At 57.9% G+C, this 56388-nt stretch carries 51 protein-coding genes, 7 tRNA genes and 2 pseudogenes (2 of these 60 running past the window's edge); 34 read left to right on the top strand and 26 right to left on the bottom strand.

What is annotated here, in order from left to right:
* From tolB to AC3EMD_RS18815, 10 genes are all read left to right on the top strand, one after another.
* Positions 1 to 833 carry the 3' portion of a Tol-Pal system beta propeller repeat protein TolB gene (tolB, locus tag AC3EMD_RS18860; RefSeq protein ID WP_008805693.1) on the top strand. Its footprint begins 460 nt before the window's first position, so the window shows 833 of its 1293 coding nt (coding positions 461–1293); the start codon falls outside the window, past its left edge; it ends in the stop codon at positions 831 to 833.
* Positions 834 to 867: 34 nt separating this feature from the next.
* On the top strand, positions 868 to 1392 hold the full coding sequence (pal, locus tag AC3EMD_RS18855; protein ID WP_002895068.1) for a peptidoglycan-associated lipoprotein Pal: 525 nt from the start codon (positions 868 to 870) through the stop codon (positions 1390 to 1392).
* A gap of 9 nt (positions 1393 to 1401) precedes the next feature.
* Positions 1402 to 2205 (top strand): cell division protein CpoB, encoded by an 804-nt coding sequence (gene cpoB / locus AC3EMD_RS18850; protein ID WP_023297237.1) that lies wholly within the window; start codon positions 1402 to 1404, stop codon positions 2203 to 2205.
* Positions 2206 to 2366: 161 nt separating this feature from the next.
* Positions 2367 to 2442, top strand: a tRNA-Lys gene (locus tag AC3EMD_RS18845).
* 126 nt (positions 2443 to 2568) lie between these two features.
* A tRNA-Val gene (locus tag AC3EMD_RS18840) sits at positions 2569 to 2644 on the top strand.
* 2 nt (positions 2645 to 2646) lie between these two features.
* Positions 2647 to 2722, top strand: a tRNA-Lys gene (locus AC3EMD_RS18835).
* A 52-nt stretch (positions 2723 to 2774) separates the two neighbouring features.
* Positions 2775 to 2850: transfer RNA gene (locus AC3EMD_RS18830), tRNA-Val, on the top strand.
* Between the two features lie 3 nt (positions 2851 to 2853).
* Positions 2854 to 2929: transfer RNA gene (locus AC3EMD_RS18825), tRNA-Lys, on the top strand.
* A 146-nt stretch (positions 2930 to 3075) separates the two neighbouring features.
* Positions 3076 to 3151 (top strand) — tRNA-Lys (locus AC3EMD_RS18820).
* A gap of 33 nt (positions 3152 to 3184) precedes the next feature.
* Positions 3185 to 3260, top strand: a tRNA-Lys gene (locus AC3EMD_RS18815).
* Positions 3261 to 3336: 76 nt separating this feature from the next.
* On the opposite strand, the pseudogene AC3EMD_RS18810 reads toward AC3EMD_RS18815, so the two are convergent.
* Positions 3337 to 3485, bottom strand: a pseudogene (locus tag AC3EMD_RS18810) (hypothetical protein).
* Between the two features lie 69 nt (positions 3486 to 3554).
* Here AC3EMD_RS18810 and nadA point away from each other — a divergent pair.
* Together nadA and pnuC are read left to right on the top strand one after the other, a co-directional pair.
* Positions 3555 to 4598, top strand: a complete 1044-nt coding sequence (gene nadA, locus AC3EMD_RS18805) for a quinolinate synthase NadA (RefSeq protein ID WP_012968682.1) — start codon at positions 3555 to 3557, stop codon at positions 4596 to 4598.
* A gap of 35 nt (positions 4599 to 4633) precedes the next feature.
* Positions 4634 to 5353 carry a nicotinamide riboside transporter PnuC gene (gene pnuC, locus AC3EMD_RS18800; protein WP_008805696.1) on the top strand — a complete coding sequence of 240 codons (720 nt, stop codon included), beginning with the start codon at positions 4634 to 4636 and terminating at the stop codon, positions 5351 to 5353.
* Here pnuC and zitB read toward each other — a convergent pair.
* Both zitB and AC3EMD_RS18790 read right to left on the bottom strand, forming a co-directional pair.
* Positions 5350 to 6294: a CDF family zinc transporter ZitB gene (gene zitB / locus AC3EMD_RS18795; protein WP_032729693.1), complete on the bottom strand. Its 945-nt coding sequence runs from the start codon at positions 6292 to 6294 to the stop codon at positions 5350 to 5352. The genes pnuC and zitB overlap by 4 nt on opposite strands.
* Positions 6295 to 6412: 118 nt before the next feature.
* On the bottom strand, positions 6413 to 6790 hold the full coding sequence (locus tag AC3EMD_RS18790; protein ID WP_302073640.1) for a YbgS-like family protein: 378 nt from the start codon (positions 6788 to 6790) through the stop codon (positions 6413 to 6415).
* Between the two features lie 314 nt (positions 6791 to 7104).
* Here AC3EMD_RS18790 and aroG point away from each other — a divergent pair, with 314 nt between their 5' ends.
* Complete coding sequence (aroG, locus tag AC3EMD_RS18785) at positions 7105 to 8157, top strand: 3-deoxy-7-phosphoheptulonate synthase AroG (RefSeq protein WP_012542422.1); 1053 nt, start codon at positions 7105 to 7107, stop codon at positions 8155 to 8157.
* Positions 8158 to 8230: 73 nt separating this feature from the next.
* Here the strand turns inward: aroG and gpmA are convergent, their stop codons facing one another.
* The 7 genes from gpmA to modE form a co-directional block, all read right to left on the bottom strand.
* The gene (gpmA, locus tag AC3EMD_RS18780; RefSeq protein WP_002895089.1) at positions 8231 to 8983 is read right to left on the bottom strand and encodes a 2,3-diphosphoglycerate-dependent phosphoglycerate mutase; all 753 of its coding nucleotides are present in this window, start codon (positions 8981 to 8983) and stop codon (positions 8231 to 8233) included.
* Between the two features lie 290 nt (positions 8984 to 9273).
* Positions 9274 to 10317 (bottom strand): galactose-1-epimerase, encoded by a 1044-nt coding sequence (gene galM / locus AC3EMD_RS18775; protein ID WP_008805700.1) that lies wholly within the window; start codon positions 10315 to 10317, stop codon positions 9274 to 9276.
* The gene (galK, locus tag AC3EMD_RS18770; protein ID WP_061155300.1) at positions 10311 to 11459 is read right to left on the bottom strand and encodes a galactokinase; all 1149 of its coding nucleotides are present in this window, start codon (positions 11457 to 11459) and stop codon (positions 10311 to 10313) included. The genes galM and galK overlap by 7 nt, the downstream gene beginning before the upstream one ends.
* A gap of 2 nt (positions 11460 to 11461) precedes the next feature.
* Positions 11462 to 12508 (bottom strand): galactose-1-phosphate uridylyltransferase, encoded by a 1047-nt coding sequence (gene galT, locus AC3EMD_RS18765; protein ID WP_038422275.1) that lies wholly within the window; start codon positions 12506 to 12508, stop codon positions 11462 to 11464.
* A 9-nt stretch (positions 12509 to 12517) separates the two neighbouring features.
* Positions 12518 to 13534, bottom strand: a complete 1017-nt coding sequence (gene galE / locus AC3EMD_RS18760; protein WP_012542419.1) for a UDP-glucose 4-epimerase GalE — start codon at positions 13532 to 13534, stop codon at positions 12518 to 12520.
* 209 nt (positions 13535 to 13743) lie between these two features.
* Positions 13744 to 15216 carry a molybdate ABC transporter ATP-binding protein ModF gene (gene modF / locus AC3EMD_RS18755; protein ID WP_012542418.1) on the bottom strand — a complete coding sequence of 491 codons (1473 nt, stop codon included), beginning with the start codon at positions 15214 to 15216 and terminating at the stop codon, positions 13744 to 13746.
* 67 nt (positions 15217 to 15283) lie between these two features.
* Positions 15284 to 16072 (bottom strand): molybdenum-dependent transcriptional regulator, encoded by a 789-nt coding sequence (gene modE, locus AC3EMD_RS18750; RefSeq protein ID WP_008805705.1) that lies wholly within the window; start codon positions 16070 to 16072, stop codon positions 15284 to 15286.
* Positions 16073 to 16225: 153 nt separating this feature from the next.
* Between modE and AC3EMD_RS18745 the strand changes: the two genes are divergently transcribed.
* The 4 genes from AC3EMD_RS18745 (at position 16226) to modC (ending at position 19041) form a co-directional block, all read left to right on the top strand.
* Positions 16226 to 16375, top strand: a complete 150-nt coding sequence (locus tag AC3EMD_RS18745) for an AcrZ family multidrug efflux pump-associated protein (RefSeq protein ID WP_002895156.1) — start codon at positions 16226 to 16228, stop codon at positions 16373 to 16375.
* 142 nt (positions 16376 to 16517) lie between these two features.
* On the top strand, positions 16518 to 17291 hold the full coding sequence (gene modA / locus AC3EMD_RS18740) for a molybdate ABC transporter substrate-binding protein (protein WP_302073639.1): 774 nt from the start codon (positions 16518 to 16520) through the stop codon (positions 17289 to 17291).
* The gene (gene modB / locus AC3EMD_RS18735) at positions 17291 to 17980 is read left to right on the top strand and encodes a molybdate ABC transporter permease subunit (RefSeq protein ID WP_008805707.1); all 690 of its coding nucleotides are present in this window, start codon (positions 17291 to 17293) and stop codon (positions 17978 to 17980) included. Before modA ends, modB begins: the two co-directional genes overlap by 1 nt.
* Positions 17981 to 17982: 2 nt before the next feature.
* Positions 17983 to 19041: a molybdenum ABC transporter ATP-binding protein ModC gene (modC, locus tag AC3EMD_RS18730; RefSeq protein WP_016160515.1), complete on the top strand. Its 1059-nt coding sequence runs from the start codon at positions 17983 to 17985 to the stop codon at positions 19039 to 19041.
* Here modC and AC3EMD_RS18725 read toward each other — a convergent pair whose 3' ends face one another.
* Entirely contained in the window at positions 19042 to 19860 is an 819-nt protein-coding gene (locus tag AC3EMD_RS18725) for a pyridoxal phosphatase (protein ID WP_032753892.1), read from the bottom strand. It abuts the gene before it with no gap.
* A 228-nt stretch (positions 19861 to 20088) separates the two neighbouring features.
* Here AC3EMD_RS18725 and pgl point away from each other — a divergent pair, with 228 nt between their 5' ends.
* Positions 20089 to 21084, top strand: a complete 996-nt coding sequence (gene pgl, locus AC3EMD_RS18720) for a 6-phosphogluconolactonase (protein WP_012968676.1) — start codon at positions 20089 to 20091, stop codon at positions 21082 to 21084.
* Positions 21085 to 21192: 108 nt separating this feature from the next.
* On the opposite strand, the gene AC3EMD_RS18715 is transcribed toward pgl, so the two are convergent.
* The 3 genes from AC3EMD_RS18715 to ycgZ form a co-directional block, all read right to left on the bottom strand.
* Positions 21193 to 21459 carry a biofilm development regulator YmgB/AriR family protein gene (locus AC3EMD_RS18715; protein ID WP_004886050.1) on the bottom strand — a complete coding sequence of 89 codons (267 nt, stop codon included), beginning with the start codon at positions 21457 to 21459 and terminating at the stop codon, positions 21193 to 21195.
* Between the two features lie 51 nt (positions 21460 to 21510).
* The gene (locus AC3EMD_RS18710) at positions 21511 to 21816 is read right to left on the bottom strand and encodes a hypothetical protein (RefSeq protein WP_008805712.1); all 306 of its coding nucleotides are present in this window, start codon (positions 21814 to 21816) and stop codon (positions 21511 to 21513) included.
* A 125-nt stretch (positions 21817 to 21941) separates the two neighbouring features.
* The gene (ycgZ, locus tag AC3EMD_RS18705) at positions 21942 to 22187 is read right to left on the bottom strand and encodes a regulatory protein YcgZ (protein ID WP_012542413.1); all 246 of its coding nucleotides are present in this window, start codon (positions 22185 to 22187) and stop codon (positions 21942 to 21944) included.
* A gap of 329 nt (positions 22188 to 22516) precedes the next feature.
* Here ycgZ and AC3EMD_RS18700 point away from each other — a divergent pair, with 329 nt between their 5' ends.
* The gene (locus AC3EMD_RS18700; RefSeq protein WP_012542412.1) at positions 22517 to 23728 is read left to right on the top strand and encodes a diguanylate phosphodiesterase; all 1212 of its coding nucleotides are present in this window, start codon (positions 22517 to 22519) and stop codon (positions 23726 to 23728) included.
* 154 nt (positions 23729 to 23882) lie between these two features.
* On the top strand, positions 23883 to 24617 hold the full coding sequence (locus AC3EMD_RS18695; RefSeq protein WP_008805715.1) for a MerR family transcriptional regulator: 735 nt from the start codon (positions 23883 to 23885) through the stop codon (positions 24615 to 24617).
* A 37-nt stretch (positions 24618 to 24654) separates the two neighbouring features.
* On the opposite strand, the gene AC3EMD_RS18690 is transcribed toward AC3EMD_RS18695, so the two are convergent.
* Together AC3EMD_RS18690 and AC3EMD_RS18685 are read right to left on the bottom strand one after the other, a co-directional pair.
* On the bottom strand, positions 24655 to 25209 hold the full coding sequence (locus tag AC3EMD_RS18690) for a helix-turn-helix transcriptional regulator (RefSeq protein ID WP_008805716.1): 555 nt from the start codon (positions 25207 to 25209) through the stop codon (positions 24655 to 24657).
* 82 nt (positions 25210 to 25291) lie between these two features.
* Positions 25292 to 25507, bottom strand: a complete 216-nt coding sequence (locus AC3EMD_RS18685) for a biofilm development regulator YmgB/AriR family protein (RefSeq protein WP_012968674.1) — start codon at positions 25505 to 25507, stop codon at positions 25292 to 25294.
* 734 nt (positions 25508 to 26241) lie between these two features.
* On the opposite strand from AC3EMD_RS18685, the gene AC3EMD_RS18680 reads away from it, so the two are divergent.
* The gene (locus AC3EMD_RS18680) at positions 26242 to 26748 is read left to right on the top strand and encodes a hypothetical protein (protein WP_302074196.1); all 507 of its coding nucleotides are present in this window, start codon (positions 26242 to 26244) and stop codon (positions 26746 to 26748) included.
* 16 nt (positions 26749 to 26764) lie between these two features.
* Here the strand turns inward: AC3EMD_RS18680 and AC3EMD_RS18675 are convergent, their stop codons facing one another.
* The 3 genes from AC3EMD_RS18675 to AC3EMD_RS18665 are packed head-to-tail and all read right to left on the bottom strand — an operon-like array spanning position 26765 to position 31878.
* A complete protein-coding gene (locus AC3EMD_RS18675) occupies positions 26765 to 27688 on the bottom strand; it encodes an acyltransferase (RefSeq protein WP_162493330.1) in 924 nt (307 codons plus the stop codon).
* A 38-nt stretch (positions 27689 to 27726) separates the two neighbouring features.
* Positions 27727 to 30792: an efflux RND transporter permease subunit gene (locus tag AC3EMD_RS18670; RefSeq protein WP_166716206.1), complete on the bottom strand. Its 3066-nt coding sequence runs from the start codon at positions 30790 to 30792 to the stop codon at positions 27727 to 27729.
* A complete protein-coding gene (locus AC3EMD_RS18665) occupies positions 30793 to 31878 on the bottom strand; it encodes an efflux RND transporter periplasmic adaptor subunit (protein WP_012542406.1) in 1086 nt (361 codons plus the stop codon). It abuts the gene before it with no gap.
* A gap of 533 nt (positions 31879 to 32411) precedes the next feature.
* Here AC3EMD_RS18665 and AC3EMD_RS18660 point away from each other — a divergent pair.
* Together AC3EMD_RS18660 and AC3EMD_RS18655 are read left to right on the top strand one after the other, a co-directional pair.
* Positions 32412 to 32843: a universal stress protein gene (locus tag AC3EMD_RS18660; RefSeq protein ID WP_302073638.1), complete on the top strand. Its 432-nt coding sequence runs from the start codon at positions 32412 to 32414 to the stop codon at positions 32841 to 32843.
* A 51-nt stretch (positions 32844 to 32894) separates the two neighbouring features.
* Positions 32895 to 35582 carry a cation-transporting P-type ATPase gene (locus tag AC3EMD_RS18655; protein ID WP_008805724.1) on the top strand — a complete coding sequence of 896 codons (2688 nt, stop codon included), beginning with the start codon at positions 32895 to 32897 and terminating at the stop codon, positions 35580 to 35582.
* 287 nt (positions 35583 to 35869) lie between these two features.
* On the opposite strand, the gene AC3EMD_RS18650 is transcribed toward AC3EMD_RS18655, so the two are convergent.
* Positions 35870 to 37153, bottom strand: a complete 1284-nt coding sequence (locus AC3EMD_RS18650) for a putative acyl-CoA thioester hydrolase (protein WP_302073637.1) — start codon at positions 37151 to 37153, stop codon at positions 35870 to 35872.
* Positions 37154 to 37307: 154 nt separating this feature from the next.
* Between AC3EMD_RS18650 and hutI the strand changes: the two genes are divergently transcribed.
* From hutI to AC3EMD_RS18620, 6 genes are all read left to right on the top strand, one after another.
* A complete protein-coding gene (hutI, locus tag AC3EMD_RS18645) occupies positions 37308 to 38627 on the top strand; it encodes an imidazolonepropionase (protein ID WP_164078887.1) in 1320 nt (439 codons plus the stop codon).
* On the top strand, positions 38624 to 39580 hold the full coding sequence (hutG, locus tag AC3EMD_RS18640; RefSeq protein WP_008805727.1) for a formimidoylglutamase: 957 nt from the start codon (positions 38624 to 38626) through the stop codon (positions 39578 to 39580). The genes hutI and hutG overlap by 4 nt, the downstream gene beginning before the upstream one ends.
* Positions 39581 to 39641: 61 nt before the next feature.
* Positions 39642 to 40367 (top strand): histidine utilization repressor, encoded by a 726-nt coding sequence (locus AC3EMD_RS18635; RefSeq protein ID WP_008805728.1) that lies wholly within the window; start codon positions 39642 to 39644, stop codon positions 40365 to 40367.
* A 142-nt stretch (positions 40368 to 40509) separates the two neighbouring features.
* Positions 40510 to 42198, top strand: a complete 1689-nt coding sequence (gene hutU, locus AC3EMD_RS18630; RefSeq protein ID WP_012542404.1) for a urocanate hydratase — start codon at positions 40510 to 40512, stop codon at positions 42196 to 42198.
* Entirely contained in the window at positions 42195 to 43721 is a 1527-nt protein-coding gene (gene hutH, locus AC3EMD_RS18625; RefSeq protein WP_008805730.1) for a histidine ammonia-lyase, read from the top strand. Before hutU ends, hutH begins: the two co-directional genes overlap by 4 nt.
* Before the next feature lie 98 nt (positions 43722 to 43819).
* Complete coding sequence (locus tag AC3EMD_RS18620) at positions 43820 to 45202, top strand: amino acid permease (RefSeq protein ID WP_012968669.1); 1383 nt, start codon at positions 43820 to 43822, stop codon at positions 45200 to 45202.
* A 512-nt stretch (positions 45203 to 45714) separates the two neighbouring features.
* Here AC3EMD_RS18620 and AC3EMD_RS18615 read toward each other — a convergent pair.
* Entirely contained in the window at positions 45715 to 46191 is a 477-nt protein-coding gene (locus AC3EMD_RS18615; protein WP_012542402.1) for a kinase inhibitor, read from the bottom strand.
* Positions 46192 to 46261: 70 nt separating this feature from the next.
* Positions 46262 to 47551 (bottom strand): adenosylmethionine--8-amino-7-oxononanoate transaminase, encoded by a 1290-nt coding sequence (gene bioA / locus AC3EMD_RS18610; RefSeq protein ID WP_040976043.1) that lies wholly within the window; start codon positions 47549 to 47551, stop codon positions 46262 to 46264.
* A gap of 85 nt (positions 47552 to 47636) precedes the next feature.
* Between bioA and bioB the strand changes: the two genes are divergently transcribed.
* Genes bioB through bioD form a run of 4 tightly spaced genes read left to right on the top strand, consistent with a single transcriptional unit; the run spans position 47637 to position 51285 of the window.
* Positions 47637 to 48677 carry a biotin synthase BioB gene (gene bioB / locus AC3EMD_RS18605; protein WP_023297246.1) on the top strand — a complete coding sequence of 347 codons (1041 nt, stop codon included), beginning with the start codon at positions 47637 to 47639 and terminating at the stop codon, positions 48675 to 48677.
* Complete coding sequence (gene bioF / locus AC3EMD_RS18600; protein WP_040973970.1) at positions 48674 to 49831, top strand: 8-amino-7-oxononanoate synthase; 1158 nt, start codon at positions 48674 to 48676, stop codon at positions 49829 to 49831. Before bioB ends, bioF begins: the two co-directional genes overlap by 4 nt.
* A complete protein-coding gene (bioC, locus tag AC3EMD_RS18595) occupies positions 49815 to 50570 on the top strand; it encodes a malonyl-ACP O-methyltransferase BioC (RefSeq protein WP_023322249.1) in 756 nt (251 codons plus the stop codon). The genes bioF and bioC overlap by 17 nt, the downstream gene beginning before the upstream one ends.
* Positions 50563 to 51285: a dethiobiotin synthase gene (bioD, locus tag AC3EMD_RS18590; RefSeq protein WP_023322250.1), complete on the top strand. Its 723-nt coding sequence runs from the start codon at positions 50563 to 50565 to the stop codon at positions 51283 to 51285. The genes bioC and bioD overlap by 8 nt, the downstream gene beginning before the upstream one ends.
* On the opposite strand, the gene AC3EMD_RS18585 is transcribed toward bioD, so the two are convergent.
* Together AC3EMD_RS18585 and AC3EMD_RS18580 are read right to left on the bottom strand one after the other, a co-directional pair.
* On the bottom strand, positions 51227 to 51949 hold the full coding sequence (locus AC3EMD_RS18585) for an ABC transporter ATP-binding protein (protein WP_008805739.1): 723 nt from the start codon (positions 51947 to 51949) through the stop codon (positions 51227 to 51229). The two genes, bioD and AC3EMD_RS18585, sit on opposite strands and share 59 nt — an antisense overlap.
* A gap of 89 nt (positions 51950 to 52038) precedes the next feature.
* Positions 52039 to 52248 (bottom strand): annotated as a pseudogene (locus tag AC3EMD_RS18580) (hypothetical protein); the annotation flags it as partial.
* A gap of 411 nt (positions 52249 to 52659) precedes the next feature.
* Between AC3EMD_RS18580 and uvrB the strand changes: the two are divergent.
* Positions 52660 to 54681: an excinuclease ABC subunit UvrB gene (uvrB, locus tag AC3EMD_RS18575; RefSeq protein ID WP_008805740.1), complete on the top strand. Its 2022-nt coding sequence runs from the start codon at positions 52660 to 52662 to the stop codon at positions 54679 to 54681.
* 250 nt (positions 54682 to 54931) lie between these two features.
* Here the strand turns inward: uvrB and pmrB are convergent, their stop codons facing one another.
* Complete coding sequence (gene pmrB / locus AC3EMD_RS18570) at positions 54932 to 56029, bottom strand: two-component system sensor histidine kinase PmrB (protein ID WP_012968668.1); 1098 nt, start codon at positions 56027 to 56029, stop codon at positions 54932 to 54934.
* A gap of 3 nt (positions 56030 to 56032) precedes the next feature.
* Positions 56033 to 56388: the 3' portion of a two-component system response regulator PmrA gene (gene pmrA / locus AC3EMD_RS18565; protein WP_023297250.1), read on the bottom strand. It continues 316 nt past the right edge of the window; only the last 356 of its 672 coding nucleotides appear in the window; its start codon lies beyond the right edge, outside the window; it ends in the stop codon at positions 56033 to 56035.

Genomic DNA, 56388 nt, shown 5'->3' with positions numbered 1-56388 from the left:
AGAAGCTGACCGGCATCAAGGGCGCCTTCCGTACCCGTATCGCCTACGTGGTGCAGAAAAACGGCGGCCAGTTCCCTTATGAACTGCGCGTGTCCGACTACGATGGTTACAACCAGTTCCTTGTTCACCGTTCCTCCCAGCCGCTGATGTCCCCGGCCTGGTCTCCGGACGGTTCTAAACTGGCTTACGTGACTTTTGAAAGTGGTCGTTCTGCGCTGGTGGTTCAGACCCTGGCGAACGGCGCTGTGCGTCAGATCGCCTCCTTCCCGCAGCACAACGGCGCGCCGGCGTTCTCTCCGGATGGCTCTAAGTTGGCCTTCGCGCTGTCGAAAACCGGTAGCCTGAACCTGTACGTGATGGATCTGGGCTCCGGTCAGATTCGTCAGGTGACTAACGGTCGCAGCAACAACACCGAACCAAGCTGGTTCCCGGACAGCCAGAACCTGGCCTTCACCTCTGACCAGGCCGGTCGTCCGCAGGTGTATAAAGTCAACATCAATGGCGGCACGCCGCAGCGTATCACCTGGGAAGGTTCACAGAACCAGGACGCCGACGTGAGCGCGGATGGTAAAACCATGGTAATGGTCAGCTCGGCCGGCGGTCAGCAGCACATTGCCAAACAAGATCTGGAAGCGGGTGGTGTACAGGTTCTGTCATCAACGTTTTTAGACGAAACGCCAAGTCTGGCACCTAACGGCACTATGGTAATCTACAGCTCTTCTCAGGGGATGGGATCCGTGCTGAATCTGGTTTCTACAGATGGGCGTTTCAAAGCGCGTCTTCCGGCAACTGATGGACAGGTAAAATCGCCTGCCTGGTCGCCGTATCTGTGATAATAAATAATTGATTATTAAAGGAATCAAAGAAATGCAACTGAACAAAGTGCTGAAAGGGCTGATGATCGCTCTGCCGGTTATGGCAATCGCGGCATGTTCTTCTAACAAGAACGCCAGCAACGACCAGAGCGGTGAAGGCATGCTGGGTGCCGGCACTGGTATGGACGCTAACGGTAACGGCGGCAACATGTCTTCTGAAGAGCAAGCTCGTCTGCAGATGCAGCAGCTGCAACAGAACAACATCGTTTACTTCGATCTGGACAAGTACGATATCCGTTCTGACTTCGCTGCCATGCTGGACGCGCATGCGAACTTCCTGCGCAGCAACCCGTCCTACAAAGTGACTGTAGAAGGTCACGCGGATGAGCGCGGTACGCCGGAATACAACATCGCTCTGGGTGAGCGTCGTGCTAACGCCGTTAAGATGTATCTGCAGGGCAAAGGTGTTTCTGCCGATCAGATCTCCATCGTTTCTTACGGTAAAGAAAAACCAGCAGTACTGGGTCATGACGAAGCGGCATATGCCAAAAACCGTCGCGCCGTACTGGTTTACTAAGAGAATTGCATGAGCAGTAACTTCAGACATCATTTATTGAGTCTGTCGTTACTGGTTGGCATAGCGGCCCCCTGGGCCGCTTTTGCTCAGGCGCCAATCAGTAGTGTCGGCTCAGGCTCGGTCGAAGACCGCGTCACTCAACTCGAGCGTATTTCCAATGCTCACAGCCAGCTTTTAACCCAACTCCAGCAACAACTCTCTGATAACCAGACTGACATTGATTCTCTCCGTGGCCAGATCCAGGAGAACCAATATCAGCTGAATCAGATCGTTGAGCGCCAGAAGCAGATTCTGCTGCAGATAGATAGTCTGAGCAGCGGTGGCGGCGGCGCAGCGGCAGCATCAGGTACGCAGGCTCCATCGTCTTCCGGCGATCAGAGCGCGGCTGCTACCAGCGCAGCGCCAGCGGCCTCGTCAGGCGCCCCGGCGATGACCGGCGATGCGAACACCGATTACAATGCGGCCATTGCCCTGGTGAAGGATGCTTCACGCCAGGATGACGCAATGGTGGCGTTTCAGAACTTCGTTAAAAAGTACCCGGATTCAACTTATCAGCCGAACGCCAACTATTGGCTCGGACAGTTGAATTACAATAAGGGGAAAAAAGACGATGCGGCGTTTTACTTCGCCTCGGTGGTGAAGAACTACCCGAAATCGCCAAAAGCGCCTGACGCCATGTTTAAGGTCGGCGTGATCATGCAGGACAAGGGTGATACCGCGAAAGCGAAAGCGGTTTACCAGCAGGTGATCAGTAAATTCCCCGGCACCGACGGTGCGAAACAAGCGCAAAAACGTCTTAATGCTCTTGGTTGATTACGGCATGACCAGAAATCGCGTTATTTCTGGTCTTGTCGCCTGAATCACCAGCAGTTAAGTGATCTTTATCGAAATTTTAGTTGCGCTGAATTCTGAAATCAGTAATATATGCCGCCGTTGCCAAGGGATATCAAACAAGCCCAAAGCGATGCCAGAGTGGGTCGTTAGCTCAGTTGGTAGAGCAGTTGACTTTTAATCAATTGGTCGCAGGTTCGAATCCTGCACGACCCACCAATCGTTCTGGTGGAACGCGATAGTAAAACGTGAAGGATAACGTTGCGACAGCAACGGCGCCATAGGGCGAGGCGAAGCCGAGTCATCCTGCACGACCCACCACTTAGCAGTATCCAGCGCAGTATCGGGTGATTAGCTCAGCTGGGAGAGCACCTCCCTTACAAGGAGGGGGTCGGCGGTTCGATCCCGTCATCACCCACCACCGGGTCGTTAGCTCAGTTGGTAGAGCAGTTGACTTTTAATCAATTGGTCGCAGGTTCGAATCCTGCACGACCCACCATTTTAATGATGGGACCGGTGGACGCAGTATCGGTAGTATCCAGCGCAGTTTCGGGTGATTAGCTCAGCTGGGAGAGCACCTCCCTTACAAGGAGGGGGTCGGCGGTTCGATCCCGTCATCACCCACCACTCGGGTCGTTAGCTCAGTTGGTAGAGCAGTTGACTTTTAATCAATTGGTCGCAGGTTCGAATCCTGCACGACCCACCAATTTCAGCATTTAACTCAAATGTTGAACGTGAAGGATAACGTTGCGTCAGCAATGGCCCGAAGGGCGAGGCGAAGCCGAGTCATCCTGCACGACCCACCAATTTCAATATTGGTGTCGAGTGAAATTATTCAGGTAGTACCAGAGCGGGTCGTTAGCTCAGTTGGTAGAGCAGTTGACTTTTAATCAATTGGTCGCAGGTTCGAATCCTGCACGACCCACCATCCTGAATGATTACAGTAGCAAAATCCCGCAAGGGGTCGTTAGCTCAGTTGGTAGAGCAGTTGACTTTTAATCAATTGGTCGCAGGTTCGAATCCTGCACGACCCACCAATGTAAAAAGGCGCCCTAAAGGCGCCTTTTTGCTATCCGCCATACTCCAAAATTCGACTTCAGCATGACTCCACGGTCACGCTGCGCTTACCGTGGCTACACAGGGTACGAACCGGTCGTTTGGGCAGATGTGTAGCATCGTCCGCGGCATACGGGCTGATGTACAAAATTCATCACGACTTTTTGCTCGTAATCCGCTATCTTGTTTAGCATATAAAACACCATGACCGTGTTAAGGCGCAGACAGGCCATAGTGACGGTCTTAGAGTTAAGCCAGTAAAACGAGATTGCATGATGAGCGTAATGTTTGATCCTGAAACGGCGATTTATCCTTTCCCAGCGAAACCACAACCGCTGACCGTCGACGAAAAGCAGTTTTATCGCGAAAAAATCAAGCGCCTGTTGCGCGAGCGCGACGCCGTGATGGTGGCGCATTACTACACCGATCCTGAAATTCAACAACTGGCGGAAGAAACCGGCGGCTGTATCGCCGACTCGCTGGAGATGGCGCGTTTTGGCGCCCGTCATTCGGCCTCCACGCTGCTGGTCGCCGGGGTGCGTTTTATGGGGGAAACCGCCAAAATCCTCAGCCCGGAAAAGACCATTCTGATGCCGACCCTGAACGCGGAGTGTTCGCTGGATCTGGGCTGTCCGATTGAGGAATTCAACGCCTTCTGCGATGCCCATCCCGATCGCACCGTGGTGGTTTATGCCAATACGTCCGCCGCGGTGAAGGCCCGCGCTGACTGGGTGGTTACCTCCAGTATCGCCGTGGAACTCATTGATCATCTGGACAGCCTGGGTCAAAAGATCCTCTGGGCGCCGGACCGCCACCTTGGCCGCTATGTCCAGCGTCAGACCGGCGCAGACGTGCTGTGCTGGCAGGGGGCGTGCATCGTGCACGATGAGTTTAAAACCCAGGCACTGACGCGTATGAAGGCCCTCTATCCTGAAGCTGCTGTACTGGTCCATCCTGAATCGCCGCAGGCGATCGTCGAGATGGCGGATGCCGTGGGATCCACCAGCCAGCTGATTGCGGCGGCGAAAAGCTTGCCCCAGCGCCAGCTGATCGTGGCCACCGATCGCGGTATCTTCTATAAAATGCAGCAGGCGGTACCGGAGAAAACGCTGCTGGAAGCGCCCACTGCCGGCGAAGGGGCGACCTGCCGCAGCTGCGCGCACTGCCCGTGGATGGCGATGAACGGCCTGAAAGCCATTGCCGAGGGACTCGAACAGGGCGGCGCTGAACACGAAATCCACGTCGACGAAGCGCTGCGCACCGGGGCATTGATTCCGCTTAACCGGATGCTGGATTTTGCGGCTACACTACGGGGATAACGTATTGTCGCGTCGCAAGACGCTGAGGGGATGAAATGGATTTTTTTAGCACGCAGAATATCTTAGTACATATACCCATCGGCGCCGGGGGGTACGATCTCTCCTGGATAGAGGCCGTGGGGACCATCGCCGGGCTGCTGTGCATCTGGCTGGCGAGCCTGGAGAAGATCAGTAACTATGCTTTCGGGCTGGTCAACGTCACGCTGTTCGCCATCATCTTCTTTCAGATCCAGCTGTATGCCAGCCTGCTGCTGCAGCTGTTCTTCTTTGCCGCTAACGTTTACGGCTGGTATGCCTGGTCGCGACAAAGCAGCAACCATGAGGCTGAGCTGCAGATCCGCTGGCTGCCGCGCAGCAAAGCGCTGGGCTGGCTGGCGGCCTGCGTGGTGGCGATCGGCTTGCTGACCCTGTTTATCAACCCGTTTTTTGCTTTCCTGACGCGGATCGCGGTCAGCCTGATGCAAGCGCTGGGTCTGCAGGTCTCCATGCCGGTGCTGCAGCCGGATGCCTTCCCGTTCTGGGACTCCTGCATGACGGTGCTGTCGGTGGTGGCGATGATCTTAATGACCCGCAAGTATGTCGAGAACTGGCTGCTGTGGGTGATTGTCAACGTGATAAGCGTGGTGATTTTTGCCCGCCAGGGCGTCTATGCCATGTCGCTGGAATACCTCTTGCTGACGTTCATTGCGCTGAACGGCAGCCGGATGTGGATAAACAGCGCGCGTGAGCGAGGTTCTCACGCGTTTTCTGGCTAATGGTGGTGGTGATGATCGTGCCCGGCGTGCATCGTGTTGAGATGGCACTCCGGGCCGCTGCAGGGCTGGTACTCCATCTGCACCGTGGCATGCTCAATTTCATATTTATGTTCCAGGAAATGCAGGATACGGTTGAGTAACGCATCATGATCGTACGGCGGGACCACCTGAACATGGAGCGTCATCACCGGTTTTTCCCCCACCAGCCAGACGTGGACGTGGTGAACATCGCGTACCTCCGGGATAGAGCGACGGATATCCCGCTGCAGGGCCGCCACATCCAGCGAACGCGGCGCGCCTTCCAGCAGTTCATTCAGACTCTCCTTCAGTAATCGCCAGGCGCTACGTAATACCAGGCAGGAAACCAGTACGGAAAGGATCGGATCGACAGGCGTCCAGCCGGTGGTGAGGATCACCACGGCCGCCACGATCGCGCCGACCGAGCCCAGCAGGTCGCCCAGCACGTGTAGCGCCGCAGCGCGCACGTTGAGATTCTGCTCTTCACTCCCCCGATGCAGGATCCAGAAGGCCAGCACGTTGGCCAGCAGGCCGGCGACCGCAATCACCATCATCGTCACGCCGGCCACCGGCTGCGGATGCTGGAAGCGCTGAATGGCCTCCCAGACAATCAAAATGGTAATCACCACCAGGGCAATGGCATTGAGAAACGCCGCGAGGGTGGTCAAACGCAACCAGCCAAAGGTATGGCGGGTATTCGGTGGGCGACTGGCGAAGCGAACCGCCAGCAGCGCAAACAGCAGGGCGGCAGAGTCGGTGAGCATATGGCCGGCATCTGCCAGCAGGGCCAGTGAGCCGGAGATTGCGCCGCCGACGGCTTCAATCAACATAAAACCGGCGGTGACGATAAACGCCCATCGCAGCCGGCGAGCGTTACTGCTGTCCGGAGCCTGGGCAGGGGAGTGCGAATGCGGGTGGGCCATCGTGTCGTCCCTTGATAGTTATCATTATTACGCTATGACATCATAAACAGAGAGCGATAACAAACGAAGAAAAGGCGAGCCTGGCTCGCCTTTTCTTCGTTTGTTCCCAGCGTATCACTTACTGGGTGGTACCGTCGGTTTTGCTGTTATCGTGGTTCATGCTGCCGCCATTGTCCAGTTTCTTACCGGTGTCCGGACAGCGGCCGTCTTTACACATCGAGTTTTTATGCACTTCATCGCTCGACATATTGTCCTGGCTCATCGTCGAGCCATCAGGATGGAGCATGGTGCCGCCAGAGCCAGAATTAATCTGGTTATTGTCCACATTGTTTGGCGCCATGTTCTCACGGGCATCCGGCGCCACCTGACCGGCATCCGCGGAAGAGTTGGCCTGGCCATTATTGGACTGGGCGCCGGTGTCTGCCGCCAGGGCCGCGCCGCTGGCAAGACCTAAGGTGGCGGTGAGCAAAAGGGTCGTCAGTTTTTTCATATTCATCGGATACTCCTGTTAAACCGGGAAGGGGAAATGCGCTTCCCGCGGTGAGTGTGCCAGGGATCTGACTCGCTATGGTTAAAGACTCCGCAGACGATCGCAGTGTCACTATATAATCCTGAAACGTAAGACTTAATTAGCTTTAACAGTTAATTATTGTAGTGCATGAGCTTGGTTTCGCTACTTTATGGCGTATTTTTGCCTATTTCCAGGATTATTCCATCACTACTGTAAAATCACGTTTACACTTTTTCGGCGAAGAGATAGATTGGAGGGATTGCATTTCATTGAATAAGTATGGCAACGCTGGAAAGAAGATGAATTATCAGAACGACGATTTACGCATTAAAGAGATCAACGAATTATTACCTCCCGTTGCGCTCCTGGAAAAATTCCCTGCTACCGAAAATGCTGCAAATACCGTTGCACATGCTCGCAAAGCGATCCATCAGATCCTCAAGGGCGACGATGACCGTCTGCTGGTAGTGATTGGGCCCTGTTCGATTCACGATCCGGCAGCGGCGAAAGAGTACGCTTCCCGTCTGCTGCCCCTGCGCGAGGCATTGAAGGGCGAGCTCGAGATCGTCATGCGGGTCTATTTTGAAAAACCGCGCACCACCGTCGGCTGGAAAGGGCTTATCAACGATCCCCATATGGATAACAGCTTCCGCATCAACGACGGGTTGCGCATCGCGCGCAAACTGCTGCTGGACATTAACGACAGCGGCCTGCCGGCGGCGGGGGAATTCCTCGATATGATCACCCCGCAGTATGTCGCCGATCTGATGAGCTGGGGCGCCATTGGGGCGCGTACCACCGAATCCCAGGTGCACCGTGAACTCGCCTCCGGACTCTCCTGCCCGGTGGGCTTTAAGAATGGTACCGATGGCACCATCAAGGTGGCTATCGACGCGATTAACGCCGCTGGCGCACCGCACTGTTTCCTGTCGGTCACTAAGTGGGGCCACTCCGCTATCGTGAATACCAGCGGTAACGGCGACTGCCATATTATTCTGCGCGGCGGCAAAGAGCCGAACTACAGCGCGAAGCACGTGGCGGATGTGAAGATCGGCCTGGCGAAAGCGGGCCTGCCGGCTCAGGTGATGATCGACTTCAGCCATGCCAACTCCAGCAAGCAGTTCAAGAAGCAGATGGAAGTGGGCGCGGACGTATGCCAGCAGATTGCCGGCGGTGAGCGGGCGATCATGGGCGTGATGATTGAAAGCCATCTGGTGGAAGGCAACCAGAGCCTCGAGAGCGGTGAACCGCTGACCTACGGCAAGAGCGTCACCGACGCCTGCATCGGCTGGGAGGATACCGAAACGATCCTGCGTCAGCTGGCGGAAGCGGTGAAAACCCGCCGCGGCTAAGCGAATCTGCGCTGGCGCAGGCAATAAAAAAAGCGTGGAGATTTCCACGCTTTTTTGTTTTTACCGGGAGGAATTACTTCGCTTTACCCTGGTTGGCGACGGCAGCCGCTTTCGCCGCGATCTCTTCCGCATTGCCCAGATAGTAATGTTTGATCGGCTTGAAGTTTTCATCGAACTCATACACCAGCGGTACGCCGGTCGGGATGTTCAGTTCGAGGATCTCGTCTTCGCCCATGTTGTCGAGGTATTTCACCAGCGCGCGCAGGGAGTTACCGTGAGCGGCGATGATCACGCGCTCACCGCTTTTCAGGCGCGGCAGAATGGTTTCGTTCCAGTAAGGCACGACGCGGTCGATGGTCAGCGCCAGGCTTTCAGTGGTCGGCAGTTCGGCGTCGGTCAGTTTTGCATAGCGCGGATCGTGGCCCGGGTAGCGCTCGTCGTCTTTGGTCAGCTCCGGCGGAGTGACAGCGAAGCCGCGACGCCACTGTTTAACCTGCTCGTCACCGTATTTCTCAGCGGTTTCCGCTTTGTTCAGGCCCTGCAGCGCGCCGTAATGACGCTCGTTCAGCTTCCAGGATTTCTCAACCGGCAGCCAGGCCTGATCCAGTTCGTCCAGCACGTTCCACAGGGTGTGGATGGCACGTTTCAGCACGGAGGTATAAGCAAAATCAAAGCTGAAGCCTTCAGCCTTCAGCAGTTTACCTGCCGCTTTCGCTTCGCTAACGCCTTTCTCGGACAGATCAACGTCGTACCAACCGGTGAAGCGGTTTTCGTTGTTCCACTGGCTTTCGCCATGACGAACCAGTACCAGCTTAGTTACAGCCATTCTCTTACTCCTCTCTACACGCCATCCCTCGCGCCGCGAACGGTGCGCTGAATATGTTGGTGTATGTGTTATTGATTGATAACTATTCTCATTATATTGCCGTGATTTGGCTCACGGCAATGCTTATCCCTAACCATAGCGAAAATAGTGGCTCAGTGTAAGGTGCTTGTAAAACACAGGTTATTTTTTTGTCCTTTGGTGACGGAAAATAGAGCAGGTTGCTGAAAAAAGAGGCGGCAGAGAGGAGGGCGGGGACGAAAAACAGCGCCCCCGGCGGAGGGCGCTGGCGATTAACAGGCGATAAACTGATATTCCGTCAGGCTGACGTACTCCTGGCCCGGACGTAACACACAGTCCGGCTGCGGCCATTCCGGATGATTCGGCGAATCCGGCAGGAATTCGCTCTCCAGCGCCAGCCCCTGCCAGTCGGCGTAGGGCTCCGTCGTCTGCGACGGGGTGCCGCCGAGATAGTTGCCGGAGTAAAACTGCAGCGCCGGAGCGGAGGTATAGACCGTCATCTGCAGCTTGCCGTCCTGCGACCAGACCTGCGCCGCAGGCTGGCTGGCGTCGCCTTTGGCATCCAGCAGGAAGGCATGATCGTATCCCTTCACCTTTTGCTGATCGGCGTCGGCGAGGAAGTCGGCGGCGATGGTTTTCGGCTGGCGGAAATCAAAGCTGGTGTTAGCAACATCTTTGAGTTCACCACCCGGGATACCGTCGCTTTCCACCGGCAGATACCTCTGGGCGAGGATCTGCAACTGGTGCTGGCGCACGTCGCGCTGGTCACCGTCGAGGTTGAAATAGACGTGATTGGTCATGTTCACCGGGCAGGGTTGGTCCACGGTGGCGCGATAGGTAATCGCGATGCGGTTATCGTCGGTCAGACGATAGTGCGCGGTGGCCTGCAGAGTGCCGGGGAAGCCTTGATCGCCATCGGGCGAGGTCAGAGCGAACAGCACTTCCTGCTCGTCGGCGCGGACAATGCGCCAGCGGCGCTTATCAAACCCTTCCGGGCCGCCGTGGAGCTGGTGGCCCGCGTCGTTTGACGGCGTGACGTTGACGAGCTGGCCGTCAAGCGGGAAGCGGCTATTGCCGATACGGTTGGCGTAGCGGCCTACCGAGGCGCCAAGAAACGCGGCCTGGCGGGCATAGTCCTCCAGCTTCGCACAGCCCAGCAGCGGATGACGCAGGCTGCCATCAGCCAGCGGCACCTCGGCGCTGAGCAGCGTCGCGCCCCAATCCGCCACGGTAACGGTCATCCCCGCCTTATTGCGCAGGGTCACCTGCTGCCAGGGCTGGCCGTCCGGCGCCAGCGCGGTGGTTTGCGTTACCATTGGCCTGCCCCCTGTGACGGTTTGCAGACATAGAATGTCTCTTTAATACCGGTTTTCGCTTCATACGTTTTAGCAACGGCCTGCTGAACGGTATCGACCAGATCTTCCGGGACCAGCGCTACCACGCAGCCGCCAAAGCCGCCGCCGGTCATGCGTACGCCGCCTTTATCACCGATCGCGGCCTTAACGATCTCCACCAGAGTGTCGATCTGCGGGACGGTGATCTCGAAATCATCGCGCATCGAGGCATGGGATTCGGCCATCAGCTCACCCATCCGCTTCAGGTCGCCTTTTTCGAGGGCGCTGGCGGCTTCCACGGTGCGGGCATTCTCCGTCAGCACATGGCGTACGCGCTTCGCGACGACCGGATCCAGCTCATGGGCGACGGCGTTAAATTGCTCGAGGGTAACATCGCGCAGGGCGGGCTGCTGGAAGAAGCGCGCGCCGGTTTCGCACTGTTCACGACGGGTGTTGTACTCGCTGCCGACGAGGGTGCGCTTAAAGTTGCTGTTGATGATCACCACCGCCACGCCTTTCGGCATCGAGACGGCTTTGGTGCCCAGCGAACGGCAGTCGATCAGCAGCGCGTGGTCTTTTTTACCCAGCGCCGAAATCAGCTGATCCATGATGCCGCAGTTGCAGCCGACGAACTGGTTTTCCGCCTCCTGGCCGTTCAGCGCAATTTGCGCGCCATCCAGCGGCAGATGATACAGCTGCTGGAAAACGGTCCCGACGGCGACTTCCAGCGAGGCTGAGGAACTTAATCCCGCGCCCTGCGGTACATTGCCGCTGATCACCAGATCCGCGCCGCCAAAGTGGCTGTTCCGCTGCTGCAGATGCTTTACCACGCCGCGGACATAGTTCGACCACTGCTGGGTGTCGTGGCTGATAATCGGCGCGTCGAGAGAGAACTCATCGGTCTGATTGTCGTAATCGGCGGCAATCACCCGCACCGTACGATCGTCGCGCGGCGCACAGCTGATCACCGTCTGGTAGTCGATGGCGCAGGGCAGCACAAAACCGTCGTTGTAATCGGTATGCTCGCCGATCAGGTTGACGCGGCCTGGCGCCTGAATGACATGGCTGGCCGGATAACCGAAGGCGTCAGCAAACAGGGTTTGGGTTTTCTCTTTCAGACTCATCATTACACTCCGGATTCACGAAAATGGACGTCGCTGACGGCACGCAGTCGTTCGGCAGCTTGCTCGGCGGTCAGATCGCGCTGGGTTTCGGCCAGCATTTCATAGCCAACCATAAACTTGCGGACCGTCGCGGAGCGCAGCAGCGGCGGATAAAAGTGGGCATGCAGCTGCCAGTGGTGATGGTCTTCGTCGTTAAACGGCGCGCCGTGCCAGCCCATAGAGTAGGGGAATGAGCACTGGAACAGGTTGTCGTAACGGCTGGTCAGCTTTTTCAACGCCAGCGCCAGATCGCTGCGCTGGGCGTCGGTGAGATCGGTAATACGCTGCACGTGCGCTTTCGGCAACAGCAGCGTTTCGAATGGCCAGGCGGCCCAGTAGGGCACGACCGCCAGCCAGTGCTCGGTGTCCACCACCGTGCGGCTGCCGTCGGCCAGTTCGCGCTGAACATAGTCCAGCAGCATCGGCTGACCCTGTTCGGCGTAATACTCTTTCTGCAGACGGTCTTCCCGTTCCGCTTCATTGGGCAGGAAGCTATTGGCCCACACCTGACCATGCGGGTGAGGGTTGGAGCAGCCCATCGCTGCCCCTTTGTTTTCAAAGACCTGGACCCACGGGTAGCGTTTCCCGAGGTCCGCGGTCTGTTCCTGCCACGCTTTAACCACGCCTTCCAGCGCTTCAAGGCTCAGTTCCGGCAGCGTTTTGCTGTGGTCTGGCGAGAAGCAGATCACCCGACTGGTGCCGCGCGCGCTCTGACAGCGCATCAGCGGATCGTCACTCTCCGGTGCGTCCGGAGTGTCGGTCATCAGGGCCGCAAAGTCGTTGGTAAACACGTAGGTACCGGTGTAATTCGGGTTGGTGTCGCCGGTGACCCGGGTATTACCTGGGCACAGGAAACAGTCCGGATCGTGGGCTGGCAAGGTCTGTTTTGCCGGCGTTTCCTGCGCCCCCTGCCAGGGGCGCTTGGCGCGATGCGGAGAAACCAGAATCCACTGCCCGGTTAACGGGTTATAACGACGATGTGGATGGTCAACGGGGTTAAATACGCTCATGAAGGTTCCTTAGTCTGGATAACCCTGCGGATGGCGGGACTGCCAGTGCCAGGTGTCCTGCGCCATTTCGTCCAGGTTGCGCGTCACGCGCCAGTTCAGCTCGCGGTCGGCCTTGGCGGCATCCGCCCAGTAGGCCGGGAGGTCGCCATCGCGGCGCGGCGCGAAATGGTAGTTAATGGGTTTGCCGCAGGCCTTGCTGAAAGCATTGACCACGTCGAGCACGCTGCTGCCGACGCCGGCGCCAAGGTTGTAGATATGGACCCCGGCTTTGTCAGCCAGTTTTTCCATGGCCGCGACGTGGCCATCGGCGAGATCCATCACGTGGATATAATCGCGCACACCGGTGCCATCCTCGGTCGGGTAGTCGTTACCAAACACGGCCAGCGAGTCGCGACGACCAACGGCGACCTGGGCGATGTACGGCATCAGGTTGTTTGGGATCCCCTGCGGGTCTTCCCCCATGTCGCCCGACGGGTGGGCGCCGACCGGGTTGAAGTAGCGCAGCAGGGCAATGCTCCACTCCGGCTGGGCTTTCTGCAGGTCGGTCAGGATCTGCTCCACCATCAGCTTGCTTTTGCCGTAAGGGCTTTGCGGGGTGCCGGTCGGGAAGCTTTCGACATATGGGATTTTCGGCTGGTCGCCGTAGACGGTAGCTGAGGAGCTAAAGATGAAGTTCTTCACGCCCGCGGCGCGCATGGCAGAAACTAATTTCAGTGTGCCGGTGACGTTATTATCGTAATATTCCAGCGGCTTGGCGACGGACTCCCCGACGGCTTTCAGCCCGGCGAAGTGGATCACCGCCTCAATGGCGTGATCGTGGAGGATCTCCGTCATCAGCGCTTCGTTACGAATATCGCCTTCAATAAAGGTGGCTTCTTTGCCGCCGAGACGCTCAATCACCGGCAGTACGCTGCGCTTGCTGTTGCAGAGATTGTCGAGGATCACCACCTCATGTCCCTGCTGCAGCAGTTGAACGCAGGTATGACTTCCAATGTAACCGCTACCACCTGTAACCAGAACTTTCATGATTCGCTCCATTCGGCTTATCGTGTATGAGGAAGATAGCATATCAAAGAAGTGAAAAGTGTGACACAGGGCAAGTTAGTGGAATCGTTTACACTTGATGGTGAAACGACATAAATTCAAATTTTTTATTTTTAATACAGATGGTTAGGTGATTTTTCCGCTATTTTTCTGAAAAATACCAGGGATCTTTCGACCCCCGGCAGGGGGCATCAGGCCACAGGACCGAGCTGATAAGTGTAACCGTCTCCACTGGGAACGAACGCCAGGCGATGGGTAATACAGTCCGGGGCATCTTCCGCATGGTGCGAGACAAACAGCAGCTGTGTGGCCCCTTCGCCAATCAACACGTCGACAAAGCGACGCACCAGCTGGCGATTGAGGGGATCCAGCCCCTGCAGCGGTTCATCGAGGATCAGCAGGGTCGGATGCTTCACCAGCGCGCGAACGATAAGCGCCAGCCGCTGCTGGCCCCACGACAGGCTATGAAACGGCGCGTCGGCAGTGCGTTTATCAATGCCGAGAATATCCAGCCACTGTTGCACCAGCTTGTGTTGCTTGTCCGAGACCGCCTGATAAATGCCGATAGAGTCAAAATAGCCCGACAGGATGACGTTGCGGACGTTGGTGCTGACCCGGTAGTCCAGATGCAGGCTGCTGCTGACGTAGCCGATATGCTTTTTAATATCCCAGATGGTCTCACCGCTGCCGCGACGGCGGCCAAAGAGCGTCAGATCGTTGCTGTAACCCTGCGGATGATCGCCGGTGATAAGGCTCAGCAGCGTGGATTTACCGGCGCCGTTGGGGCCGACGATCTGCCAGTGTTCGCCCGGGTTCACGGTCCATGAGAGGTGATTGATGACCGGGCGATCGTTGTAGGAGACCACGCCGTCATTGAGCACGATACGCGGCGCCGAGTCTGCCAGCGCATGACGGGCTGGTGGAACATCCGGCTCCGGCAGGGTGATGCCGTCCAGTTTTTCACTGTGCGCCAGCTGGGCGACCAGCGCCTGCTGCAGCAGGGAAGACTTCTCGCCGGTCTCGCTGAGGGTGCAGTCAGCCAGCACGCCGGCGAATTGTACAAACTCCGGGATCTCATCGAAGCGGTTGAGGACCAGCACCAGGGTGATGCCGGCGCGATGCAGGTCGGCCAGCAGGGCAGCCAGCTGCTGGCGGGAGTTGACGTCGAGGCCGTCGAAAGGTTCGTCGAGGATCAGCAGTTGCGGATCGGTCATCAGGGCCTGACACAGCAGGGTCTTACGCGTTTCCCCGGTCGACAGGTACTTAAACCGGCGGTCCAGCAGGGCGCTGATGCCAAACTGTTCGGCCAGGCGCGCGCAGCGGGCAGGATCTTTTACCTCATCCTGGATAATCTCTGCGGTGGTGCGGCCGGTGTCTTCTTCGCCGGGGCTGAGCAGGTCGGTGTTATTGCGCTGCCACTCGTCGCTGACCAGCTTCTGCAACTGCTCGAAGGAGAGGCGGGTTACGCGGGAGAAGTGGCTTTCGTGCTGGCCGCTGAGCAGGGTCAGGTCGCCAGCCAGAGCCCGCGCGAGGGCGGATTTGCCGCTGCCGTTGCTACCGACAAACGCCCAGCTTTGACCCGCTCTCAGGTTCAGCTGGTCTATTTTTAAGGTTTTTGTATCGCTCAGGCGAAACGTGCCTTGCGAAATTTGCAATGATGACATGATGTATCCCATTTTTTGCAGCGATGTGCATCAGGGATACGACTTCGGGCGCGTAATGTCAATGGGGTCAGCATAACGTCGCGAGAATGATGCGATCGGCATTGAAGTAAGCGATCGCCTCCGTCCCTTCCGCCAGGCCAGACGTCTGCGCCTGTGGCAGAGTGGCGCACAGGGTCTGACCGTCGGCCAGCGTCATCAGTACTTCGCACTGCCCGGACCCGCATTCGATATGGCTGATACGACCCGACAACTGGTTATCGGCCTGGCGGGCCACGGCGGGGTCGAGGGTGATGCCGACCCAGGGCGCCTTCAGCAGGACCAGCACCTCCTGGCCCTCATCGAGCCCCAGTTTCTCAGCGCTTTGTGCGGTGATGGCGACGGTCAGGCGCGTCTGCCCGTCGGCCAGCAGTACCTCGACGTGCTGCTGCACCTGCTGGCGATCGCGGCCGGTAATGGTGCCGAACCACTGGTTGCGGGCGCTGGTCTGCAGGGAAAAGCGTGAGATGGCCGCCAGCAGGCTATCCAGCGGCAGGGCATCGTCATCGCTGAGCACATCAAACGCTTTCTGCTGGATCTGCGCCAGCAGATCGTACAGCTGGATCAGCCGCTGCCCATAGCGGGTCAGCACTGCGCCGCCGCCGCCTTTACCGCCGGTGGCGCGATCCACCAGCGGTTGTTCGCTGAGCTGGTTCATCTCGTTGATGGCATCCCACGCGCTTTTGTAGCTGATACCCGCGTGCTTGGCCCCCTGGCTTATCGAACCGGTCTGGTCAATTTGTTTGAGCAGGGCGATCCGCCGGGGATCGGCAAACAGGCGCTGCTGTAGCTTAAGGGTAAGAAGAATTTCGGCCTGCATAATCGTTTCCTGACAAAAAAGGGTATTGTGACCGATAGTCACCCGCTTGCAAAACCTCTGTGCGCGGTTTTGTCATTACCCACCGCACAAATGGGGCGTGTTTTTTCGGCTGAAACCGTTACAATCAGCAAATCATACTATCTGGAGTGAACCATGTTAGAGCTTTTGAAAAGTCTGGTTTTTGCGGTCATCATGGTACCGGTGGTGATGGCGGTCATCCTGGGACTGATTTACGGTCTTGGCGAAGTGTTCAACCTCTTCTCCGGCGTAGGCCACAAAGATCGCAGCCAGCAAAATCATTGATTTCCCGGCGCCCGGTTTAACCGGGCGCTGTGCTATTTCCCTCCTGTATCATTTCCCTTCGTTTTATTGTCCTGTGTCACTATAAAAATGCTCTGCATATCGTTATATTGTCGAATACATAACGCATTGACAGGAGATTCAGATGGCAGGTTCTTGGTTACGCGGGGTTATCGGGGTATCACTCACGCTGTGCGTCGCGGGTCAGGCGCAGGCGGCAGAGGGGAAAGTGACCGTTTTCGCCGCCGCATCGTTAACCAACGCGATGCAGGATATTGCCCAGGCGTATAAGAAAGAGAAAAACGTCGATGTCGTGTCGTCGTTTGCCTCGTCGTCGACGCTGGCGCGGCAAATTGAAGCGGGCGCACCAGCCGATCTGTTTATCTCCGCCGATCAGAAATGGATGGATTACGCCGCAGACAAAAAGGCCATCGACCCGGCAACCCGTGCCACCCTGCTTGGCAACAGCCTGGTGGTGGTCGCGCCGAAAGCCAGCGCGCAGGGGGCGATTACCATTGATGAGAAAACCGACTGGACCAGCCTGCTGAAAGGAGGCCGTCTGGCGATGGGCGATCCGCAGCACGTTCCGGCAGGCATCTACGCTAAAGAGGCGCTGCAGAAACTCGGCGCCTGGGAGACCTTGTCGCCGAAACTTGCCCCGGCGGAAGACGTGCGCGGCGCGCTGGCCCTGGTGGAGCGCAACGAAGCGCCGCTGGGGATTGTCTATGGCTCCGATGCCGTGGCCAGCAAAGGGGTTAAAGTGGTCGGCACCTTCCCGGAGGCCTCGCATCAGAAAGTCGAGTACCCGCTGGCGATTGTCGATGGTCATCGCAATGCGGCCGTGAGCGCTTTCTATGACTACCTGAAAGGGCCGGAAGCGTCCGCGATTTTTAAACGTTACGGATTTACCACCCGCTGATGTTTCTGAGCGAACCCGAATGGCAGGCGGTGCTGCTGAGCCTGAAAGTCTCCTCCCTGGCGGTGGCCTTGAGCTTGCCTTTTGGCATCTTTTTTTCCTGGCTGCTGGTTCGGCGCACCTTTCCCGGCAAGGCGCTGCTCGACAGTATTCTCCATTTACCGCTGGTGTTGCCGCCGGTGGTGGTGGGGTATCTGCTGCTGGTGGCCATGGGGCGGCGCGGGTTTATTGGCAGTTGGCTGTATGACTGGTTCGGCATCAGCTTTGCCTTCAGTTGGCGCGGGGCGGTGCTGGCGGCGGCGGTGATGTCTTTCCCGCTGATGGTGCGCGCCATTCGCCTGGCGCTGGAAGGGGTGGATGTCAAACTGGAGCAAGCGGCGAGAACCCTCGGGGCCAGCCGCTGGCGAGTGTTTATGACTATTACGCTACCGCTGACTCTGCCGGGGATTATTGTCGGCACAGTGCTGGCCTTCGCACGCTCGTTAGGGGAGTTTGGCGCGACCATCACGTTCGTCTCCAATATTCCCGGCGAAACGCGCACCCTGCCTTCGGCGATGTACACCTTGATCCAGACCCCGGGCGGGGAGGGGGCGGCGGCTCGCCTCTGCCTCATCGCCATCGGACTGGCGCTGGTTTCGCTGCTGATTTCGGAATGGCTGGCCCGCGTGAGCCGCCAGCGCATGGGAGGATAATGATGCTGGAGCTGGACTTTACCCAGATCCTCGGCAGTCACTGCCTGCAGATCCGTGAAACCCTGCCCGCCAGCGGGATCACCGCCATCTTTGGCGTCTCCGGCGCTGGCAAAACCTCGTTGATTAACGCCATTAGCGGCCTGACCCGGCCGCAGACGGGGCGCATCGTGCTCAACGGCCGGGTGCTGAACGACACCGCCCAGCGTATCTGTCTGGCGCCGGAGCAGCGCCGTATCGGCTATGTGTTTCAGGACGCGCGCCTGTTTCCCCACTATAAAGTGCGCGGTAATCTGCGCTACGGGATGGCGAAATCCATGGTCAGCCAGTTCGATAAGCTGGTGGAATTGCTGGGGATCGCGCCCTTGCTGGATCGCCTGCCGGGCCGGTTATCCGGCGGCGAAAAGCAGCGAGTGGCCATCGGCCGCGCCCTGCTGACCGCACCGGAGCTACTGCTGCTGGATGAGCCGCTGGCCTCGCTGGATATTCCGCGCAAACGCGAACTGTTGCCCTACCTGCAGCGGCTGGCGCAGGAGATCCATATTCCGATGCTCTACGTCAGCCACTCGCTGGATGAGATCCAGCATCTGGCCGATCGCGTGCTGGTGCTGGAGGCCGGTAAGGTGAAGGCTTTTGGTCCGCTGGAGGAGGTCTGGAGCAGCAGCGTGATGCACCCCTGGCTGCCGGCGGAACAGCAGAGTACGATCCTCAGCGCCACCGTCGCCGCGCAGCATCCGCAGTACGCGATGACGGCTCTGACGCTGGGTGACCAGCTGCTGTGGGTCAACCGGCTCGAACGTCCCGCAGGCGACACCGCACGGATCCGCATTCAGGCGTCGGACGTTTCGCTGACACTGGCCCAGCCGTCCGGGACCAGCATCCGCAATATCTTGCGCGCTGAGGTGGCTCAGTGTCTGGAGGTCAACGGACAGATTGAAGTGCAGCTCAGAGTGAGTGGCCGTCTGCTATGGGCCAGGATTAGCCCATGGGCGCGGGACGACCTGGCGATAGCGCCAGGTCAGCAGGTGTTTGCTCAGATCAAAAGCGTGTCGATCGCCGCCTGATTACAGCAGCTGGCGGTAGATAAACTCGGCGATGCTGGTGGACTCATTGTCGCCGATGACCACCCTGGCGCGAGCTTTCACCTCGTCCACCGCATTGCCCATCGCCACCCCAGTGCCCGCCGCTTCCAGCATGCTAAGATCGTTGTAGTTATCGCCGAAGGCCACCACATCCTGCATCGACAGCCCCTGGCTGGCCACCCATTGCGCCAGGCGTTTGCCTTTGCTGTTGCCGGCGCGCGCGATATCCACCTGATCGTGCCACGACCATTCGCACTCCAGGCCCAGCGTCTCGCCGACCTCGCGGGCAAAGCGCTGCAGGCGGGGAATGTCTTCATCGGTGAGGGCAAATTTCCATACCGCGTTGACCTCGCGGACCGCCTGCGCCAGCGAATCGACCTGGCGGAAGACCGGGCGCTGATCCTCCGGCAGCGCCTGCGCCCAGTTGCGGGTGCGGATCACATGCCCGGTGGGCTGTTCATAAAGCATCGCATCATCCACATACGCCAGGCCATGGATCTGCTGTTCGGCGAGCATGGCCGTCAGGCTTACCGCTTGCGCTACCGGCATAGGATCGGCTGTCAAAACCTCTTTTGCGTGATAATCATACAAATAAGTGCCATTACAACAAATTGCAGGTGTATCGAGAGCCAGTGCCTGATAAAAAGGATGGATAGCGACGTGATGACGTCCGGTAACGACGATAACCTGGTAGCCCGCCTCTCTGGCGCGGGCCAGTGCCTCCAGCGAAGCAGGCAGGATGGTTTTTTTGCTGGTGAGCAGGGTGCCGTCTAAATCCAGGGCAATCACGCGTGTTGTCATGTGTTATTTCCGGTTGATGTTGAAAAGTGACCTGGCCATGATGGTACACCGCCGTGGCGTCAGGACCAATTTTTCCACATCTGCCGTGAATGCCTGTATGCCCTTTGTGCCGCCGTCCGTCGGAAATTCAGCGGACTTTGCGAGTATCATGGGCGGATGTCTTATAATTTTCAGGGTGCTGTTATCCTGAAAATGAAAATTCCACGTGCAGTGAGGGAAGGAGTAGTCATGAAACAAACCGTTTATACCGCCAGCCCGGAAAGCCAACAAATCCACGTCTGGAGTCTTGAAGCGGACGGCAAACTGACGCTGGTGCAGGTGGTTGATGCCCCGGGGCAGGTACAGCCGATGGTGGTCAGTCCCAATAAGGAGTATCTGTACGTTGGCGTTCGTCCGGAGTTTCGCGTGTTAGCGTATCGCATCACGCCGGATAACGGAGCGTTGACCTTTGCGGGAGAAGCGGCGCTGCCGGGCAGCCCGACCCACATTTCTACCGATCATCATGGCCGCTTTGTCTTCAGCGCCTCCTACAATCAGGGTTGCGTCAGCGTGACGCCGCTGCAGGACGGCCTGCCGGGCGAAACCGTCACCGTGGTGGAAGGCCTGGAAGGGTGTCACTCGGCCAATATCTCCCCGGACAACCGCACCCTGTGGGTGCCGGCGCTGAAGCAGGATCGCATCTGCCTGTTTACCCTCAGCGAGGATGGTTTCCTCTCCGCTCAGGAACCGGCGGAAGTGACCACCGTCGAGGGCGCCGGTCCGCGCCACATGGTGTTCCATCCGAACCAGCAGTATGGTTATTGCGTCAATGAACTGAACAGTTCCGTTGACGTCTGGGAGCTGAAAGACCCGAATGGCAATATCGAATGTGTACAAACCCTGGATATGATGCCGCCTGATTTCACCGGCGTGCGCTGGGCGGCGGATATTCACATCACCCCTGACGGTCGTCATCTGTACGCCTGCGATCGTACCGCCAGCATCATCACGGTGTTCAGCGTCTCGGAAGATGGCAGCGTGCTGGCAGTGGAAGGCTATCAGCCGACGGAAACTCAGCCACGCGGCTTTAACCTCGATCACAGCGGTAAGTATCTGATTGCCGCAGGGCAGAAATCGCACCATATCGCAGTGTATGAAATTGAGGGTGAGCAGGGGCTGCTGCATGAGAAAGGCCGCTATGCGGTTGGGCAGGGGCCGATGTGGGTGGTGGTCAACGCCCACTGAAGGGTCAGACGGTAAAAGAAAAACCTCGCGTCAGCGAGGTTTTTTTGATCAGAGCGGACAGGCTCTGTAGGGAAGCTGTTGCCCTGGCGGGCCTGAAGCGTGACGGCTTTAGATATCGTCCATGGTGTAGCCGACGACAATCTCCAGCGTTTTACGGATCACGTCGGCGGTCACCACGTCATCGGTGCTTTCCAGCGCCTGAATCAGCCATAAAATAATGGCCTTATTGTTCAGGTGACCCTCGGACTGGAGAATACTGTTGATGGCGAGCGACATCACGGCGGACTCATCAACCAGCTTATCACCGGCGTTACGGAAATAGTCGGAGAGCGCGGTGTCCTGCAGTCCTGCGTAAATATCGGGTTGCTGATGCATAGTCTGTCTCATCACATTCTCACTCTGTTTTATTCACCATGGTTGGGACAATCAGTGGATTTTTTTAGCTTCCGGCGCCATGCTGCTCTGCGCCAGCGTTCCTCTGCTTTCCCAACGGCCATTGATTTTCTTAACCTGCAAAGGCGCGTGCTTCCGCTGGAGGGCGAGCTTCGCGCAAATTTCTTCAATAACGGCAGCGATGATTTTCCTTCGCTGGCGATCTGACTCTGTGGCCTGCATCAACCGAAGCCGAACCAGCAGGGTCGGGGTGGTAATCGGGCGATTCGTTTTCAGAAGCGCGAGCACCGCCTCGCCGATGATCTCATCGGTTATTTCCTCAGTATCACTGCTATTCATAACCGTCTCTCTGCATGCCACACTCTTCCTGAATCTGGTAACGGGCATTCAGGTCAGCAGCAGGTTTATGGAAGCGATCGCCCCTCATCTGCTACTGCGGTTGCAACAGGCGACGATCGATGACGTTATTCCTGACCGGCAAACAACAAACCAATTAAGGTTTGATAGTGGCTCTCTTCCTCAGGCGCACGGGCGCTGTCAAGGCGGCTCAACAGTTTGGTGCACAGGGCCTTGCGGTTGAGATGGCGCCCTTCGTTGAGAATATCCATCACGATCTGACCCAGCGTTTCCTGCTGGGAAGGTAACGATGCTTTGTTGAAATACTGGGCAATTGCGTTCGCTGTATCTGGAATGTAACCATTCTGCTGCATATGTGCTCCTTTCATTTCATTCATCTGTTAACTGCAAATAAACTTATACAATAATTAATAAGTTGTACATAGAAAGTTGCGTAATATTGCAGCGATCGTTTATATCATGATGATTTTTAATGTAATATTTGTTTTTGTTTGCGGAGATCCTGGCTTGTAAAGGTAGGGGGTAGCGTTGCATGTTGTACAAGAAAAGAAAAAAAAGAAAAACCTTGCACAAAGAGTGGATTTTTAGTGTATCTTTTTTGTTAAGATAAAACGTAGTTTTGCAAGACGATTAGCCTGATAACTGCTACTGTGAATGCTTATCCCTCCCATCTGGAATCACTATGCTTACCACCATCATTTATCGCAGCCATATTTGCGACAATGTCTCATTCAAATCGATCGAGGCCATGGTTGCCAGGGCAAACGAGAGAAATGGGCAGGCGGATGTCACCGGTATATTACTGTTTAACGGGACGCATTTTTTTCAACTTATTGAAGGACCGGAAGAAAAGGTAAGGGATATTTATCAAACAATTGTCCTCGATCCTCGTCATTATAATCTGGTGGAGTTGTTTTGCGATTATGCACCGTCCCGTCGATTTGGTAAGGTCGGTATGGAACTGTTTGATTTACGGGAACATGATCGTGAGGAAGTACTACAGACAGTGATGGACCGGGGCACGACAAAATATCAGCTCACCTATGACGACCGGGCGCTGCAATTTTTCCGTACTTTTGTCGAATCCACGGAAAAAGCGAACTATTTTGAGATCCCTTCGGCGGACAGTTGGGTTTTTATTCCCGATAAGGACACTTTTTATCCGGACACCCCCATTATCGATAATACGGAAAGCTGGTCTTTTGCCTTTCAGCCGATCGTCGATCCTTTCGCCTGCGAAATTATCTCGTGGGAAGCGCTGCTGCGTACACCGGACGGCCAGTCTCCTGGCGCCTATTTTGCCGGGCTGGCAGGGGATGATATTTATCTCGCCGACCTGCACAGTAAGCGCGTCGCGCTGTCTCTGGCGGGTAAATTAGGTTTACGTAATAAGGCGTTAAGCATTAATTTGCTGCCGATGACGCTGGTCAAAGCGCCGAATGCGGTGGCTTTCCTGCTCGACGAAATTAGTCGCAATGACCTGATCCCGGAGCAGATTATTGTCGAGTTCACTGAGCGGGAAGTGATTTCGCGGATGGCCGATTTTACCGATGCGGTGCGCAAACTGAAGGGCGCGGGGATTAATCTTGCCATCGATCACTTCGGCGCCGGGTTTGCCGGGCTGTCGCTGCTGGCGCAATACCAACCCGACAGAATTAAAATCGACCATGAGCTGATCCGCAATATCCACCAGGACGGGCCGCGCCAGTCGATTGTACAGGCGATTATCAAATGCTGTACTTCTCTGGAGATTGCGGTCTCAGCCGTCGGCGTTGAGCGTGCTGAAGAGTGGATGTGGCTTGAATCAGCCGGGATTTCGCAGTTTCAGGGCAATTTATTCGCGGGTGCCCGCCTGGGGGGCCTGCCCGCCGTTGCCTGGCCGGAGAAGAAATGATCCACCGCGAAATCAGCTTACTATTTTTTCATCTTTTTCCCCGCGCGCTGTGAGCCACAACCTGATATCTTTATCTGTACAAGAAAATAGAGTTGTACAGGATGCCTGAATTCGTTAGTTTAGGTAAAAAGTATCAGGTTGATGTGAGGCTGCTATGGCGTTTTACAGTATCGGTGAAGTCGCCGAACGTTGCGGAATCAATCCGGTTACATTGCGCGCCTGGCAGCGGCGTTACGGTCTACTGAAACCGCAGCGCAGCGAAGGCGGGCATCGACAGTTTGATGAAGAAGATATCCTGCGCATAGAAGAGATCAAGCGCTGGATAGAGCGCGGTGTATCCGTAGGGAAAGTCAAAGCGCTGCTGGAGGATAATCTGCCGGCGGCGCGCGACGAATCCGCGCATCTTCAGGAAGAGATGATGTCCATTCTGCGTTATATGCAGCCCGCCAGAATCCGCGCCAAATTAATGGCGCTGAGCCATCAACACCCCGTTGATACCCTCATCGATAGCCTGTTAGTGCCGGTACGACAGCGTCTCAAGCTCGATCAGAATACCTCGTTGGTGATTAGCAGCCTGCTGGATGGCTTGCTCATTGACTGCGTGGCGCTGTTTCTCGCCGAAGCGCGTAAAAAAAATGGTAAAGAGACACTGCTGGTGGGCTGGAGCAATGAAGACCGGACGCGTCTGTGGCTGGAGGCATGGCGTCTTTCGCAGCGCGGTTGGCATGTCAACGTTCTCGCTGAACCGCTGGAGTCGCCGCGGCCCGAGCTCTTCCCCGGGCAGCATATCTTTGTCTGGACCGGACGCGCCGCCACGCCACTGCAGGAGGAACTGCTCAGCCACTGGCAGGAGCAGGGCTTCAGCATTCATTTTCACGGTACGCAATAGCCCCGTCTGGGGGACAGGCCGGGGCTATTGCACCTGACTACAGGTGAATCTGACTCCAGGATTTAAAGGTTTCACTACGACTGATATTAAAAAAATCGGTCCTACCGCTACAGCCGAGCTTTTTAATCAGATTCAGCCGGATCTGATAAATGGTTTTGATGTGCAGATTTAGCGAACGACCAATGCTGGCAACCGCTTCGCCATTGCTGATAAGCTGAATAACTTTCTTTTCCCGTTCGGTAAACTGCACCGAGGCGCCCGGCGCCGGGTGCGTTTTGTAATAGCGGGTGGGCTGATGCAGGAAGATTTTTAATTCTTCCGGCGTCGAATTTGCCGGTAAGCGCAACATAGGCAGTTCACTGAGAAAATTAAGATCGTTTCCCTCAGTTAACAGAATAAATAACGTATCCCGCCGATTATAGTTATGCTCAAGCACCGCGAAATAATTGTCGCTGGTAAAAAAAACATGTTTTTTACGAAAATAAGATGCCGGCAAGGTATTCAGGATCAGCGACATCCCGTAGAGAAGAAAACGATTATCAAACCACAGATCGTAATGCTCAGAACGATAGCAAGTATTATGGTGTGACATTTTTTGAGCCCCAGTTAGCAGATGAAAACCCAGGCGTGCCGGCACAGCAGGGCTGTCCCTGCTGTCGGCGCGGTGGGATCACTTAATGATGATGTTTTTTGCTGTACAGCATATCCAACGCCTGCAGATAGAGGTCGGAAAGTATTTCATTACTTTCCGTTTGCAGGCGGTGCTGGATTTCCGTAATCATCCGCTCATTATTGATCGTGCTGTGCTGCTTCATGAGCGTGTTTTCAATATTCTTCATCAGGGCTGAATTGAAGACAAATTCTGCTGGAATGGTATTTTTAATATGCATAGCTCGAACTCTCCCACGTATAAAGCAAACTGACCATAAAAGTCGCAGCGTACCGGTGGTACGCGAAAAGTCACTAACAGGAAATGCAAAACCAGGAACCACCGCCAGACTCGTCACGCAACCGTTTAGCGTTCCCGCTTTGTTGCGCAACAAGCAGTTAACACTCAAAAACTATAGTCGGTGATCTCAGGATGTACAACTTTTTTCATAACGATATGTACAGCGAGACGGTTTATTTTTTCGTTTTAATTTTATTTGTTGATTTTAAAGGTATTTTTAATTTTATTAACTTGTACAAAAAAGCGGTTCTGTGCAGGATGCGGATACAGGGCAATCAGACAGGGGATAATGACGCAGACCCGATCGGAATACGGGCTCTGTCGGTTTACGTCACTTGAGCAGAAAGAGCGCCGACGCAGGAAGGGGTACACAGCAACTCTGTCGTCGACAGGTGGCTAACTTCCGCGTCGGACCCTGAGCATAGCGGAAAACAGGTGAGGTTTTGTCTGTTTTTTGCACAATATAGTAAAGAGAGAAATATCAACCACTCCGCTATCGCCATGGTCGGTTTGTTGGCGGATTAGGCGTGTGCTACGCTTTTCTGGAACTCCATTTTCATTTCGGCACGGTTATCTTCCCCCATTTTCCTGTCGGGTGTCGCACCAGCATAACGACCGGTAAATACGGCAAAAGCATTCTGTTCATGGACAGGCATAGAGGACTGAGGAGGGATGATGCGTGGTAAAAGCGTGATGCTCCTGGCCGGGTTAGCCGCTTTCGCGCAGGCGGAAGAAATTAATCTCTATTCGGTAAATACTGGTTCCTATGTTTACCATCTGACCAATAACCACGGACAATATACTGAGAATTTTGAAAACCACTTTTTCTCGGTAGAGCGGAAATTCTCGGAAGATTCGAAATATAGTCTGCTGATTGGCACGATGAACAATAGTTTCGACGATCGTTGCCTGGCGCTGGGGGTGAGAAGAGACTGGTACCACAACGGCAGTGGATGGACCTTTAAAGGGGTCTACGGCTACACCGGCGAATTCTTCTTCGACGCCTTTGAGCATTGCGGCGATCATGGCTCCTACAAAGATTTTAAGGACGCCACCGGGATCGGCTTTTCCCCCTATATCTACCATGCCATTCAGTACAACTTTACCGACTATTTCGCCCTTGAGAGCGGCATCATTATTCCCAGCGTGTTTGTGATTAGCATCCAGTGGAGTTTCCGCTAAGTTGCCGCGTCGTTTGTCACAGGGTTATCACCTTCTTGAGCAGCGTGCTGGAGAGCACAGCGAGAGAAATGAGCACCGACAGGATAAACGTTAGCGCAATCACGCCCAGCTTGGTGGCTAACGAGTGAATAGGGATCAGCATCACCAGCAGGTGGAAAACGGAGTAGTGCAGAATATAGACCCCGGTCATCGCTTTGCTAACCGTCGCCAGCACCGCCTCCTTCAGTTCGCGGTTCTTTTTAAACTGCACGGCGTTAGCGGCGATCACCAGCAGGACGATCAGAATATAAATTTGCGATCCCGTCAGAATGAACGCATTGCGATCGGCTTTAAACAGCGCGAAGAAAAAATGGCGTTCATAAAACCAGGTAAATAAATAGACAAAGGGCAGGGCGATAATGGAGGCTTTAATCACCCGCGGGTCGCGTATCCACTCCGTGACTCGCGGATCGTTAAACAACTGCCCGGTTAAATAAAAAAGTAGCCATGTCCACAGACGATACTGCGGCGGCAGGCTGAAGAGATGTTTGTCCGGGTAGAGCACCGAGAGCAGGTCGTAACCATAAGCGCAGCACAGCAGCGTCAGAACCACGGTGAAAAACAGGCCCCGCCGCTGGCTGAGCCAGGCGATAAAGGGATGGAAGGTATAGATCACGATCAGGGCGAAAATAAACCAGGGCTGGATCAGGTAGCCGCGCTGATAAGGCTCCCAGACATAATAGACCGTTACCCAGAACAGAAAGACGATGACCACGCTTTTAATTTTGCCGATTTGCCAGTTGGCATCGTGACGCGTCTGTGCATCAAGATAACCAGCCACCACAAAAAACAACGGCGTCGCGATGGTCGAGATAAAGGTCAGCAGCCCGAGGATCCAGTGATAGTCATAATCATAGTGATCCCAGGTGTTATAGATAGTGAAAAAGGTCACCGCTGTCATACAGCCTAATGTCTTGATAATGCTGAGACCGGTACTGTTCATCGTTGAGGCGTCATATCCTTATGGTGGAAGCAAGCGTAAATTACCGGCAGAACCAGTAGCGTCAGTACGGTGGCAAAGGCGAGGCCGAACATGATCACCACCGCCATACTCTGGAAAAAGACATCGCGCAGCAGCGGGGCAAGGCCAAGCACAGTAGTAAAGGCGGTCAGCAGGATCGGCCGCAGACGAGAGGTTGCCGCATCAATGATTGCTTGTCTTTGATCTTTCTCCTGTTTTTGTTGCTCTATCTCTTCCACCAGCACAATGCCGTTGCGGATCAGCATACCGCTGAGGCTAAGCAGGCCGATTAAGGCCATAAAGCCGAAAGGGATGCCGGTCAGCAAAAAACCGGGCGTGACGCCGATCAGCGCCAGCGGGACGGTCAGCCAGATGGCAACAGCGTTTTTCAGCGAACTGAACATCAGCACCGTAATGATAAACATCACCAGATAGCCAAGCGGCAGGGTCGTGAACAGCCCTTGCTGCGCTTCACTGGAGTTCTCCGCATCGCCGCCCCATTCGATGCGGTAGCCATGCGGCAGCGTCAGCGCGTCAATGCGTGGTTTCACCCTGGCAAGGATATCGCCCGACGTTTGGCTGCTTTGCGGGCTGGGGTCGGTCTGAACGGTAAGCACGCGGGTGCGATCGCGACGGAGAATCAATGGATCTTCCCACTCCAGCGAGAAGCCATGGATGACGTTACTCAACGGAATATACTGCTGCCGGCTCTGGCTCCAGACCAGCACGTTATTCAGGTGATTGGCATCCTGTCGCTCCGCTTCCGGCGGACGGACGATAACCGGCAGCAGGTCGGCGCCCTCGCGATATAACCCGGCGCGACTGCCGGAGAAATTCATCTCCAGCGCGCTATCAATATCCTGTTTATCCACCCCCAGCTCACGTCCCAACGCCAGAGAGTATTGCGGGCGGATCACCTTGCTGCGGTTCTGCCAGTCGTTACGTACGCTGTCGGTCGCCGGATCCGCGGCGAGAATGTCGCCCACCTGACTGGCCAGCGCGCGCAGAGTATCCGGATCAGGGCCCTTAATGCGCACTTCAATCGCGCTATCGCCGGACGGGCCGAACATAATGCGTTTGGTGCTGGCGTTCACCTGCGGGTAGTTTCTGGCAATCCAGGCCTCGACGTGGCGGGTGACGGGGGCGATACTGCGCTGGTCGTCCATCCGCACCATAATCTGCGCGTAGTTGCTGTACTGGCGCTGCCCGCTGTAGGTGAGAATAAATCGCATACTGCCCTGGCCAATGGTGGAGACGGTGGTAGCCACCCCCGGCTGGCTGGCGATCGACCGCTCAATATCGCGGGTCATCTGCTCGGTGGCGTTAATATCGGTACCGTAGGGCAACCACAGGTCGACAAAGAAAATGGGCGTATTCGATGACGGAAAGAAATTCTGCCGGACGAAGGTGAAGCCCCAGATCGCCCCGGCTAACAGCGCGCCCATCAGCACCAGCGTCAGGGTCTTTTGCTGCAGCAGTATTCGCAGCGTCTGCTGATAGCCACGATAGAAGCGGCCGCGGTAGGGATCGGCTTTTTCCTTCGGCGCCTCGGCCGACGGGGCGTTTTTAAACAACCACCACTTGATGAGTACCGGCGTGATGGTCAGGGCGGAAAACCAGCTGAGCATCAGGGAGATCAGCAGCACCTGGAACAGGGATTTGCAATACTCCCCGGTGGAGTCCTGGGAAAGGCCAATTGGCGCGAAGGCGAGGATGGCAATAACGGTGGCGCCGAGCAGCGGCAGGGCGGAGCGGCGGATCACATAATTAATCGCGCCCAGCAGCGGAGATCCTTGCTGGCGGGCGATCAGCACCCCTTCGACAATGACAATGGCATTGTCCACCAACATACTCAGGGCGATGATCAGCGCCCCGAGGGAGATTCGCTGTAACTCGATCCCCCAGATATACATGATAAGCAGAGTGCCGAGGACGTTGAGCGCCAGCGACAAAGCAATAATGATCCCGCTGCGCACCCCCATGAACACCAGCAGCACGCCGACGACGATCGCCAGGGCCATCAGGAAGTTGGTAATAAAACCATTGACCGAGTGGGCGACCTCTGCCGCCTGATCGTAAAAAATGGCGATGTCGATACCCGCCGGTTTATCGGCGGCCATCTGCTGAAGTCGGGCTTCGAGGGCATGCCCCACGTCAATGACGTTAACGCCAGGGATAAAGGAGACCCCCATGGTCACCGCCTGGCGGCCGTTGGCATGATAGATACTGGAGGGAGAGTCGGTCAGCCCGCGCGACAACGTGGCAATATCCCGTAGTCGGGTGGTGGCGCTGGCGCCATGAGGGCTGACCAGAAGATCCCCCAGTTCATCGATATTCTGAAACTCCCCGGTGGGGTGAAGGCGGATCGATTCGCTGCCGGCGCGGATCTCCCCGGCGCTGGATACCACGTTGAGCCGGGTCAGGATAGCGGCAAGCTGGTTAAGCGTAATACCGCGCGCCGCCATTTTCGCCAGCGAGATATCAACATTGATCTGCTGTGGAATCGCGCCGCCAATGGCGACTTTGCCGACGCCCGGCACCAGCACCAGCTCACGGCGCAACTGCTCGGCATAGCGCACCAGCTCAGGATTGGTAAAACTGTCGCCCGAAATGGCGAAGAAAAAGCCAAACACATCGCCAAAGTCATCATTGACGAAGGAGGGGACTACCCCCGGGGGAAAAAGCCGGCTGGCGTCACCGACGCGGCGACGCAGCTCATCCCAGATTTGCGGCAGTTCGCTGGAATGGTACTGCGAAGCAATATTCACTGTAATTTGCGATAAGCCATTCGAGGAGATGGAGCTGACGTTATCCAGCGAGGGAAGCTGCTGAATCGCGTTTTCCAGCGGCAGGGTCACCTCCTCCTCCACCTGCTGAGCGGACGCGCCAGGGTAGTGGGTGACGATCACCGCCGTTTTGATGGTGAAGGCGGGATCTTCCAGGCGGCCAATATTGAGCAGGGCGAACAGGCCACCCACCCCCAACAGCAAAATGGCTAACCAGACGCGGGTCGGGTTGTTAATAAACTGACGGGAAATGTCCATTTATAATCCTCGTTCACGCGTCCAGATCCGCACCGGCTGCCGGTCGTGGAGTTCGCTTACCCCCGCTGCAACCACCTGTTCGCCCGCACGGAGCCCTTCGGTGATCATCACTCCCTGCGAGGTCACTTCCCCGACCGTGACTCTGCGCTCCTCAAGATACAGATGGGCGTTTTCGCCTTTTACCACCCAGACGACCGGTTCATTCTTCGGTCGGTTATCGGGGTTAAACACTGCTTCCACGGGCACTACGAGGGTTTCCCGTCCGGCGCTGGCCGGCAAATTGCCGAGATTGACCGTCACGGTGCCGCTAACCCCGCCGACGGTGGGAAAATCATCTGGTCGCGGCATGGTTAAAATGATCTGCCAGGTGAGGGTGCTGTTGTCGCTGCTGCCGGTATGCTCTTTGTATTCCGCGGTAAACTCGCGGCCCGGCAGAGTATTGATCCTGACGACGGGGCGGTAGGCGGTATTGCGGATATCGAGCGAGGTGAACAGATTTTCCGGAATGCTGAAGACCACATCGAGCAGGTCGGTACGCGTCAGGGTAATCACCGGCTGGCCAGCGGCGACCACCTGATGATTACGGATATGCACGCCGGCGGCAATCCCGCCGAAGGGGGCGGTGAGACTCATTTGCGCCAGCTCTTCACGGGCAATTTTCAAGGCCGCGTTGGCGGCATCGCGATTGGCGCGCTGCACGTCCATCTCCGCCTGGGAAATCGCCTGACGTCCTGCAAGGGTCTGGAAACGATCAAACTGACGCTGGGCGAGGGTCGCCGCCGTTTGTCGCTCATTGACCCGCTGCTGGGCTTCACGGGCATTCAGACGCGCCAACGTTTGTCCCTGAGTTAGGGTTGCACCCTGGCGAATATCCAGTGACTCCACCTGACCACCCCGTTTAAACGACAGCTCGGTGGAGTCGCCAGACTCGATGCGGGCTGGAAATGTCCGCTGCTGGGTATTACCCACGGCGGTGACTTGCGCCACCTTGACCATCCGGGGGGCTGCCTCGACGGACGGCGCTTTCTGATCGCAAGCGGTTGTTAATAAAATAACAACCGGGATGAGAGAAAAATAACGGTTCACAGTATTCCCCTCAGACTCATGATTTATTTTACGTTTTTATTAGGCGGCGCACGCTTATTCTGCGAGGGCGGCGACAACCAGATAGGTGAATAGTCCTACCAGTGTACAGGCGACAATGGCCAGCGCGACAAACAATCCCAGACGTAACAGGCTATAACCAAACATGATTTTCTCCCTTAACTCCCACCCGAACCGCGAATGTCATTTCGCCCGGCACAATGTGTGACCGTCGGACATTCGGTGCGGCACTCCTGCTTGTAATCAGCATAGTCGGAGAAAACATGAAGTGTTAAAAAAGAGAATACCGCGTCGCTGTTGGCGTCAAGGGGTTAAGGGCAGGAGATCTGCGGGCTTTCGCGGGCTTTTATAATATTTTTCAGTCTATTAATGGCTCATTTTCTAATGTTAATTTTCCTGTGCTACGTTTAATAACATTGATTCCGCTTGCCGCTTCTGTTGTTGAGATTTGCTTCCTCCCCAAGTATGGGGCTATTCATCACTACGCATTGTATTGGTAATAAAAGGATTATCTCATGTATAAAAATATCGTTGTTCCCGTTGACGTGTTTGATCCAGGCCTGGCCGACAAAGCCCTCTCTCATGCGAAATTCCTCGCCCAGCACTCTGCCGGGCAAATTCATCTTGTGCATGTTATTCCGGCATTTTCACCGGTATTAACACGTGGATTTATCTCTGATGCGCGAAAGATGGAAGAGCATTTGATTTCTACCGCTAAGGAAAAACTCAGCGATCTGGTAAAGAAAAATGCCCTGGCGGAAGAGACCAGCCATCTTTATGTGCGCAGTGGCAATATTCGCGATCAAGTGATTGACCTGGCCGATGAGCTGAAAGCGGACGTGGTGATTGTCGGTTCGCGCAATCCGGGGATCCAGACCCATCTTCTGGGCTCTGAAGCGGCAAACATCGTGCGCTACGCCCATGTACCGGTTTTCGTTGTGCGCTGATGACGGCGGGATGTCGTCCTGACTTCCGCTTCAGAAATCGAGGGAGAGAGTATGAATACAGATAAACCGGGGGCGCCCTTCTATCAGCGTTCCGTCGAGGAGACGCTCGCCAGCGTGCAAAGTACGCCGGAGGGCATTAGCGGGACAGAAGCGGCCACACGCCTGCAGCAGTATGGCGAAAACGCCCTGCCGCAGAAGCCGGGTAAGCCAGCCTGGCTGCGTTTTATCGTGCATTTTAACGATGTACTGATCTACGTGCTGCTGGCGGCGGCGCTGCTGAAGGCGGTGATGGGCCATTGGATCGACATGGCGGTGATCCTCGCGGTGGCGGTCGTCAATGCGCTGATTGGCTTCATCCAGGAAAGTAATGCGGAGAAATCGCTGCAGAGTATCCGCAATATGCTGTCCAGCGAAGCGGTAGTGATCCGCCAGGGTAACCATGAAACCATCCCCACCACCTCGCTGGTACCCGGCGATATCGTGGTGATCCGCGCCGGCGACCGTATCCCCGCTGATTTACGGGTGATTGAGGCGCACAACCTGCGGGTGGAAGAGGCCATCCTCACCGGGGAGTCAACGGTGGTGGAAAAAACCACCGAGCCGCTGAGCGGCGATTTACCGCTCGGCGATCGCAGCAACCTGTTGTTTTCCGGTACCACCGTCAGCTCAGGGGCGGGCAAAGGGATCGTGGTGGCAACCGGCGGCGATACCGAGCTGGGTCACATCAACCAGATGATGGCGGGCATTGAAAAACACCGTACGCCGCTGCTGGTGCAAATGGACAAGCTGGGCAAAGCCATCTTTATCCTCATTCTGGTGATGATGGCGGCGCTGTTCGTCTTTAGCCTGCTGTTCCGCGATATGCCGGTCTCCGAACTGATGCTGTCGCTGATTAGTCTCGCGGTGGCGTCAGTCCCGGAAGGCTTGCCGGCGATTATCTCGATTATTCTGTCGCTCGGTGTGCAGGCGATGGCGCGCCAGAAAGCGATTATCCGCAAGCTGCCGACGGTGGAAACCCTCGGCGCGATGACGGTTATCTGTTCGGATAAAACCGGGACCCTCACCATGAACGAAATGACGGTGAAGGCGGTGATCACCGCGGACAGCGTCTATCGGGTGGAAGGGGATAGCTATGAGCCGGTCGGTAAGATCCACGCCATTGATGACCCGACGCCGGTCGCGGTCGCGCCTGGCACGCTGTTCGAACGCTATCTGCGTACCATCGATCTGTGTAACGACAGTCAGCTTATTAAAGATGAGAGCGGGTTGTGGAAAATCACCGGTGGCCCGACCGAGGGGGCGCTGAAGGTACTGGCGGCGAAGGTTACTCTGCCGCCGCTGACCAGCGAGCTGCGCAGTAAAATTCCTTTTGATTCGCAATATAAATACATGTCGACCCTCTACCGGCTGGGTGAAGAGGAGGTGGTGCTGGTCACTGGCGCGCCGGATGTCCTGTTCCGCTTGTGTCAATATCAACAGAGCGACAGCGGATTGCAGCCGCTGGATCTACCGTACTGGGAAGGCAAAATTGAAGAGTACGCCCGGGAAGGGCTACGGATGGTGGCCGCGGCCTGGAAGCCGGCTTCCGCAGGCCAGACGGAACTAACCCATCAGGATCTGCAGCAGGGGGTGATTTTGTTAGGGGTTGCCGGGATGATGGATCCGCCGCGTCCGGAGGCCATCACGGCGATTGCCGACTGCCTGCAGGCCGGGATCCGCGTGAAGATGATCACCGGCGACCACCCGCAAACGGCGATGAGTATCGGCAAGATGCTGGGGATTGGCAATGCGGGGAATGCCATTACCGGGCGCGAACTGGAGGTGATGGACGACGCGCAGCTGAGCGTGGCCGCGCAGCAGTATGATATCTTTGCCCGAACCAGCCCGGAAGATAAGTTCCGCCTGGTGCAGGCCCTGCAGAGCAAGAAAGAGATTGTCGGGATGACCGGCGACGGGGTGAACGATGCTCCGGCGCTGAAGCAGGCTGACGTCGGCGTGGCGATGGGGATCAAGGGGACCGAGGTGACCAAGGAAGCCGCCGATATGGTGCTGACCGATGATAACTTCGCCACCATCGCCAGCGCGGTCCGCGAGGGGCGTCGGGTGTATGACAACCTGAAGAAAACCATTCTCTTCGTCATGCCGACCAACCTTGCGCAGGGGTTACTGATCGTGATCGCGCTGCTGGCGGGCAACGTACTGCCGCTGACGCCGGTGCTGATCCTGTGGATGAACATGGCCACTTCCGCCACGCTGTCGTTTGGTCTGGCGTTTGAAGCCGGTGAGAAAAATATTATGCGGCGGCCGCCGCGTGATCCGAAAATTCACGTCATGGACGGCTTTGCCATCTGGCGCGTGGCGTTTGTGGGGTCGATGATTGCGGTCAGCGCATTTATTCTCGAAGCCTGGCTGCAGCCGCGCGGCTATTCGCCGGAGTTTATCCGTACCGTGCTGTTGCAGACCCTGGTCACCGCCCAATGGTTCTATATGCTGAACTGCCGCGTGTCGGATGGTTTCTCGTTGACGAAAAGTCTGCTGGCTAACAAAGGGATCTGGATTGTCAGCGGCGTGCTGCTGGTGCTGCAGCTGCTGATTATCTATGCGCCGTTTATGCAGATGCTGTTCGGTACCACCGGGCTGCCGTTCCGCTACTGGGTGATCACCTTCATCATCGGCTTCGCGATGTTCCTGATCGTTGAACTGGAAAAACCGCTGACCCGCAAATGGCGAACCGCCTGACGGCGTGACGTGCAGTACGCAAAAGAGAACACGCAAAAGAGAAGAGGGGGCATCGCCCCCTCTCTGGCTGACGACAAACCTGTTTCGTCATTGTGCTCGCATTTCTGCCGGGTGGCGGCATTCGCCTTACCCGGCCTACGAAAGACTTCAATATCAAACTGTTATGCAGTTAGCAGTAGGCCCGCGCAAGCGCAGCGCCGCCGGGCAATCCCTGAAGATTGCACGTTGTCAGCAGTCTGAGAGAGGGCATCGCCCTCTCTTTTATTATGGTTCACGCTTGTTGCGCGTTACTGTTTCGGCTCGGCGACCACAGTGCTTCCCACGCCGCGGTTGTTATATTCCCACATGCGATTGACGCTATTGTCGTTGAGGTTGCGCTGCAGATTGCCTTTGGCATCTACTGCGCCAACGTTACCGCTAAAGGCACGGTTTGAACCGACCGCTGCCGCCCACGGCTGGGCGATGTTAAAGCCTTCATTGATGACGCTGTCGCGGATCACGACCTGGCCATTGCTGTTGCCGTTAACGTCCAGCGCGCGGCCCAGCTGCGCGACGTTATCGCCGGACGCGGTAAAGCGGCTGTTGGTCGCCAGGAAGCCGTAGGTCACGCTCTTCAGGGTAGCCGGCGCGAAAACATAGGCTTCTTTCTGGGTACGCGAGTTCACCACGCGGAAATCGGTGTTATCAAATACCACCGCGCCGCGACCGGACACGATATCCACATCGCCTTCAATGTAGCTGTTGGTCACCAGGGTGCGGGTCTGGCGGTTATCCTGCAGACGGTTCTGCACGCCGCTGTTGGTCACAAAGAAGGTGTTCTGACGGCCAAGAATATTGACCTTGTTGATCTGCACCTGATCGCCATCGGTGCGCAGGGCGACGGCCTGGTGAGTACCGGCGTCGACGCTGTCGCCAAGGTTGTTGGCGATGGTCAGGTTCTGCAGCTGCAGGCCGTTATTCTGCGACCAGAAGACCGCAGAGCACATCACGCCGACGGTGGCCGCGGATTTATTCTGGCAGCTATCGAACATATACCATGCCGGTTTGCCCGGCATATATTTACCGCCCGGATTGACCAGACGGCGCCAGGTGTTGCGATCCATTTCAGAATCAATGGCTTCGCTGATTTTCACGTCAATCGGTTTATCGCCGGTACCATACAGGGTCAGGGCGCCAGGCGCCGCCGGTACGTAAACCGTTCCCGGGTACTCGCCAGGCATGATGGCAATAAACAGACGGCGATTTGAATGACGGGCAATCGCCGCATCGACCGCCGCCTGGACGGTGGTATGGGTCACGCCCTGGGTTCCCGCCGGGCCAACGATAAAGTCAGGCTGCGCCGGCAGGCTGATGGCAGATGGCGTCCAGGCCGCGGCATTGGGAGTCAGCGACTGGAAATAGGCCGCCGGGGTAAAGTTTTTCGCTTCATCGGCGTTCAGAATGGGACGCGCGGTGGTGCCCGGTGCAGTCTGCGTAGAGGGCTGTTGATCGGCAGGCGTCGAGCTACAGGCGGACAGCGTCACGCCGAAGGCCAGCGCCAGCGCCAGACGGGAAACGGAATATGTGTTCATGTTGCTCCGGGCAAAATTAAGCGTAGTGAAATACCCCGGCTGAGACGCCAGGGTATAAGTCCTTTAAAACCTGCTGTTTTATACTAACTTGAACGAAACGGGAAGACATGGGCGGAAAAACTTACCGTCTTTACGCAACGTTCAGTCCTGCTGGATGGTCTTTAGTCACAAAAAAATAACATTTCCCCGCGCTATTGTTGACTTTATCGGCGTTATGAAAATAAATGTCTATACAACCCATGACAAGTTAAGCGCTATGACTCAAGCCACCTCTGAACGCGTTATCTGGCGAAACGCGCGTCTCGCCACCCTGAACCCTGATTACTCTCAACCCTACGGTCTGCTGGAGCGCCATGCGCTGCTGGTGCGCAATGGCCGCATTGAGGCAATTGTCGCCGACGCTGACGCCCCCGGCGGGCGCAGTATCGATCTCGAAGGCCGGCTGGTTACGCCGGGTTTAATCGACTGCCATACCCACCTGATCTTTGGCGGCAGCCGGGCGCAGGAGTGGGAGCAGCGGCTGAACGGCGTCTCCTATCAAACCATCAGCGCTAACGGCGGTGGGATTAATTCCACCGTGCGCGCCACGCGCGACAGCAGCGAAGCGGAACTACTGGCGCTGGCGCAGCCGCGTCTGGAACGCCTGCTGCGTGAAGGGGTGACCACCCTGGAGATCAAATCCGGCTACGGTCTCGATCTGCAAAACGAACGCAAAATGCTGCGGGTCGCCCGCCAGCTGGCCGACGACAATGGCGTGGAACTGTCGGCGACGTTGCTCTCCGCCCACGCCACGCCGCCGGAATATCAAGGCGATGCCGATGGCTATATCTCGCTGGTCTGCGAGACCATACTGCCGACGCTGTGGCAGGAGGGACTGTTTGAAAGCGTTGACGTCTTTTGCGAAAACGTTGGCTTCAGCCCGCAGCAAACCGAGCGCGTCTTTCAGGCGGCGCAGGCGCTGGGCATTCCGGTAAAAGGCCACGTTGAGCAGCTCTCGTCGCTGGGAGGTGCGCAGCTGGTGAGCCGCTATCACGGACTGTCCGCCGACCATATCGAGTATCTGACGGAAGAGGGCGTGGCGGCGATGCGCGAAAGCGGCACCGTGGCAGCTCTGCTCCCCGGCGCGTTCTACTTCCTTAATGAAACCCGCAAACCGCCGGTGGAACTGCTGCGCAAATACCAGGTGCCGATGGCGGTGGCGACCGATTTCAACCCCGGCACCAGCCCCTTCGCCAGCCTGCATCTGGCGATGAACATGGCCTGCGTCAAGTTTGGTTTAACGCCGGAAGAGGCCTGGGCCGGGGTAACGCGCCATGCCGCGCGGGCGCTGGGGCGGCAGGACAGCCACGGTCAGCTGGCGGCGGGCTTTGTGGCTAACTTTGCCATCTGGGATGCCGAGCATCCGGTCGAGATGGTGTATGAGCCGGGGCGCGCGCCGCTCTGGGGACGCGTGGTACGAGGAGAACGGCAATGATGCTGTGGCAAGCTACGCCCGCCAGTCTTTGGCAGGGACGCGATGATAGCGCGGAAGCGCCTAATGCGCTGCGCCTGTTCCAGACTATCGCCCGCGCGGAACGCTTCGCGCCGCAGGAGATGCCCGGTGATATCGCGCTGCTCGGCTTCGCCTGTGACGAAGGCGTCCGGCGTAACAAAGGGCGTACCGGCGCCGGGCATGGTCCGGAAGCGCTGCGCCGGGCGCTGGCCAATATGGCCAGCCATCAGGGCCACGACCGCTGCGTGGATATGGGCACGATTAGCGTCGATGGCGAACAGTTAGAAGCCGCGCATCAGGCGCTGCGCGAGGCGGTGGCCGCCTGCCAGCGTGCCGGTAAACGTACGCTGGTCCTGGGCGGCGGCCACGAGACGGCCTTCGGCCACGGCGCTGGGGTACTGGATGCCTTTCCGGGCGAAAAAGTGGGCATTATTAATCTCGATGCGCATCTGGATTTACGCTTTGCCGAATGCGCCAGCTCCGGGACGCCGTTCCGCCAGCTGGCGCTGGAGTGTGACGCCCAGCAGCGCGGTTTTCACTATACCTGCATCGGCGTCAGCCGGGCGGCGAACACCCAGGCGCTATGGGATGAAGCAGCGCGCCGCCAGGTGGCTGTCGTTGAGGATCTGGCGGTGCTGGCGGACTTCGACACTCACGTGTTGCCGGAGCTGGAGCGCAATATCGCGCAGTACGATCGTCTGTATCTGACCATCGATCTCGACGTGCTGCCGGCGCGCGAAATGCCGGCGGTTTCCGCGCCGGCGGCGCTGGGCGTGCCGCTGGCAATCCTGCTGCGCATCGTTGAGCCGTTGTGCCGCAGCGGAAAGCTGCAGGCGGTGGATTTGGTCGAGTTTAATCCGCAATTTGACATCGATGGACAGGGCGCCCGCGCGGCGGCCCGTCTGGCATGGCAAATCGCCCATTGGTGGCGCTAGCGATCCGCGCTATTATTTTCGCTTCGCCGCTCCGCTTATTATGCATAAGGAAAGCCAGGCCATGTTTGCACAACAACCTCGTTCCGCGCCCGCGCCTTTCTATGAAAAGGTGAAGCAGGCGATCAGCGAAAAAATCTACCGCGGCGAGTGGCGTCCGCACGACCGAATTCCCTCGGAGGCTGAACTGGTTGCCCAGTTCGGCTTCAGCCGGATGACCATCAACCGCGCGCTGCGCGAGCTGACGGATGAAGGCCTGCTGGTCAGGCTGCAGGGGGTAGGGACCTTCGTCGCCGAGCCGAAAGGGCAGTCGGCGCTGTTTGAAGTGCGCAGCATTGCCGATGAAATTGTCTCTCGTCGCCATCAGCACCGCTGTGAAGTGCTGCTGCTGGAGGAGACCGAAGCCGATCTCATTCAGGCGGAGGCGCTCACCGTCGCCGAAGGCACGCGTATCTTTCATTCACGGATGGTGCATTTCGAAAACGAGGTTCCGGTACAAATCGAAGATCGCTGCGTGAATGCTGCGGTGGTGCCGGATTACTTGTTACAGGATTACACCACTACCACGCCGCATGATTATCTGTCGCTGATCGCGCCATTAACCGAAGGCGAACATATTGTCGAGGCGGTGCAGGCGACGTCAGAGGAGTGCGCGTTGCTGCGCATTCTGCCGCACGATCCCTGCCTGCTTATTCGCCGTCGCACCTGGTCGAAGACGCATATCGTCTCACACGCTCGCCTGCTGTTCCCCGGCGCGCGCTACCGTCTGCAGGGCCATTTCAGCTCGTAATTTTCCCTGGCGTCAGCAAAACGTGATTGCTGACGCAATATAACAAAATTGTATCATTTCTGTTAAATCCTGGCTTGCGCAGAGTTGTATAGACAAGTATATGTATCTACGTACACAACGTTAATTGTCAGGAGAAACCCCGATGTCGCAAAGCAAATATCGCCAGCTGGACGTCCGTGCCCCGAGAGGCACGACGCTGACCGCCAGGAGCTGGTTGACCGAAGCGCCGCTGCGTATGTTAATGAACAACCTCGATCCCGATGTCGCTGAAAACCCGCATGAGCTGGTGGTCTATGGCGGTATTGGTCGCGCTGCGCGCAACTGGGAATGCTATGACGCTATCGTGAAGGCGCTGAAAAACCTGGAAAGCGACGAGACTCTGCTGGTGCAGTCCGGCAAACCGGTCGGCGTCTTTAAAACGCATGAAAACTCGCCGCGCGTGCTAATCGCTAACTCCAACCTGGTCCCGCACTGGGCCACCTGGGAACACTTCAACGAACTGGATGCTAAAGGGCTGGCGATGTACGGCCAGATGACCGCCGGCAGCTGGATCTACATCGGTAGCCAGGGCATCGTGCAGGGCACCTACGAAACCTTCGTCGAAGCCGGTCGTCAGCACTATCAGGGTAGCCTGAAAGGCCGCTGGGTATTAACCGCCGGTCTGGGCGGTATGGGCGGCGCGCAGCCGCTGGCCGCGACGCTGGCAGGCGCCTGCTCGCTGAACATTGAATGCCAGCAGAGCCGCATCGATTTCCGTCTGCGTACCCGCTACGTTGATGAACAGGCCACTTCTCTGGATGACGCCCTGGCGCGCATCAAAAAATACACCGCCGAAGGCCGCGCTATCTCCATCGCGCTGTGCGGCAACGCCGCGGATATCGTTCCGGAACTGGTGAAACGCGGCGTACGCCCGGATATGGTCACCGACCAGACCAGCGCCCACGACCCGCTGCACGGCTATCTGCCGAAAGGATGGAGCTGGGAGGAGTATCAGCAGAAAGCCGAATCCGATCCGCAAGGCACTATCCTGGCGGCCAAACGCTCGATGGCCGACCACGTGCAGGCGATGCTGGCCTTTAATGAAATGGGCGTACCGACCTTCGACTACGGCAACAACATCCGCCAGATGGCGCAGGAAATGGGCGTCAGCAACGCCTTCGATTTCCCGGGCTTCGTGCCGGCGTATATCCGTCCGCTGTTCTGCCGCGGTATCGGCCCGTTCCGTTGGGTAGCGCTGTCCGGCGATCCGCAGGATATCTACAAAACCGACGCGAAAGTGAAAGAGATCATTAAAGATGATAAGCATCTGCACCACTGGCTGGATATGGCGCGCGAGCGCATCAGCTTCCAGGGACTGCCGGCGCGTATCTGCTGGGTAGGTCTGGAGTGGCGGCAGAAGCTGGGGCTGGCCTTTAACGAAATGGTGCGTAGCGGCGAAGTCTCCGCGCCGATCGTGATTGGCCGCGATCACCTTGATTCCGGCTCCGTCGCCAGCCCGAACCGCGAAACCGAAGCCATGCGCGACGGCTCGGATGCGGTATCTGACTGGCCGTTGCTCAACGCACTGCTTAACACCGCCAGCGGCGCGACCTGGGTGTCGCTGCACCACGGCGGCGGCGTAGGCATGGGCTTCTCGCAGCACTCCGGTATGGTTATCGTCTGTGATGGTACCGATGAAGCGGCGGCGCGTATCGCTCGCGTCCTGCGCAACGACCCGGCGACCGGCGTGATGCGTCATGCCGATGCGGGTTACGATATTGCTATTGAATGCGCAGCAGAACAGGGTCTGAATCTTCCGATGGTGGCAGCAACGCAGGGGAACGCTAAATGAAATCGTTAACGCTCATTCCGGGGAAACTGAGCCTGTCGCAGCTCCGCGAGGTTTACAGCCACCCGCTGAACATTACCCTCGACAGCAGCGCGTTTGCCGCCATTGATGAGAGTGTGGCCTGCGTCAACGCCATCCTTGCCGAAGGGCGTACCGCCTACGGCATCAACACCGGCTTTGGCCTGCTGGCGCAGACCCGTATCTCGACGGACGATCTGGAGAACCTGCAGCGTTCGCTGGTGCTGTCCCATGCGGCGGGCGTTGGCGAGCCGCTGGACGATGACCTGGCGCGCCTGATTATGGTGCTGAAGATTAACAGCCTGTCCCGCGGTTTCTCCGGGATCCGCCTGAGCGTGATCCAGGCGCTGATTGGCCTGGTGAATGCCGGCGTGACGCCGTGGATCCCGGCGAAAGGTTCCGTCGGCGCCTCCGGCGACCTCGCGCCGCTGGCGCATATGTCGCTGACGCTGCTGGGCGAAGGCAAAGCGCGGGTACGCGGCGGCGAATGGCTGCCAGCGACCGACGCGCTGCGTCAGGCGGGGCTGGAGCCGATTACCCTGGCGGCGAAAGAGGGCCTGGCGCTGCTGAACGGCACCCAGGCCTCGACGGCTTTTGCGCTGCGCGGTCTGTTCGAAGCCGAAGATCTGTTCGCCTCCGCGGTCGTCTGCGGGGCGTTAACCACCGAAGCGGCGCTGGGTTCGCGTCGTCCGTTCGACGCGCGTATTCACGAGGTGCGCGGCCAGCGCGGGCAGATTGATGCGGCGGCACTGTATCGCCACCTGTTGACCGATGACAGCGCGATCTCGCGGTCGCATCATAATTGCACCAAGGTTCAGGATCCGTACTCACTGCGCTGCCAGCCGCAAGTGATGGGCGCCTGCCTGACGCAGATCCGCCAGGCGGCGGAAGTACTGTTAGCCGAAGCGAATGCGGTCTCCGATAACCCGCTGGTCTTTGCCGCCGAAAATGACGTCATCTCCGGCGGTAACTTCCACGCCGAACCGGTGGCGATGGCGGCGGATAATATCGCGCTGGCGATCGCCGAAATCGGCTCGCTCTCCGAGCGTCGCATCGCGCTGATGATGGACAGCCATATGTCGCAGCTGCCGCCGTTCCTCGTGAAAAATGGCGGCGTCAACTCCGGGTTTATGATCGCCCAGGTCACAGCGGCGGCTTTGGCCAGTGAAAACAAAGCGCTGTCACACCCGCATAGCGTTGACAGCCTGCCGACGTCCGCCAACCAGGAAGACCACGTCTCGATGGCGCCGGCTGCCGGTCGTCGCCTGTGGGCGATGGCGGAAAACACCCGCGGGGTGCTGGCCGTTGAGTGGCTGGCGGCGGCGCAGGGCCTGGATATGCGCGAAGGGCTGACTACCAGTCCGCTGCTGGAAGAGGCGCGTCATCTGCTGCGCGAACGCGTGCCGCACTATACGCAGGATCGCTTCTTCGCCCCTGATATTGAAAATGCCATTGCACTTTTGGCTGCACGTCACCTGACGCGTCTGCTGCCTGCCGTACTGCATTAATCACCGTTGTTCTCTGTACCCGCGTCGGGGGAAGTCATTCCCCCGGCCGACCTACATCGCATATTTGTCGTCATATAAAAAAATCAGGACACCTGTATATGCAACAACAACACAAACCGCATCTGCTGCGCGGGCTGAATGCCCGACACATTCGTTTTATTGCGCTCGGTTCGGCTATCGGCACCGGGCTATTCTATGGTTCGGCCTCCGCCATCAAGGCGGCGGGTCCGGCGGTGCTGCTGGCCTATCTGATTGGCGGCGCGGCGGTCTTTATGGTCATGCGCGCGCTGGGTGAAATGGCGGTGCGCAATCCGGTTTCCGGCTCCTTTGGCAGCTATGCGCGCCAGTATCTCGGGCCGCTGGCCGGATTTATTACCGGCTGGACCTACACCTTTGAAATGGTGATCGTGGCGCTGGCCGACGTCACCGCGTTCGGTATCTATATGGGACTGTGGTATCCCGATGTGCCGCGCTGGATCTGGATCCTCAGCATCATCTTCTTTATTGGCGCGATGAACCTCTGCAATGTGCGAGTGTTCGGCGAGATGGAGTTCTGGCTGTCGCTGATTAAAGTGGTAGCGATTATCGCCATGATGGCGGCGGGGGCAGGCATCATCTTCTTTGGCTTTGGCCATAGTTTCCCGGCCACCGGGCTGGAAAATTTGTGGAGCCACGGCGGCTTTGCGCCACATGGCTGGCAGGGGATCATCGCCTCGCTTGGCATCGTGATGTTCGCTTTCGGCGGCGTGGAAATTATCGGCGTCACCGCGGCGGAAGCGCAGAACCCGAAGAAGGTCATCCCGCAGGCCATCAACACCATTCCGCTGCGTATTATTCTGTTTTACGTCTGCACCCTGGCGGTGCTGATGGCGATCTTCCCGTGGAATAGTTTTGGCGAGCAGGGCAGTCCGTTTGTGCTGATCTTCGATGGCCTCGGGATCCCGGCGGCGGCGACCGTGCTGAATATCATCGTGATTAGCGCCAGTATCTCGGCGATTAACAGCGATATTTTTGGCGCCGGGCGCATGATGTACGGCATGTCGAAAGAGGGGCTGGCGCCGAAGTGCTTCCAGCGGCTCGCCAGCAACGGTGTACCCTGGATGACGGTGGTGGTGATGGGCGTGGCGCTGCTGGTGGCGGTGGTGCTTAACTATCTGATGCCGGAACAGGTCTTTGTCCTGATTGCCTCGCTGGCGGCGTTCGCCACCGTCTGGGTGTGGCTGATGATCCTGCTCTCTCATTTCTCGATGCGCCGCGGTTTGTCGGCCGAAGAGCGCAGTAAGATCGAATTCCCGATCCCCTTCTGGCCGGTTGGTCCGCTGTTGACGCTGCTGTTTATGGGGCTGGTGATCGCCGTGCTGGGAATGGTGGAAGAGACACGCGTGGCGCTGTTAGCCGGGTTGGTCTGGTTGGGGCTGCTGACGGTGGTGTGGTACGCGCGCGTGCGTAAAACCGCGCTGCAGGTGGCCACGGAACAGTAAGGTCAATCTCCCCGGTGGCGCTGCGCTTACCGGGGCTACGTTTGGACCGTAGATACTGTTATCGGTTTGCAACGGTTTTGGTCGGGGAAAACATGTGCTTTGTGTTAATTCCGACACATTGCGCTCCCAATATTTCTTCTGCGTTATGTCCCTCATGGCGCAGGGAGCGCACAGGGGGCGGCCAGTCGCCGCCGCCCCTGTACCCCCGGGCTCCGGCCAGCAACATCGCCACTTCGTGGTGCCTTCGACTTATCCCTGCAGGCTTCGGGTCGGGCCGAGGCAGCGTCCTTGCAAAACACGGCCCTCAGCCCGCATCCATGCGGGCTGCCCCTGCCTTCCGGGAACGTCTCAGCGATGTTGAGGCCGCCAGCATCGGCAGTTTCAGCAAGCATGGTGAATAAATTAAAGGCAGGCCGCACGGACCGTAGGTCGGGTAAGCGCAGCGCCACCCGACAATATACCGGCACCGTGGGTTGCCCGGATAAGGCGCAAGCCGCTATCCGGGGGGATAATTAACTGAACAGGGCGGTGATCGAGGCGCTGGCGAGGGAATGGAAATGGACGTTAAAGCCGACCATCGCGCCGCTGGCCTCGGCATCGACATCAATCTTATCGATATCCAGCGCGTGGACGGTAAAAATGTAGCGGTGGGTTTCACCCTTCGGCGGTGCCGCGCCGCCGTAGCCTGCCTTACCAAAATCGGTGCGGGTCTGAACGGCCTCTTCCGGTAGCTCCGCCTGACCGGAGCCGGCACCCTGCGGTAGCACCCGAGTATCGGCAGGCAGGTTGACTACCACCCAGTGCCACCAGCCGGAGCCGGTCGGTGCATCCGGGTCGTAGCAGGTGACGACAAAGCTTTTGGTGCCCGCGGGCACATCATCCCACATCAGGTGCGGCGAAATATTGTCGCCATCATAGCCCATGCCGTTGAAGACGTGACGATTAGGCAGCTTGCCGCCGTCCTGGAGATCGTGACTGATCAATTTCATGCTTCATCCTCATTGATAATGTGCAGATTAACAAAGAAGTGTAGCCTTCCCGGCGGCGCAAATCCGCTGTTTATTCGCTAAAAAATGTTTCGTCCTGCACGGCCAGGTTGACCGCACGGGTCAGGCGGGTCAGCTGTTTGGGCGTGATGATGTACGGGGGCATCAGATAAATCAGGCGGCCAAACGGGCGGATCCACACCCCTTGTTCGACGAAAAAACGCTGCAGGGCGGCCATATTTACCGGACGCCGGGTTTCAACCACGCCAATCGCGCCCAGCACGCGCACATCGGCGACCAGCGCAGATCCCCGCGCCGAAGCCAGCTCGGCCTGTAGTTGGGCTTCAATCGCCGCCACCTGCTGTTGCCACTCGCCGCTCTCCAGCAGGCGCAGGCTTTCGCTTGCCACCGCGCAGGCCAGCGGATTGCCCATAAAGGTGGGGCCGTGCATAAAGCAGCCGGCTTCGCCATTGCTGATGGTTTCAGCTACCGTTCGGGTGGTGATGGCGGCGGAAAGGGTCATGGTACCGCCGGTCAGCGCTTTACCCAGACAAAGAATATCGGCGGAGATACCGGCATGCTCGCAGGCGAAGAGTTTGCCGGTACGGCCAAAGCCGGTGGCAATCTCATCGGCGATCAGCAAAATCCCTTCCCGGTCGCACATTTTACGCACCCGCCTCAGCCACTCCGGATGGTACATCCGCATTCCGCCGGCGCCCTGGACGATCGGTTCGAGGATCACCGCGGCGATGTCGTGGCGATGCGCGGCCATCAGGCGGGCAAACGGCACCATATCCAGCTCATCCCACTCGCCGTCGAAGCGGCTTTGCGGCGCGGGAGCAAACAGGTTATCCGGCAGGTAGCCCTGCCACAGGCTGTGCATTGAATTCTGCGGATCGCAGACCGACATCGCGCCGAACGTGTCGCCATGATAGCCGTTGCGGAAGGTCAGGAAACGACGACGCGGCTGGCCTTTGGCCTGCCAGTACTGCAGCGCCATTTTCATCGCCACCTCTACCGCCACCGAACCGGAATCGGCGAGGAAAACGCACTCCAGCGATTCCGGGGTCATCGCCACCAGTTGGCGGCACAGCGCCACCGCCGACGGATGGGTGATCCCGCCGAACATCACGTGCGACATCTGATCGATCTGCGCTTTCATCGCCGCATTGAGGCGCGGGTGATTGTAGCCGTGGATCGCCGCCCACCAGGAGGACATGCCGTCAATCAGCTGTTCGCCGCCGGCGAGGGACAGCTCGCACCCGTGGGCGGAAACCACCGGGTAGACCGGCAGGGGGGAAGTCATAGAGGTGTAGGGGTGCCAGATGTGGCGCCGATCGAAGGCGAGATCGTCCAGTGTCATAAGCGACTTGTAAACCATTTTGAAAACATTTAGGTTTACGAGTATAAACCGAACCGCAAATTAACAAAACCTTTTGGAGAGGCTAATGGCTCACCACGCACGCTGGACAATGTCGCAAGTTACTGAGTTATTTAATAAACCACTCATCGATCTGTTATTCGAAGCGCAGCAAATCCACCGCCAGCATTTTGACCCGCGTCAGGTGCAGGTCAGTACGTTGCTGTCGATTAAAACCGGCGCTTGTCCGGAAGACTGTAAATATTGCCCGCAAAGCGCACGCTACAAAACCGGTCTTGAATCCGAGCGCCTGATGGAGGTCGAGCAGGTGCTGGAGTCGGCACGTCAGGCGAAAAACGCCGGCTCCACCCGCTTCTGCATGGGCGCGGCGTGGAAGAACCCCAATGACCGCGATATGCCCTATCTGGAGCAGATGGTGAAAGGCGTCAAGGCGCTGGGGCTGGAGTCCTGTATGACGCTCGGTACCCTGACCGCCAGCCAGGCGCAGCGCCTGGCCGGCGCGGGGCTTGATTACTACAACCATAACCTCGACACCTCGCCGGAATTTTACGGCAACATCATCACCACCCGTACCTATCAGGAGCGTCTGGATACGCTGGATAAAGTGCGCGATGCCGGGATCAAAGTCTGCTCCGGCGGCATCGTCGGGCTGGGAGAGACCGTAAAAGATCGCGCTGGGCTGCTGCTGCAGCTGGCTAATCTGCCGACGCCGCCGGAGAGTGTGCCGATCAACATGCTGGTGAAAGTTAAAGGCACGCCGCTGGCGGATAACGACGATGTCGACGCTTTCGATTTCATCCGCACCATCGCCATCGCACGCATCATGATGCCCACCTCTTACGTGCGTCTCTCCGCCGGCCGCGAACAGATGAACGAGCAGACCCAGGCGATGTGCTTTATGGCCGGGGCGAACTCGATTTTTTACGGCTGCAAGCTGCTCACCACGCCGAACCCGGAAGAGGACAAAGACCTGCAGCTGTTCCGCAAGCTGGGGATCAACCCGCAGCAGACGGCTGTACTGGAGGGCGATAATGAGCAGCAGCAGCGCCTGGAGCAGGCCCTACTCACCCCCGACACTGAGGAATATTACAACGCGGCGGCGCTATGACCTGGCAGCAACGAATCGAGCGGGCGCTGGACGAGCGGCGGCAGACGGATGCGTTTCGCCGCCGCCTGCCGGTAAGCCACGGCGCCGGACGCTGGCTGGAGCGCGAAGGGGAGCGCTGGCTCAACTTCTCCAGCAATGATTACCTGGGCCTGAGCCAGCATGCCGGCATTATCGCCGCCTGGCAGCAGGGGGCGGAACGTTATGGCGTCGGCTCCGGCGGATCGGGCCACGTGAGCGGCTATAGTGAGGCCCACCGCGCGCTGGAAGAGGAACTTGCCGACTGGCTCGGTTACCCGCGCGCGCTACTGTTTATCTCCGGCTTTGCCGCCAATCAGGCGCTGGTTGCCGCGCTGGCGGAAAAAGAGGATCGGATTGTCGCCGACCGCCTGAGCCACGCCTCCCTGCTGGAAGCGGCGAGCCTCAGCCCGGCCCAGCTGCGGCGCTTTGCCCACAACGATCCGCAGCAGCTCGCGCAACTGCTGGCGAAACCGCTGGACGGTCTGCAGTTAGTGGTGACTGAAGGCATTTTCAGTATGGACGGCGACAGCGCGCCGCTGGCGGCCATTCATGCCGCAGCGCAGACCGCCGGGGCGGTATTGCTGGCGGATGACGCCCACGGCATCGGCGTGGTTGGTGAGGAAGGGCGTGGAAGCTGCGCCGCGCAGGGGGTGCGCCCGGAGCTGCTGGTGGTCACCTTCGGTAAGGCGTTTGGGGTGAGCGGCGCGGCGGTACTGTGCAGCGAATCGATGGCCGATTATCTGCTGCAGTTTGCCCGTCATCTGATCTACAGCACCGCCATGCCGCCCGCCCAGGCGGTGGCGCTGAGCGCGGCGCTGCGGGTCATTCGTAGCGATGAGGGCCAGCAGCGGCGGGAAACCCTGGCCGCCCGCATCCGTCAGTTCCGTGCAGGGATGGGCGATGTGTCGCTGGGGCTGACCGATTCCGTCAGCGCGATCCAGCCGCTGATCGTCGGCGATAACGCGCGAGCGCTGAGCCTGGCCTGCCGTCTGCGCGAGGCCGGCTGCTGGGCGACGGCGATCCGTCCACCGACGGTGCCGGTCGGCAGCGCTCGCCTGCGTCTGACCCTGACCGCCGCTCATCAGGCTGAGGACATTAACCGTTTACTGGAGGCGCTGCATGGTCACGGTGAATAAGCAGGCGGTGGCCGCGGCGTTTGGCCGGGCGGCCAGCGGCTATACGCAACATGATGAACTGCAGCGGCGCAGCGCCGATCTGCTGCTGCGCCAGCTGGCGCGCCGCGATTTTGCTCAGGTGCTGGATGCTGGCTGCGGCCCCGGCAGCATGAGCCGCTACTGGCGTGAGGCGGGCAGCGTGGTGACCGCGCTGGATCTCTCCGCCGGCATGCTGGCCCAGGCGCAGCGCCACGACGCCGCGCAGCATTATCTGCAGGGCGATATCGAAGCGCTGCCGCTGCCGGATGGCTGCGTCGATCTGGCATGGAGCAACCTGGCGGTGCAGTGGTGCGACGATCTGCGCGCGGCGATCGGCGAGCTGTGCCGGGTGGTGCGACCCGGCGGGCGGGTGGCGTTTACCACGCTGCTGGCCGGATCGCTGCCGGAGCTTAATCAGGCGTGGCAGGCTATTGACGACCGTCCGCATGCCAACCGTTTTCTCAGCGAACCGGCGGTAAGGGCGGCGCTGAGCGGCCTGCGCGCCGAAGGCATCGTTCATCAGATTAGCCTGCCGTTCGCCGATGCGCTGAGCGCTATGCGCTCCCTGAAGGGCATCGGCGCTACCCATTTGCACCAGGGGAGGGCATCCGCCCCGCTTGGCCGCGGCAAACTGCGCGAACTGCAGCTGGCCTGGCCGCAACAGCAGGGTATCTGCCCGCTGACGTATTATCTTTTTACAGGAGTCATTGAACGTGACTAAACGTTTTTTCGTCACCGGAACCGATACTGAAGTCGGGAAAACGGTCGCCAGCAGCGCGCTGCTGCAGGCGGCGAACCAGTTGGGTTTTAACACCGCCGGCTATAAACCGGTGGCGTCCGGTAGCGACCTGACCGCACAAGGGTTACGCAATGAAGATGCGCTGGCCCTGCAGCGTAATAGCCGGGTGGCGCTGAGCTATGAACAGGTCAACCCTTATACTTTTGCCGAACCGACCTCGCCGCATATTATTAGCGCCGATGAAGGGCGACCGATTGCCGCGGCGGCGCTTTCCAGTGGCTTACGCGAACTGGAGCGCCTGGCAGACTGGGTACTGGTGGAAGGGGCCGGCGGCTGGTTTACGCCGCTCTCGGACACCCTGACCTTCGCCGACTGGGCGCAGCAGGAGCAGCTGCCGGTGATTCTGGTGGTGGGGGTCAAGCTCGGCTGTATCAACCATGCGATGCTTTCCGCCCAGGCGGTGCGCCAGGCGGGGCTGCCGCTGGCGGGCTGGATCGCCAATGACGTGCAGCCGCCGGGCAAGCGCCATGGCGAATATCTGGCGACGCTGAAAAACCGGTTGGCCGCGCCGTTTCTTGGTGAAATACCGTGGCTTGTCGATATCGCGCAGCGCGACGATCTCGGCCAGTATCTGGATCTCAGCGCGCTGGATCTGGCGTCATCCACTGCGCCAGCAGCGGTTCATCCAGCGCCATAATATCGCCCTCGGCGACATTACGCCCCCGGTGAAGGACACAGAACCGATCCGCCACCCGGCGGATAAAGGGCAGGTGCTGCTCGGCGAGCAGCACCGTCAGACCGATATCGCGATTTAACCGCAGCAGCAATTCCGCCAGCTTTTGCAGGCAGCGCGGCCCTGCGCCGCGTGAGGGTTCGTCAAGGATCAGCAGTCGTGGCTGGACGATCAGCGCCCTGGCCAGCGCCAGCTGGTACTGATCGTCGGCGCTTAGCGAAGCGCCTTTGCGCTGCCGTAGCGCATAGAGTTCGGGAAAATGGTCATAAATTTCGCCGCCGCTGGCGTTAGCCCCGGGTTTCCCGGCCGCCAGGGCAATATGCAGGTTCTCTTCCACGCTGAGCTGGGAAAAGATGCGTTTATCCTGCGGCACGTAGCCGATGCCGATGGCGCTGCGCGACTGAGCGGACAGGGGGGTGAGATCGCACGGCGGGGCGCCAATGTCATGCCAGGTCATCCGACCGCTGGCCACCGGCAGATGGCCGGCAATGCAGTTGACCAGGGTGGTTTTTCCCATTCCCTCGCGTCCCAGTACGCCAATGCACTCTCCCGGGCGTAGTTCAAGATCGACATTCCACAGCGAGTGCTGATTACCGTAAAAATGATTTACTGCCTGTAAATTCAACATGGACGTTTTCTCCTTATCCTGGCGTCAGGGCGACAGAAAGATGCTGCAAAACTCTTGCCAGGAAAAAGAACGCTCGGAAAAAACCGCGAAACGCCGACACCATCGGGCATAGTCAGCGCGGGCGCTGCACTTTTCCGGTGCCCGACGCTAAAGGGTGGTGCAAAAAGCAGCAAAAATCGAGCGGCTTTAAACGGATAGTTATCAAAAATAGTTCGATAAAAATTTTTCGCCGCACGGTTTACAGCGAAAGTCGATTTGCGCCGGGCGGCGGCGGTCTTGGGCTGCAGACAGTTATCCACTATTCCTGTGGATAACCTTGTGTATTAGAGTTAGAAAACCTGCGGTAAGCTAGAGCGTACGCGGCCTGCGGCTGAATTGGCGCGAAAGGCGTCTTTTCGTTAAAGTACTTAAATATCAGCGTGTTATATAAAATCAATGGGTGTAAGAAAAGCGTCATCTACTGCCATAAAACTTTCACCCGTCCGCTTGACAAATGTTAAAAGGTAAAAATTTCTGGGGATAACCCTGCCGGCCGGAGGATTATTCCACCCGGTGCGCGTTTTATGCGCACCATGGCGCCGAAATAAGCCGTTTACTGACGCTATCATAGTGATGTACTGTTTAAATATCCAGTATAATTTGTTGGCAAAAAATGGCCCGGAGGGTAGAATTAAACACCGGCCGCTAAATCCATCTTCAGGTTTTGATCAATGAGTAAATCGTTTGTTCTGCATTCCGCCTTTCGCCCCTCCGGAGACCAACCGGAAGCCATCCGCCGCCTGGAAGAGGGGCTGGAGGATGGGCTCGCGCATCAAACGCTGCTGGGGGTCACCGGCTCCGGTAAAACCTTCACCATCGCCAACGTGATTGCCGACCTGCAGCGGCCGACGATGGTGCTGGCGCCAAACAAAACCCTGGCGGCCCAGCTCTACGGCGAGATGAAAGAGTTTTTCCCGGAGAATGCCGTCGAGTATTTCGTCTCCTACTACGATTACTATCAGCCGGAAGCCTACGTCCCCAGCTCAGATACCTTCATTGAGAAGGACGCCTCGGTAAACGAACATATCGAGCAGATGCGCTTGTCGGCGACCAAAGCGCTGCTCGAGCGGCGCGACGTGGTGGTGGTGGCGTCAGTCTCGGCTATCTACGGCCTCGGCGACCCGGACCTGTACCTGAAGATGATGCTGCACCTGACGGTCGGGATGCTGATTGACCAGCGCGCTATCCTGCGCCGTCTGGCCGAACTGCAGTATACCCGCAACGATCAGGCCTTCCAGCGCGGCACCTTTCGCGTGCGCGGCGAGGTGATCGACGTCTTCCCGGCGGAATCCGACGATATCGCGCTGCGCATTGAGCTGTTTGATGAAGAGGTCGAGCGCCTGTCGCTGTTCGACCCGCTCACCGGCCACGTGGAATCGACGGTGCCGCGCTACACCATTTATCCCAAGACCCACTACGTGACGCCGCGGGAACGCATCGTCCAGGCGATGGAAGAGATCAAGCTGGAGCTGGCGGAGCGGCGCAAGGTTCTGCTGGCCAACAACAAGCTTCTGGAAGAGCAGCGCTTAACCCAGCGTACCCAGTTCGACCTCGAAATGATGAACGAGCTGGGCTACTGCTCGGGCATTGAAAACTACTCGCGCTTCCTTTCCGGTCGCGGGCCCGGCGAGCCGCCGCCCACTCTGTTTGACTATCTGCCGGCAGACGGTCTGCTGGTGATAGACGAATCCCACGTTACGGTGCCGCAGATCGGCGGTATGTACCGGGGCGACCGGGCGCGCAAAGAGACGCTGGTGGAGTACGGTTTCCGCCTGCCGTCGGCGCTGGATAACCGGCCGATGAAGTTTGAAGAATTTGAAGCGCTGGCCCCGCAAACCATCTACGTCTCGGCAACCCCCGGCGCCTACGAGCTGGATAAATCCGGCGGCGAAGTGGTGGATCAGGTGGTGCGGCCGACCGGTCTGCTTGACCCGATCATCGAAGTGCGGCCGGTAGCCACCCAGGTAGACGATCTGTTGTCAGAGATCCGCCTGCGCACGGCCATCAACGAGCGCGTGCTGGTGACCACCCTCACTAAGCGGATGGCGGAGGATTTAACCGAGTATCTTGAGGAGCACGGCGAGCGGGTGCGCTATCTGCACTCGGATATCGACACCGTCGAGCGTATGGAGATTATCCGCGACCTGCGCCTTGGCGAGTTTGACGTGCTGGTAGGGATCAACCTGCTGCGTGAGGGGCTGGATATGCCGGAGGTGTCGCTGGTGGCGATCCTGGATGCCGATAAAGAGGGCTTCCTGCGCTCCGAACGCTCGCTTATCCAGACCATCGGCCGCGCGGCGCGAAACATCAACGGCAAGGCCATCCTTTACGGCGATAAGATCACCCCTTCCATGGCCAAAGCCATTGGCGAGACCGAGCGTCGACGGGAGAAACAGCAGCGTTATAACGAAGAGCATGGCATCGTACCGCAGGGCCTCAACAAGAAAGTGGTGGATATCCTGCAGTTGGGCCAGGGCCTGGCGAAAACTAAAGCCAAAGGGCGCGGTAAAGCGAAGGCCGTTGAGCCTGCCGGGCTTAGCGCCGTGGAGATGACGCCAAAAGCGCTGCAGCAGAAGATCCACGAGCTGGAAGGGCAGATGATGCAGCACGCCCAGAACCTCGAGTTCGAAGAGGCGGCGCAAATTCGCGACCAGTTGCATCAGCTGCGCGAGCTGTTTATCGCCGCCTCCTGAGTCCCGGCGCATACTGCCGGAGTGGGCGTGTGGGGCGTAGTGAAGGCGGGACGCTTCTCTCATTGTCCCGCTACCAGATAGCAAACCTTTGAGAAGAAAAAAGGCCGCATTGCGGCCTTCTTAATGTTTGCTTAATCTCGCCAGGCGACACTAACCTCCCCATGATGAGGATAGCGCCCATGCAAAAAATCAACTTCCGTGAATATCTGGCGGTCGCCACCGCCCTGGTTATTATTGTTGCCTTTTTCCATCAGTGGGTACTGACGTTCTGACCCGCGCGCCGCGGGAATAACACCCACGCGCGGACGCCGGGCCCCGGCTGGCGGTTGTGCAGGAAGAACTGGGCGTCATGCAGCTGAGCAATGCGCGTGACGATGCTCAGTCCGAGGCCTATGCCGCCGTAGCGACTGTCCATGCGCACAAACGCTTTACTGAGTTCGCCGCTTTTCGCCTCATCAATCCCTGGGCCTTCATCTTCCACCGCCATCACCGGCATCAGGCCCGCTTTCACCGACACGCGGATAGTTGACCCTTCCGGGCTGTAGCGGTGAGCATTCTCCACCAGATTGCGCAGGATCACACGGATTAACGTCGCGTCGCCAGAGACGATGGCCTCGCTTTCGACATCCGTCAGCAGCAGCCGCTGCTGACGCTGCGCCAGCATGGTCTCCAGCTCATCCTGCAGCGGTTTGACCACGTCATCCAGCAGCAGCACCTGCTGATAGCTGCCGGCGGAAAAAGACTGTCCGACGCGCGCCAGCTGCAGCAGCTGCGAAATGCTGGTGGTCATCTGGTCGAGGCGCTGGATCAGCGGGTCGACGCCCACGCCGTGCACTTTCGCCAGTAGTTCGAGGTGCAACCGCAGGCCGGCCAGCGGGGTACGTAGCTCATGCGCCACGTCGGCGGTAAACAGCCGCTCACGGTCGAGGGTCAGATTGAGACGGGAAACCAGCTGATTCAGGGCGGTGGTCACCGCCGTGACTTCGGGCACCGATTCGCTGAGCACGATGGGGGTGAGGTTGTCCGGCGTGCGGCTCTCCAGCTCGCTTTGCAGTCGGGAGAGCGGGCGGGTGATCTTGCGCACCGCCAGCATGCTGATATACAGCGCCAGGCCAACGATCAACAGGCTCGGCACCAGCAGGCTGGCGACCGCTTCCCGTACCTCATGCTCCACATGTTTCTGGTTATTGTGGCCTTCGATGGCGCTGGCCACCAGCAGCTGGATCTGCTCTTTGCTCTCATGCCATAGCCAGAAGACGCTGATCAGCTGGCAGACCACCAGGATGGCGCCAATGGTCAGCAGCAGCCGGTGGCGCATGGTCCAGGTTTCGGTTGCAAACAGAGCCATGGTCTATTCCGTGTCGATGTGGTTAGCCAGCATATAGCCAAAACCCCTGACGGTGCGGATCCGCGATTTGCCAATCTTTTCGCGCAGGTTATGAATATGCACCTCAAGGGTATTGGTCGCCGGCTCGTTGTCCCAGCTGTAGATGTCGTTGTAGAGGATTTCACGATGCACCGGGCTACCGGCTTTCATCATCAGCCGCGACAGCAGGGCATACTCTTTTGGCGTCAATTCCAGCGCCGCCTCACCCAGCCACACCAGGCGGCGGGTGACGTTGAGGCGCAGATCGCCGACGCTGATTTCGTTATCGCCCTGGTTATTATGCCGGCGGAGCAGGGCGCGAATGCGCGCATTCAGCTCTT

The organism is Klebsiella sp. PK18, from assembly GCF_057784655.1.
Note: the sequence above shows the minus strand (reverse complement) of the source record. Positions and strands in the feature narration are given on the sequence as shown.

Coding starts and splice junctions, on each gene's coding strand:
- bioF (WP_040973970.1), top strand. CDS start 48,674: ATGACCTGGCAGCAACGAATCGAGCGGGCGCTGGACGAGCGGCGGCAG.
- bioB (WP_023297246.1), top strand. CDS start 47,637: ATGGCTCACCACGCACGCTGGACAATGTCGCAAGTTACTGAGTTATTT.
- AC3EMD_RS18715 (WP_004886050.1), bottom strand. CDS start 21,459: ATGCATCAGCAACCCGATATTTACGCAGGACTGCAGGACACCGCGCTC.
- gpmA (WP_002895089.1), bottom strand. CDS start 8,983: ATGGCTGTAACTAAGCTGGTACTGGTTCGTCATGGCGAAAGCCAGTGG.
- hutI (WP_164078887.1), top strand. CDS start 37,308: ATGGTCTTTAGTCACAAAAAAATAACATTTCCCCGCGCTATTGTTGAC.
- cpoB (WP_023297237.1), top strand. CDS start 1,402: ATGAGCAGTAACTTCAGACATCATTTATTGAGTCTGTCGTTACTGGTT.
- AC3EMD_RS18725 (WP_032753892.1), bottom strand. CDS start 19,860: ATGACAACACGCGTGATTGCCCTGGATTTAGACGGCACCCTGCTCACC.
- AC3EMD_RS18635 (WP_008805728.1), top strand. CDS start 39,642: ATGTTTGCACAACAACCTCGTTCCGCGCCCGCGCCTTTCTATGAAAAG.
- AC3EMD_RS18585 (WP_008805739.1), bottom strand. CDS start 51,949: ATGTTGAATTTACAGGCAGTAAATCATTTTTACGGTAATCAGCACTCG.
- pal (WP_002895068.1), top strand. CDS start 868: ATGCAACTGAACAAAGTGCTGAAAGGGCTGATGATCGCTCTGCCGGTT.
- modA (WP_302073639.1), top strand. CDS start 16,518: ATGGCAGGTTCTTGGTTACGCGGGGTTATCGGGGTATCACTCACGCTG.
- AC3EMD_RS18680 (WP_302074196.1), top strand. CDS start 26,242: ATGCGTGGTAAAAGCGTGATGCTCCTGGCCGGGTTAGCCGCTTTCGCG.
- nadA (WP_012968682.1), top strand. CDS start 3,555: ATGAGCGTAATGTTTGATCCTGAAACGGCGATTTATCCTTTCCCAGCG.
- AC3EMD_RS18675 (WP_162493330.1), bottom strand. CDS start 27,688: ATGACAGCGGTGACCTTTTTCACTATCTATAACACCTGGGATCACTAT.
- modE (WP_008805705.1), bottom strand. CDS start 16,072: ATGCAGGCCGAAATTCTTCTTACCCTTAAGCTACAGCAGCGCCTGTTT.
- pnuC (WP_008805696.1), top strand. CDS start 4,634: ATGGATTTTTTTAGCACGCAGAATATCTTAGTACATATACCCATCGGC.
- AC3EMD_RS18685 (WP_012968674.1), bottom strand. CDS start 25,507: ATGCATATTAAAAATACCATTCCAGCAGAATTTGTCTTCAATTCAGCC.
- bioC (WP_023322249.1), top strand. CDS start 49,815: ATGGTCACGGTGAATAAGCAGGCGGTGGCCGCGGCGTTTGGCCGGGCG.
- zitB (WP_032729693.1), bottom strand. CDS start 6,294: ATGGCCCACCCGCATTCGCACTCCCCTGCCCAGGCTCCGGACAGCAGT.
- AC3EMD_RS18695 (WP_008805715.1), top strand. CDS start 23,883: ATGGCGTTTTACAGTATCGGTGAAGTCGCCGAACGTTGCGGAATCAAT.
- AC3EMD_RS18690 (WP_008805716.1), bottom strand. CDS start 25,209: ATGTCACACCATAATACTTGCTATCGTTCTGAGCATTACGATCTGTGG.
- AC3EMD_RS18655 (WP_008805724.1), top strand. CDS start 32,895: ATGAATACAGATAAACCGGGGGCGCCCTTCTATCAGCGTTCCGTCGAG.
- modF (WP_012542418.1), bottom strand. CDS start 15,216: ATGTCATCATTGCAAATTTCGCAAGGCACGTTTCGCCTGAGCGATACA.
- AC3EMD_RS18700 (WP_012542412.1), top strand. CDS start 22,517: ATGCTTACCACCATCATTTATCGCAGCCATATTTGCGACAATGTCTCA.
- modC (WP_016160515.1), top strand. CDS start 17,983: ATGCTGGAGCTGGACTTTACCCAGATCCTCGGCAGTCACTGCCTGCAG.
- AC3EMD_RS18670 (WP_166716206.1), bottom strand. CDS start 30,792: ATGGACATTTCCCGTCAGTTTATTAACAACCCGACCCGCGTCTGGTTA.
- galT (WP_038422275.1), bottom strand. CDS start 12,508: ATGAGCGTATTTAACCCCGTTGACCATCCACATCGTCGTTATAACCCG.
- pgl (WP_012968676.1), top strand. CDS start 20,089: ATGAAACAAACCGTTTATACCGCCAGCCCGGAAAGCCAACAAATCCAC.
- hutU (WP_012542404.1), top strand. CDS start 40,510: ATGTCGCAAAGCAAATATCGCCAGCTGGACGTCCGTGCCCCGAGAGGC.
- AC3EMD_RS18745 (WP_002895156.1), top strand. CDS start 16,226: ATGTTAGAGCTTTTGAAAAGTCTGGTTTTTGCGGTCATCATGGTACCG.
- AC3EMD_RS18790 (WP_302073640.1), bottom strand. CDS start 6,790: ATGAATATGAAAAAACTGACGACCCTTTTGCTCACCGCCACCTTAGGT.
- aroG (WP_012542422.1), top strand. CDS start 7,105: ATGAATTATCAGAACGACGATTTACGCATTAAAGAGATCAACGAATTA.
- uvrB (WP_008805740.1), top strand. CDS start 52,660: ATGAGTAAATCGTTTGTTCTGCATTCCGCCTTTCGCCCCTCCGGAGAC.
- galK (WP_061155300.1), bottom strand. CDS start 11,459: ATGAGTCTGAAAGAGAAAACCCAAACCCTGTTTGCTGACGCCTTCGGT.
- hutG (WP_008805727.1), top strand. CDS start 38,624: ATGATGCTGTGGCAAGCTACGCCCGCCAGTCTTTGGCAGGGACGCGAT.
- AC3EMD_RS18710 (WP_008805712.1), bottom strand. CDS start 21,816: ATGAATAGCAGTGATACTGAGGAAATAACCGATGAGATCATCGGCGAG.
- galE (WP_012542419.1), bottom strand. CDS start 13,534: ATGAAAGTTCTGGTTACAGGTGGTAGCGGTTACATTGGAAGTCATACC.
- galM (WP_008805700.1), bottom strand. CDS start 10,317: ATGGTAACGCAAACCACCGCGCTGGCGCCGGACGGCCAGCCCTGGCAG.
- pmrB (WP_012968668.1), bottom strand. CDS start 56,029: ATGGCTCTGTTTGCAACCGAAACCTGGACCATGCGCCACCGGCTGCTG.
- AC3EMD_RS18620 (WP_012968669.1), top strand. CDS start 43,820: ATGCAACAACAACACAAACCGCATCTGCTGCGCGGGCTGAATGCCCGA.
- AC3EMD_RS18660 (WP_302073638.1), top strand. CDS start 32,412: ATGTATAAAAATATCGTTGTTCCCGTTGACGTGTTTGATCCAGGCCTG.
- bioA (WP_040976043.1), bottom strand. CDS start 47,551: ATGACACTGGACGATCTCGCCTTCGATCGGCGCCACATCTGGCACCCC.
- modB (WP_008805707.1), top strand. CDS start 17,291: ATGTTTCTGAGCGAACCCGAATGGCAGGCGGTGCTGCTGAGCCTGAAA.
- AC3EMD_RS18615 (WP_012542402.1), bottom strand. CDS start 46,191: ATGAAATTGATCAGTCACGATCTCCAGGACGGCGGCAAGCTGCCTAAT.
- ycgZ (WP_012542413.1), bottom strand. CDS start 22,187: ATGCAGCAGAATGGTTACATTCCAGATACAGCGAACGCAATTGCCCAG.
- AC3EMD_RS18650 (WP_302073637.1), bottom strand. CDS start 37,153: ATGAACACATATTCCGTTTCCCGTCTGGCGCTGGCGCTGGCCTTCGGC.
- hutH (WP_008805730.1), top strand. CDS start 42,195: ATGAAATCGTTAACGCTCATTCCGGGGAAACTGAGCCTGTCGCAGCTC.